We start from the raw sequence: 40,498 nt of genomic DNA, 5'->3' as shown, positions 1-40,498 counted from the left end.
TTTAGATAATCAGAACATCGATGCTAGGTGTGGTTCGCTAGACGCTTACCTAAGGCGAGCCCCGCAGAAGGACGCCCCGACACAAAGATAGTGTAGCATTTGCTATGTGACTCTCTACCGCTGTGGGCAGTACGACATTACTAGGATTTAATTAAGAGAAACCCGTTACAGCAATGTGACGTTTTTTTTGCTTTTTAAAATTAAGAAAAACATCCCCCTTTAAATTCAACAACAAAACTAGTTGCGTCTATTCGCGCGTGCTAAAATCCAATTTTTATGAATGATGATATAGAGGTCTAGTTTGCCTACAGCTGATTACCAAAAGGTGCTTGATGAAATAGCACATGAAGTACGCCCTTTATTATCACAAGGAAAAGTAGCTGATTATATACCGGCCCTTGCAGAGGTCGATCCTGAGCAATTTTCTATCGCTATTTATACAACTGATGGTAAAACTGTATGTGCGGGGGATTGCTCTCAACGTTTTACCATTCAGTCTGTTTCAAAAGTTATGACACTTACTATGGCACTGCAACGTTATGGTGATGAACTTTGGCATCGAGTTGGAAAGGAGCCTTCAGGTACTGCCTTTAATTCGCTTACACAGCTTGAGTTTGAAAAAGGGATCCCTCGTAACCCTTTCATAAATGCAGGCGCAATTGTAACGTGTGATGCGTTATACAGCCGCTTATCTGCACCAATGCATTCTATGCTCGAGACCTTTAGGTTGTTAGCTGGTAATAGAGGGATAGTGATTGATAAAAAAGTCGCTAATTCTGAGTATGAATTTAGACACCGTAATGCTGCTATGGCACATTTAATGAAGTCGTTTGGTAATTTTGAAAATGAAGTCGATGATGTTTTATGGTCTTACTTTAACTTTTGTTCTATTGAGCTCAACTGTATTGAATTAGCCAAAGCTTATAATTTTTTAGCAAATAAAGGTGTTGATAATCGATCGGGCGATCGTGTTTTAAGTAGCCGTCAAAATAAGCAGCTTAATTCGCTATTATTTACCAGTGGCTTATATGATGCTGCGGGGGATTTTGGTTACAGAGTAGGTATGCCAGGTAAATCGGGAGTGTCAGGGACTATTTTAGCTGTGTTACCAAATAAGTTTACTGTAGCTGTTTATTCTCCGGGGCTTAATTCGTTTGGTAACTCCGTTGCAGGAATAGCAGCATTAGAACTGCTATCTAAAAAGCTCGATATTTCTATTTTTTAGGAAATCGATAGGGAGCAATAATTGCTCCCACCGTTATTTATTGTTCCCAATAAACTTGTTCTAAACAATCTTCACGTTCAGGTAAACCACGAGATAAACGCGGAGAGTGCTGAACTAATACTTCATAGCTCGCTCGGTTAGCATATTTACTAATTTGCGATAGTGACGAGTAAGTAATAGCTTGTTGCTGATGTTTAGCTGAGTTTGCCACATTAAGCTTATGGTAAACATTCGCTGACAAATCATGTAGTACAGCCGCAAGTGCGCAGTCACCTGCACCATTGGTGTTTTTTATTGAATCAGGTCCACCCATAAATGGGGCCGTATGACTATATGCTCTGATAGGTTCATCACACTCATCTTTACGCATAGCTCGTGAGAATTCGTAACGGTTAAAATCAGGTATGGCGCCTGGTAGTAACGGGTATTCGGTTTCACGCTTTAAGCTTTCGTCTACGTAGCCGGCCATAAATAAGCCTTTTTCGCCAGCGGTACAAATAACTAAGTCTACCCAATCAAGTGCTTTATCAGCAGCTAGAAGAGGATCTTCAAAACCTGTAATAGCTAAACCTTCTTCTTCGTTCATAGCAAGAATATCAACATGCTTTTCAACAAAGTTTGCCCACCAAGTAGGGTCTTGTTCAATTAAGAACTTAGTACCGAGTGTAAGCACAACTGGCACACCTGCGTCATTAGCGTATTTTACCGCTTGCATAGTGGCTTCAGTCATTGTTTCGCTACCTTGAGTACGCATAAGATAGGCACTAATCACTAACGCTGATGAATTCTCAATAAGGTCTTTATCGATAGATTCAGGACGTAAGTGATTCATTAGGCCTGCACTTATTGCAAAAGTACGCTCACCGGTTTCATCAATTAATGTAAAACAACGGCCTACAGGCCCATCAACTGGTTGAAGGTAGTTTAAGTCTACACGGCTTGAGGTATTACATAAAAAACGGTAAGCGTAGCTACCTATTTTTATATTTTCGCTCATTACGCCTAATAAAACTGAGCGATCATCTGCAAGTACAGAGTAGTTGTGCATAGTGTTACCAATGGTTCCACCGGCAAACTCAAAATCAACCATATTGTTTAATTTTAAACGATCGTATAAGGCGTTTGTTGTATCGCTATCAATAACTTGCGACATCCCTCTACGTAGTTGAAATTCGTCAAGGAAAGCTTGATCAACTTTTGCCTCTATATCAACAACGATCTGATCGATACCCGTAATATAACTACGTTGTAATCGCTCTGTTGCGTTAAGTTGATTGGTAAGTGGATCTTTGGCTTCCACTGGAAAATAATGTTTATGCCTGCGGCGTCCAGGAAATTTCATTTGCTACCCGTGTTGTGAGCTAAATAAAAAAAGCGTGAGATTATAGCGTAAATCAGCACGAGTGAGCCATTACAAACGGGTAAATATTGTTTTATTTTTGGAATAAAGTAATGAATGGCGCACTTTAGAGTGCTAACTAGGTATAATTACAGCATAAAAGGTTATTTAAGTAGAAATAATGAACGAACCATTTGATGATTCCTACTGGATGGAACAAGCGCTTTTGTATGCAAAGCAAGCAGAGCTGCTTGATGAAATTCCGGTTGGAGCAATTGTAGTCAAAGATAACCAGCTAGTTTCAGTCGGGTATAACCGCTCAATAACGGATAATGACCCATCTGCCCATGCCGAAATGATTGCAGTGCGAGAAGCTGGAAAAGTCCTTAACAATTACCGCTTAATTGATTGCACCCTATACGTAACGTTAGAGCCTTGTTCTATGTGTGCGGGATTGTTAGTGCATAGCAGAATAAAGCGTTTAGTATTTGGAGCAGTCGATGCTAAAACAGGGTCTGCGGGTTCAATTATGAATTTATTACAAGAGCCTAAGTTAAATCATCAAGTTGAGGTGTGTGGTGGTGTTTTGGCACAGCAGTGCGGTGATACTATTTCGAATTTTTTTAAACGTAGAAGAGCGCAAATTAAAGCAGCTAAGAAAGCTGCTCGTGATGAACAAATAAATAAGCCTAACTAAAGCTAACTAGCGATTGGCTCTATTTCTGATTCAGCCATTTGCTGCATAGCAAACATTCGGCGACGCCAGATGATTTTTTTGTGTAGTTTTCGCAACATAACACGACGACGTGTGGCCGTTGAATAAATGACATTGCGTTTTAATCTTTGTGTGCGTCTACGTTTTAGCATGTTTTCTCCTAATGCAAGAGTGAGAAAGGCACGGGTATATCTTATAAAATAATGATATACAATTAACACACATTAGTGATCATTTGATGACAAGTAAACAGATATTTAATTTACTTAAATTTTGCTTACTGGCTTGCTCAAAAAACTGATACCTATACAAATCTTAGTTATTGTTTTCACTCGGTTGTTCGGGCTCAATTATAGGCTGTTGTTTTTCTGTTTGCGCTTCATCTTTGTTACTTTTTTCGTCACTTTCTTCATTTAGCTTTAGCTCGGTATCAGTGCTCTGCTCTGTGATTGGTTCTGGTTCAGGTTCTACAGCAATAGCATTATTCTCATCTAGCCAAACAAGTGCATCGTAATAGCGACGAATATTATCAACATATTTAACCGCTACATCGCCACGCGCATAACCATAGCGAGTTTTACGGTAATAGCGCTTTTTAATTAACAGCGGTAAGCGTTTTTTTACATCAGCCCATTTATCAGGGCTTGCGCCTTGCTGCTCGGTAATTATACGCGCGTCGTTAACGTGCCCCCAACCTACATTGTAAGCCGCTAGTGCAAGCCATGTTCTATCAGGTTGAGGAATTCTATCAGGAATACGCTTAATCAGTTTACTTAAATACTTACCACCACCGCGAATATTTTGCTCTGGCTCTAAGCGGTTGGTAACACCTACTTGTTTTGCTGTACTGCGGGTTAGCATCATAATACCGCGAACGCCTGTTGGCGATTTAGCGCGAGGATTCCACATAGATTCTTGATAGCTAAGTGCCGCTAATAAACGCCAATCAAGGCTACCAGCATATTGTTCAAACCATGGTTGGTATGTTGGTAAGGTTTCTTTGATAGCTTCGATATAAGCAAGGGTATTTACATAGTTAAATTGGCGCACGTGGCCAAAGTATTTTTCTTCAAGTACGTAGAGCTGATTACTCTGTTTTATATCGCCAAAAAATGGCACTAATAAGGAGTATAAAGAATCATCTTTTGATTTATTAAGTATCCATGCAATCGGGTCGTTATGACTAACAGAAAAACCGATACTTAAATTTGGATGATAACGTCGAAACAGCGATAGGGTATGTGTATCAGCGAGTGTGTAATCTATTTCGCCATCAATAACTGCTTGAAGTAGTTCTTCTTCATCAAACTCTTCGCTTTCTATCCAAGTAAGATCTGGATTGTTTTTTTTCATTTTTTGCAGAGTAAGCGAATGACTACTTTTAGCGATAACAGTAAAGTTGCCATCTAAGTCGGCAAACTCTCGAGGGCGAACACGTCCTTGCTTATAAACTAACTTTTGGCTGATTGTTCTGTAAGTTGGTCCATAACGGTATTGCTCTGCACGGGTTTTATTATAGGTAAGTCCTGAGGCAATTAAATCTAAATCGCCGCTTTCCAGGCGTTCAAACATATCGGATAAGTTAAAAAATGGCACTATTTCAAGCTCTACACCTAGATATTCAGCAAATGCTTGAGATAGCTCATATTCAAAGCCTTGTTCACCTTGAACGGCTTGATAATAATTACTAGCACTTGCAAGTGTACCCACACGTATTTTGTTTTGTTCTTTTATTTGGGCGAGTTGAGTTGGCTGCTCTTGCATATCACATGCACATAACAGCATAACTAAAGTAATGATTATTATTAGTTTTTCTTTGAACATTGAGTGCCCCTTAAGCTCGCCAGCCACCGTTATAGCAAAACTAAGCCATCGCGTCACTTTACCTTTTATTTTATTAACCAAAAGAGGCTATAAATAAAGCTAAAAAGTTAATTTTATGAAAAGCGTAATTTTGAGTTAAATCTGAATGCTAATTGGACTATAATGCGTGCCTAAAATATCGTTCAATCCCTAACCCCGGATGAAATTACCTATGTTGATCCTTCGTGGTGCACCAGCACTTTCAGAGTTCAGAGTTAATAAAATTTTAGCGCGTTGCCAACAATCGCAACTTCCAGTCACTAACGTATACGCCGAGTATGCTCACTTTGCCGATTTAACATCGCCGTTGAGTAGCTCTGAGCAAACCAAGCTTGAAAAACTATTAACTTACGGTCCAACTATTGCTGAGCATACCCCAGCTGGCAAACTTGTACTTGTTACACCTCGCCCAGGTACCATTTCACCTTGGGCATCTAAAGCTACCGACATCGCCCACAACTGTGGTTTAAAGCAGGTTCACCGTGTTGAACGCGGTATTGCTTATTATGTTGAAGGTGATTTAAACGCAGAACAACTTGCACAAGTAACTGCGTTATTGCACGACCGCATGACTGAAGCCACACACAATGAACTTGAAGATGCGGCTCAGCTGTTTCGCAGTGATGCCCCACGCCAAATGTCGTCTGTCGATATTTTAGATGGTGGACGCGAAGCACTAGCAACAGCCAATGTTGAGCAAGGCTTTGCGCTTGCTGATGACGAAATAGACTACTTAGTAGAAAATTTTACAAAGTTAGGACGTAACCCTAACGACATCGAATTGTTTATGTTTGCACAAGCGAACTCAGAGCATTGTCGCCATAAAATATTTAATGCTGACTGGACAATCGATGGTAAAGAGCAGCCAAAATCGCTGTTTAAAATGATTAAAAATACGTTTGAGCTAAATCCTGAAAATGTATTGTCGGCGTATAAAGATAACGCGGCAGTAATGAAAGGCTCAAAAGCGGGTCGCTTCTTCCCAAATGCGCAAGGTGAATATGCGTATCATCAAGAAGACATTGAAATACTAATGAAAGTTGAAACTCATAACCACCCAACAGCTATTGCGCCATTCTCAGGTGCTGCTACAGGTTCTGGTGGTGAGATTCGCGATGAAGGCGCAACTGGTCGTGGCTCTAAGCCAAAAGCAGGGTTAGTTGGCTTTACTGTATCAAATTTACGTATTCCAGGTTACGAGCAACCGTGGGAAAGCGATTTTGGTAAGCCGGTTCGTATTGTAAACGCACTTGATATAATGACAGAAGGTCCACTAGGTGGCGCTGCATTTAATAATGAGTTTGGTCGTCCTAACTTATTAGGCTACTTCCGTACTTACGAAGAAAAAGTAACAAGCCATAACGGTGAAGAAGTACGTGGTTACCATAAACCAATTATGCTTGCCGGTGGTTTAGGTAATATTCGCTCTGATCATGTTCAAAAAGGTGATATTCCTGTAGGCGCTAAATTAATTGCGCTAGGCGGGCCTGCAATGAACATTGGTTTAGGCGGTGGTGCTGCATCAAGTATGGCCTCAGGTCAGTCAAACGAAGATTTAGACTTTGCTTCAGTACAGCGCGAAAACCCAGAAATGGAACGTCGTTGCCAAGAAGTTATCGATAAATGTTGGCAGCTAGGCGATGAAAACCCAATCGCGTTTATCCATGATGTAGGTGCCGGCGGTTTATCTAACGCGTTTCCTGAGCTTGTTAATGATGGCGGACGTGGTGGTAAGTTCCAATTACGTAGCATCCCTAACGATGAGCCAGGCATGGCACCACACGAAATTTGGTGTAATGAATCACAAGAGCGTTATGTACTCGCTGTTGGCGTAGAGGACTTTGACCGCTTTGAAGCAATTTGTAAGCGCGAACGTGCCCAGTACGCTGTTATTGGTGAAGCAACAGCTGAACCTCACTTAACAGTGTCAGACAGCCACTTTGAAAATAATCCTGTTGATTTGCCGCTGGACGTATTATTAGGTAAAGCACCTAAAATGCACCGCGATGTAACGTCAAAGCAAGTTGTTGGCAAAGCGCTTGATATCACATCAATAAATGCAGCAGATGCAGCGCAGCGCTTAATGCGTTTACCAACCATTGCAGAAAAAACATTCTTAATAACAATCGGCGATCGCTCAGTTACGGGTTTAGTAGCGCGCGACCAAATGGTTGGTCCTTGGCAAGTACCTGTTGCTAACTGTGCTGTAACTGCGGCAACGTATGACACTTACCACGGTGAAGCTATGTCACTCGGTGAGCGTACTCCGGCTGCATTACTTAATTACGGTGCATCTGCTCGTTTAGCTGTGGCAGAGTCGTTAACTAATATTGCCTGTGCAAATATTGGTAGCCTTGAAAACATTAAGTTATCGGCAAACTGGATGGCAGCAGCGGGTCACCCAGGTGAAGATGCTGGTTTATATGAAGCTGTTAAAGCCGTAGGCGAAGAGCTTTGTCCTGCGCTTGGTTTAACGATTCCTGTAGGTAAAGATTCTATGTCGATGAAAACGACATGGAAAGATGAAGGTGACTCACAAGAGAGGTCAGTAACATCGCCGCTTTCACTGGTTATAACTGCGTTTGGTCGTGTTGACGACGTACGTAAAACAGTAACTCCACAACTGCGCACAGATAAAGGCGATACATCGCTTATATTAGTTGATTTAGGTGCGGGTAAAAACCGCATGGGCGCATCAAGCCTTGCACAAGTTTATAAGCAATTAGGTGATGTAACCCCTGATGTTGATAGCCCTGAGTTATTAAAAGGCTTCTATAACGCAATGCAAGCACTTGTGGCTGATAGTAAGTTACTTGCTTATCATGACCGCTCAGATGGTGGTTTATTTACCACAGTAGCTGAAATGGCGTTTACGGGTCATACCGGTGTAACGGTTGATTTAGCAGCTTTAACAGGTTCAGACATTGAAGCGCTTTATAACGAAGAGCTAGGTGCGGTAATTCAAGTTGCAAATGCTGATTTAGATGCAGTAAATGCGGTGTTTGAACAACATGGTATAGCAGCCATTAGTCACAATATTGGCACGCTTAACAGTGACGATGCGATTATATTTAACCGTGGCGAAAATACGGTACTTAATCATACGCGTACTGAGCTTCGTACTATTTGGGCTGAAACAACGTATCAAATGCAAGCGCGCCGTGATAACCCTGAGTGTGCTAAGCAAGAGTTTGATGCTAAATTTGATGCAAAAGATCCAGGCTTAAACGTAAAACTTAACTTTGATTTAAATGAAGATATAGCAGCGCCATACATTGCAACAGGTGCTAAACCGCAAATGGCTATTTTACGTGAGCAGGGTGTTAACTCTCATTTAGAAATGGCGGCGGCGTTTAATCGCGCAGGTTTTGCAGCCGTTGATGTACACATGAGCGACATTTTAGAAGGTCGTTTAACACTAGAGCAATTTAAAGGTTTAGTGGCCTGTGGTGGTTTCTCATACGGTGACGTACTTGGTGCGGGTGAAGGTTGGGCTAAGTCTATTTTGTTTAACGACATGGCACGCGATCAATTCCAAAACTTTTTCCACCGTGAAGATACTTTCAGCTTAGGTGTATGTAACGGTTGCCAAATGTTATCAACGTTAAAAGAGTTGATCCCTGGTACTGAACATTGGCCGCGCTTTGTAACTAATAAATCAGAGCGTTTTGAAGCACGCTTTAGTTTAGTAGAAATACAAGAGAATCCGTCTGTGTTCTTTAACGGAATGGCTGGCTCGCGTATGCCTATAGCGGTTTCTCATGGTGAAGGTCATGCTGAGTTTGCAAACGATGCAGCCACTAAAGCGGCGCTTGATAGCGGCACTGTAGCGGTTAAATTTGTAGATAACTACGGTAACCCTACAACGCAGTACCCAGCGAATCCTAATGGTTCTCCAGAAGGTATTACCGGTATTACGTCAACTGATGGTCGTGCCACTGTAATGATGCCGCATCCAGAACGTGTATTCAGAAGCGTTGCCAATTCTTGGCACCCAGATGAGTGGCTCGAGGATAGCCCGTGGATGCGTATGTTCCGTAATGCACGTAAAAACGTAGGTTAATTATATTTACGTTTATACAAGTTAGATTCATAATCTTACTGTAAAATAAAAAAGGCTGCATTGTGCAGCCTTTTTTGATTATACCAATCTGCTTATATATGGGGTCTATTTAACGTTAAAAAAATTACGCTAGAACTAGGCAAAAGTTTTTATATCTAGTTGTTCTAAATAAAAAACTTTTAACGACGTTATAGTGCAATTTAATTCGTTAAATTGATCAAAGATTTATGCAGGTTGGTATTAGTATAGCTAAAAGCACAAAGCATTTAAGGATAGTATGTTTAAGCGAGTTGGTTTAATTGTTGGCGTTTTATTACTAAGTACCTTACTGCTTGGTTATGTATTTCGCTTGCCTTTATTACAGTGGGCTATAGCGCCTGAGCTCGAAAAAGCGGGTGTCACATTAAACTGCCTTGATTTTTCAATTACGTCTGAACTAAATATTCATGCTGATAAAGTGTGTGTAAATTATCAAAATCAACAATTACAACTTACTGGTATTACTGCAAATACAAAGCGTGTAGATATTGAAAATGCAGTGCTAACAGTTAATCCACTCCCTAAAAGTGATAATGCTAATCAGCTTGCTAAAAATCTCGATTTAGCACTTCCCTTAAATCGCCCATTAATCAATATTAAACAGCTTGTAGTAAAAAGTGATGAGCTCAATAAGCCACTTAAAATAAGCATATTAGAACCCGAACTAAATAAATTTAATGTCTCAGGTGATATAAACGCAAGTGCAATTTTGACTGCTAATAAAGTAAGGGGTCAGTTTGAAATTAATGACACTTTTTTAAAGCACGTTATAAACACTAAAAATACATTAATAGCAGATTTTAACTTTAATACTCAGCAAGCATTTAGCTTTGATGGTATAGAACTTGAGTTAAATGGCGATATTAGCTCCCAGTTTGCTCACACGTATGAGCAGTGCAAAGTTAACGTATTAACCACTGGTAAATTGGCGACGCGTTTTAATTTAAATAGCCAAGCGTTAATGTTTAATACCGATTTGCTTAATAACAAAATTAATTTAACACCAAGCTGTACTGAGTTAATTCCACCAAGTGAATATGCAGGCTTTATTAGCAAACAAGTGCCTTTAAATTGGCAACTTAAACTCCCTCAATCAATTCGCTTAGAGGCTAGTGAGCTCAGTGTTCCTGCAATTAATTTGGTAAGCGTGGGCGATAAGCAATTTGATATTTTAATAACAGATACAACACTAAATATTACATCTCCATTTGAAGACTTACAGACAACTTTGTCAGCTCAAATAAATACACCTGATATAAATAATATTAGCGTTAATGCTCAGTTATCTGACGCTGCAATTAAAGGCGATTACGTCGTTATGCTTGAAAATTTACCTGAGTTTGCACCTGCAACAGCGAATGGGCTTAGCCTTAGTGGTCACTTTAATATAAGTGAGTTTATAGACTCAAAACCCATTGGGCTTATAAATGCTAAATTAACGCTTAATAGTGTAGATGCGTTTAATATAAGTGCAGTGCAATACCAAGGTGATTTAACAGCAAAAATGGATAAACAGTTAAACGCAGAGGCAGCGTTAACTCAGCAATTAAAAAGCGCAGAATATAAAGAATTTAAAGTCACAGATATAAGTAACACATTAACAGCAAATGCTAATTTAGGCGTAGGTGAGTTATTTGCTGATCTAACAGCAAAAACGAATATAAAGGCTGTTAATAGCCCCGACATAAAACTTAATAATATAAAAGTAGAGTCTACGGGCTTGCAAAGCCGTGCACTAAAAGCCACGCATCACGCATTTATAAACGATGTTGAGTTAGTGATAAATCATCATATGTCGTCGCAAGCTCATCCATTTGAAGTGGTTATTCCTGAACAAAGTGCGCTGTCGTTAAATGCGTTTATTAGTCAATTTGAGCCACTTGCACAGTTAACAGAGGGCGAATTTAATGGCTATATTAGTGGCGATATAAACTTACAAAATGCACTGTTCAATATAGGGATTAGTCATACAAGTGCATTGTATAACGATTACCTTGCGAGCGATTTAAGGAGTACATTTAGCGGGGAATATAATTCAGGTAAGCTTAATGTAAAACCAACTACCTTTAATTTAAATGAGCTTAGGGCGGGTGCCGTAGTTAAAGCGATTGAAGGGCAATGGCAAGTTAATAACAATACCGCGCTTATAAATGATGTAAAAGGAAGTGTGTTTGGTGGCGAGTTTTCGTTAGATAGCTACACAGTAGGGAAGCCAAACCAAGTTGCTAATGTTAAGTTTGATAATATTGATGCAAGCAAACTTGTTACACTCGACGATAAGTCGGGCATTGTATTAACGGGACGCTTGGCGGGGTCTTTACCGGTTCACTTTGATAGTGGAAAAATTGAGATAATTGACGGAAGCTTATTTAGCCAAGGAACAGGTAATTTAAAAATTACCAATAATGCCGCTTTTGATTCAGTAATGCAGCAACAGCAAGAGTTACAACCTGTTTTAGGTCTATTAACTAATTTAGATATTCAAAAACTTAATAGCAGTGTGGCACTAAAAAATGATGGTTGGTTAAAACTAGGGGTTAATTTGCAAGGCTATAATAAAGCAGAGCAGCAGCAGGTTAACTTTAATTATAACCACGAAGAAAACGTATTTACACTTTTACGCGCACTACGTTTAAGTGACGAAATTACACAAAAAGTTGAGCAACAATACTCACAAAAAGGAAACTAATAATGAGACAGTCGTTATTGATAAAAGTACTGCTCGCACTGAGTGCTATTAGTGCACTAAGTGCTTGCACGCATCGTGTTGAGGTGTCTGCTAAAGAGCCCATTACTATTAATTTAAATGTGAAGGTCGATCACGAAATTCGCGTAAAAGTAGATAAAGAACTCGACAATTTATTTAGTGACGACAGTGAGTTATTTTAAGGAGCTAGAACATGAATACGAAGAAAAAATTAAACATTATTACGTTAGTTAGTGCAGTATGTATGTCGTTCTCTGCGTGGGCTATTAGCCTTGATGACGCTAAAAACCAAGGTTTAGTAGGTGAAGATAGCTCTGGTTATTTAGGACTTGTTGTACAAAACGCAGAGGCAAAAGCCGTTGTTGATGACATAAATGCAAAGCGTAAAGCGCAGTACTTAAAGCTCGCTAAAAAGAATAACTTGTCGCTTTCACAAGTAGAAGCACTTGCTGCCGCTAAAACAATTGAAAAAACCCAAAGTGGTCATTACGTTGAAGTAAATGGTAACTGGGTTAAAAAATAATCTTAAGTATTACTTGTTTTGCAAAAGGTTTGCACAAACTTTTGTACAAACCAAGATAAAACCGAGCATTTAAGCGCTCGGTTTTTTACAGCCTTCAAGCAACTGCTGCCAAAAATCAATCCCCTTACGTCTTGCTAAGTTTATATTATGCTCAGGAATAGATTCAGGCTCGTTATAACTATCAAGTGCTTCGCTCATGCTTGCTTCGCGGATTAAATGCAAAGTAGGAAAGGGCGCTCTATTTGTGTAGTTTGCGGCATCGGTTTCATCACTGTCGGCAAATACATAATCTGGGTGAAAATTAGCGATTTGATACTTACCTTCAAAGCCTTGCGCGACTAAAAGTGCATTAGCTAAATCGACCAAGTCTAAAAAGTCTTCAAAGTCACTAAAGCCGTTGTCAAACATGATAAGGGTTGTTTCGCGCTTTGGTTCACGGTCAAGCTCAACACATTGCTCAAGCATATCCATTACAGCATCATCCATGCTCGTTGCAGAGCTTACTATGTAATGAATACAGTTATTTTCTACTTCTTTTCGAGCAAATGGGCAAAAGTTATATTTAACAATAACAGATGACACCCATTCACGGGTTTGGCTTATAGCTATGTTGGTCACGGTTTTGGCTCTAAATATTGATTAATAATGTTAAGTGTTTTTTGTATAGCACCTTGGTTTTTAGTTACGCATTGCGCAGCTTTAATACCTAAGGTTAGGCACGCTTTTGTATTTTGGCTAAACGTTATAAGCTGCTTTGCGAGTTCGTCGTTACTATCAACCACTACAGCACCTTTGAGCTTTGTTAGCTCGGGATAAACATGATCAAAATTGTATGTGTGTGGACCTGTTATTACACCTACCGAAAACGCCGCTGATTCCAGTGGATTATGCCCACCTCTGCGAATTAAGCTGCCACCAATAAAGCTCACATTTGCAGCGCCATATAAACACTGTAATTCACCAAGCGTATCAGCAAGGAGTATTTGCTCATTATTATAGTTATTTTGGCTACGACGGCTAAAGCTAAGTGGGCTTTGCGTTAAAAGCTCTGCCACTTTGTCAAATTGCTCTGGATGGCGCGGGGCAATTATAAGTAATGCGTTCGGTTGCTTTTTTAGTAATTCTTGATGGGCTAAAAGTACCAGCTCATGCTCAACAGGATGTGTTGAGCCTGCTACCCATACAAAGCGTTCATCGTTATTGTCTTCATTGCTGTTATAAAGCTGTTTAAGGTTGAGTACTTCAGCTAATTGCTCTTCACTTGGTGTTATATCAAATTTAATTGAACCTGTTACATAGCTTTTTGAAGCTTCAAGACCAAGTTCAATAAAGCGTTTAGCATCTGCCTTGTTATGACTCGCAAGTACCGTAATTGAGCGCATAATAATATGGGTTAATTTAGCGACCTTTTGATAGCCTTGCTGCGACTTTTCAGAGAGTCTTGCATTGATGACAAGTACTGGTATGTTTTTTTTGTGGCTTATCGCCATTAAATTTGGCCATAGCTCGGTTTCTAAAATACATAATGCTTGTGGCTTTATACGCTTTAAAAATCGAGCCGTTGCAAACGGGAAATCGATTGGTAAATAGCTACACGCTACAGTATTTTTAAACTGGCTAAGTATTTGCTCTCTGCCTGTTGGAGTATTACAGGTTATAAGTATATTTAAATTTGGATGCACTTTTTGCAAAGCTTTAATAAGTGGCGTTGCGGCAAGTACCTCGCCAACAGAAGCACAATGAAAAACTAAAGGTTTAGTTTTAACCGTAAATAAAGACTTACTGACAAACCCAAAGCGCTCTTTAAAGTGTGCACGATAGCCTTGGTTTTTTTTACCTCGTAAAATATAGAGATAAAATACAATCAGTGGGCTAATAATAATTAATGCGAATGAGTAAAAAATGCGTGCCATACTGATCTTTCTTAAAGGGAAGTGGCGTTAGTTTACCGTGAAATAGCTGTTTTCTAAACAGACTCGTTATAAAATATGGTCTGGGTTCAGTTATAACCCGATAAAATACACACAATTAAATAAAATTATGGAATAATGAATTTAATTTTTCCTGCCATTTCAGTTCCAAGAGGAATTTTTTCATGTCAATTATCGATTCAGTGGCAACTAGCTACGTTGAAACATTAAACCGTCATCAGGCATTATTTGAAACGATGGAGGCTTATCATCAAGAATCTATGCAATTGTTAGAAGCATGCCATAGTGCATTACAAGCTGGTGGCAAGATTGTTTGGTTTGGTAACGGTGGTAGTGCAGCAGATGCACAGCATTTAGCAGCAGAATTTGTAGTGCGTTATAAATTAGAACGTGGTCCGCTTGCTTCAATGGCATTGACCACTGACACCTCAATTTTAACAGCGCACAGCAACGACTATCACTTTGATACGGTGTTTGAACGCCAAGTTCAAGCGTTATGTAAGCCAGAAGATTTAGTTATTGGTTTAACCACATCAGGTACTAGTAACAATATTAATTTAGCATTAGAGGCTGCAAATAAACTAGGCGCTTTTACTGTGGCATTAACTGGGCGTGATGGCGGTAAAGTAAAAGATATAGCTAAGTTACCTATTATTATAAAAAATGACGAAACAGCACGTATTCAAGAAGCTCACATGTTTATAGGTCACTGGTTATGTGAAGCCATGGATATGGTTGTTGCGGAGCAGCAGTAATGGATTTATCGTTATTAAAAAACTTATCAGCGGCACGAATATTAGTTGTTGGCGATGTAATGCTAGACCGCTATTGGTATGGTGATACAGGTCGCATTTCGCCAGAAGCGCCAGTACCGGTTGTTAAAGTAAGTAAATTTGAAGACAAAGCGGGCGGTGCAGCTAACGTTGCAAAAAATATAGCGCGGTTAGATGCAAAAGTTGGCTTATTGGGTTTAATTGGTGAGGACGAAAGCGGGCAGATTTTAGAGACCATCCTAAAAGGTGAAAAAATAAGCTCACAATTAGTGAGTGTATGTGATTTACCGACTATTTCAAAAATGCGTGTTATTAGCCGCCACCAACAATTGGTTCGACTTGATTTAGAAGAAATGTTTACTGAGCAACATAGCCAGCTTTTATTAAACCGCTTAGAGCTTGTACTTGATGAATACGACTTTATTGTGTTCTCTGATTACAGCAAAGGATCTTTGAGTTTAATTAAAGAAATGGTAAGCCTTGCTAAGAGCGCCGGAAAAACGGTTTTAATCGACCCTAAATCGCCAGATTTACATTTATATGAAGGTGCTGATTACATTACACCTAACTTACATGAGTTTAAGTTAGCGGGTGGTCAAACCGATTCAGAAGAGGCTTTAGCCGCAAGTGCGCGTGATTTAATAAGCAAAAATGGCATTAAAGCCATGTTACTTACGCGTTCTGAGCAAGGTATGTCGCTTATTAGTGCAGATGAAAAATTTGATTTTGCAGCGCAAGAGCTTGAAGTAAGCGATGTAACCGGGGCCGGTGATACGGTTATAGCTACACTCGCGGTTATGCTTGGCGCGGGCATGGAACCTAAAGATGCTGTCGAAATTGCTAATTTAGCCGCAGGTATCGTTGTGAGTAAGTTTGGGGCTGCAACTGTCTCGCCAGAAGAGCTAAGCCGCAAGCTTGGTCAGTATTTACATACTACGGGTGAGCATTACCAAACACCATTTGATGATGTACTTCAGCATATTGAATTTGCAAAACAAAACGGCGAAACCATTGTATTCACTAATGGCTGTTTTGATATTTTACATGCTGGGCATGTACGTTATTTAGCGCAAGCTAAAGCACGAGGCGATAGACTCGTCGTTGGATTAAATAATGATGAATCAATTACGCGTTTAAAAGGGGCAGAACGTCCTATTAACCCGCTAGATGAGCGTGCGATGGTACTTAGCGCACTTTCATCTGTTGATTGGGTTATTCCGTTTGGTAGCTTAGATGAAAACGACACTCCCGCTAAATTAATTGAGCAGATAAGCCCTGATATTTTAGTCAAAGGTGGAGATTACACTGTAGATCAAATAGCGGGTGCTGAGCATGTACTTCGCCATGGCGGAAAAGTTGAAGTGCTTGAATTTTTAGATGGGTGTTCAACATCAAAAGTAATTAGTAAAATTAAAAAGTAATACCAATTTTATTAAAAACATGATCATTCTAGCGTATTAAATAACTCACTAACTACGTTAAAAATTATTTATATAGAACAACTATGTATCATAACTTTAGCCTTGTTATTGAGCTATTTTCTTATCGCTATAATAGAACACTAATTTAATGCAATTGGTATAATTACTAATTCAAGTTTGCTTAAAAAATACAAAAAGGGATGAAAACAGTGTTTTCATCCCTTTTTATTTTTAATAAAGTAACTTACTAAAAATTTAATTCGTACTTGGCAAATGCTGATGTATCGTTTTCAGCGCCGTCATTGTTAGATGCAAAAGCACCTAAAGTGACTCGCCCTCCCATCGAAAGCATTCTATAACGAAGCTCTAATTGCTTACTATTAAACCCTGTTTTAGTAATTGTATTTCCTAAGTCAGGATTATTAGGATAACGATCGCGATTATCGCTGTTGTAATCAACACTGCGTAATTTTACCTGCCAATCGTCTCCATTAGATAACTGACCTAACAGGGTTAAAACAACTGACTGTGCATCGTTATCATAAGTAGAGCCAATAGTGCGACCGTGGTAACGGTAACCCGATTTGTAATCTGAATGCTCATAGTAGCAATTTTCATTGGTAGACTCTGCTGAACATGAAACACCTGTATCTATGTACTCTACATTTATTAATAAGTTTTGATCATATACACGTTGTGTTGTCTGTACGCCATACAAATAGGCTCTATCGGCTGGCTTAAACTGTGAACTGGCATCTTCTCCAATCGTACTGGCATATACAGCATAAGGTTGGTTGAAAAGTGTATCTGACCAACGAATATCTATGCCAGCTAATTGATTACCTATTTTTGACTCTAATTGGCTATCACAACTAACATTGCCATCAATACATGCTGTTTGCCCAGTTATGACATCAATAAAATCACCTGCAGAGCCTGGTTGGCCGTCTCCTGCCCATTGTGCAGACCAGCTAACAGCAATTTCTAATTGTTGTATTGGGCGTATATTTAATCTACTGCTCCAAAGTAAAGCATCAGGAATTACACGTGTAGACTCAAGTTTAGCCATTTGTGCGGTAAAGCCCCATTGACCAATCCAGCTTAACCATGGTGTTTCAAAAGCAGTACTTTTTTCTCTGGTTACACTTAGTGCAGGTAAAGGTTTCGCATTACCAGACATAATTAAGCTGTTATCAACACCAGGTCCCCAAAATTGCTCAACAGCACCGGCTCTAAAAATCCAGTTACCTAAACGGTAAGCTAAGTAACTATCGTCAAGTGAGGTATCGTTACAATCGGTTAAAGCTTGCTCATCGGTAACTATATCGTCAGTCGTTTTTCCATCAACTAAACATTTTTTACCGTCGCTTCTGTAATTTATAGCTACTTTAGCTGCAAAGTTATCGCCTAAATAAGCGTAAGCTGCTGAAAGCTCTGTTTCTTGTGTATTTGTTGCACCAAAGCTTGTTGCTATGATCGGATCTGTGGCTGCAAAAGCAGATAATTGAAGACTATGCGAGCTGCTATTTTCTGATTTATATCGATGCTTAACGCGAAGTAAAGCATCTTGCAAGCTTGGAGATAATTGCTCAAGCGGCATGCTTTGCACATCACTTATAAAACTTTTCCACATAAGCGGATAGGTAGTTACAGGAGCTAAAATAACACCGGCATCAGCTAATTGTTGAATATCAGCTCTAAGACCGTAATCATCGGGTTTTACCCATGGTTCAGCATTAACTGACGCGCTCATAGCGCAAAAAAGAGTAGAAAGTAGAAAAATTCTGTTTCGCAAAGTTCAGATCCTTGTGATTTAGATTGCGGCTAAGTTTATCAACCTAAGCTTGTTATTGCAGTAAATAATCAAATTTATAGAGCTAATTTAATATATTAAAATGTAACCTAGCTATCGTAATAAGTATCTGATTGGTATACTGGAGTTCAAATAGGAAATTGAGAATGTAATGAGCAACAAACGACTTTTATTTATTCCCGTATCATCACCAGAAGGCATTGGTGAATATATGCGCTCGTTGTTGTTGGCTCAAAGTTTAAAGGCAGAACTTACTGATTCTCTCGATATTCACTTCATACTAAACAAGCATACAAGCTACGCAAAAAAGTGTCCTTTTGAAGCCACATTGCTTGAACACTCAGCGACTAAAGAGCTTGATTCTGTTTGCGACTTTATAGAGCAATTTAAACCTGACGTCGTTGTTTTTGATTGTGCAGGACGTGCAGGGCATATGAAAGCGGCTAAAAAAGTAGGCGCTAAAGTTGTATTTATTTCTCAGCATGCAAAAAAACGCGCTAAGGGACTGAAGCTAAACAGGATTAATTTAATTGATACACATTGGGTTGTACAGCCTGATTATTGTATTGAGCCACTTACATGGGCTGAAAGTGCGAAGTTAGACATGTTTCCCTTGGCACCCCCTCGTAATGTAGGCCCTTTTGTTGCATTTGCTTCTTGTGAGCAAAAACGTGATGTTTTAAATCGCTATAACTTAGTATCTGATGGCTATTTTATTGTTAATGCGGGTTCTGGCGGACATATATTAAATAATCTTAATTGTGCTGAGGTTTACTTTAAAGCCGCGCTTAAAATTACTAAAAATACTGGTTTAAAAGCAGTTGTAGTGTTTGGTGCGAATTATAATAAAGCAATTCCGAAAAGTGATGAGGTTACTTGTTTATCAAGCCTGCAAGGAACCGAATTTTTGGCATTAATGAGCCAAGCTAAAGTCGCATTACTTAGTGGTGGAGATACTTTATTGCAAGCAATTGCAGTTCAAACCCCTGTTGTGGCATGTGCTATCTCAAAAGATCAAAATACACGTTTGGATCATTGCGTTAATGCAGGTGTTGTAATAAAAGCGAATCTTGATATTGATGAAATTACAACGAAAATAGCTCAAGTTATTACCGAGCCTTTTTATAGTGAATTTATTGGTAAGTATAAGCAACTCAATAGCACACATAGCTTCGACGTGATCACTACCGGTATAAAAAATATGCTTGTAGGAGATCGCTTATGAATATAGTGATTGTAATTGATTCACTAGTAGGTGGTGGTGCTGAAAAAGTAATGCTTACCTTGGCTGAAAAAATGGCGAAACTACAGCACAATGTCACTATATTATCTCTTGCGAGCAACGCTGAGTATGACATTCCTGATATAGTTAAAGTTGATAGCCTTTTTCCTGATAGAGCATCTAAAGTAGATAGATTCTGGCAGCGAAAAAATAGTATTTTGCGATTAGAAGCGTGGTTTGAAAAAAAACAAAGCGAGATTGGCAATATTGATCTAGTGCTTTCTAACCTTGATAGAAGTAATAATTTACTTGCACGTAGTAATATCAAAAATGTTCACTTTGTTATTCATAACTCCGTCAATGCAGAACTTGCTCGTCAAAAAAAGTTAGGTCCATTTTCATACTTATACCTTAAAAAAAGTAAGCAAAACTTAAATGGTAAATCACTTATTTGCGTATCAAAGGGTGTTGAAAAAGAAATAATACAAGGGGATTTAATTAACCCAAGTGCAATCGCGACTATTTATAACCCGTTCGATTTTGAAAAAATAAGACAGCAAGCAAATGAGCAAAATAACAATATCCCAAATGAGCCTTACTTAATTCATGTAGGAAGACTCGCCAAACAAAAACGCCACGATATATTATTTGCAGCATTTGCAAAGCTTGATAAAAAATACAAGTTAGTACTTTTATGTAATAAACCGGCTAAAGCGCTAAAGCTTGCACAGCAATATGGCATAGAAAAACAGTTAGTAGTGCCTGGATTTCAACAAAACCCGTACAACTGGATTAAGCATGCCAAAGCTTTAGTTTTGAGTTCTGATTTTGAAGGACTGCCAACGGTATTAATTGAGGCTTTAGCAGTGGGCACTCCGGTGGTTAGTACTAATTGTACATTTGGACCAAGCGAGATATTAACAGGCGAGCTAAATAAATATTTAGTACCTGCTGGACAAAGTGAGGCATTAGCCAATGCTGTTAAGCAGGTGCTAGCAGATAAGCCAAATGTAGAAAACGCAGATATTCTAAAACAAGTACAGGCAGAGCAGGTTGCTCTGCAGTATTTAGCATTGGCTAACTAAGTTAACTTATATTAGCGAGTGTTTTGAGGTAGTTGCTGTGCAGAGTTTGCCAGTCACTCGCTTGCCAATTAAAGACATCATTTCGACCTTGCTCTTTTAAAAATGAGCGCTCAAGGCGTGCCATATTACTTTGTTGCCACTGTGGGTTAGGCGCTCTTATTTCACCTCTATCAAAGTCGATAATATACACATCACCAATATCATCAAACAATATGTTATTAATGTTTAAATCGGCGTGATACACACCTTTTGAATGAAATAGCGCGATTGTTTTAGCAATGCGCTCCAACTCATCTTCAGTCAATGGGCGTTCAATTAATATATCGAGTACACTTTTAGCGCCTTTAACAGCCTCGGTAATAATATCACCACGGTAAATTAATCCGCTGTGGGTTACTTTAGCTGCAACAGGGGTTGGTACGTTTAAACCAAGCTCTATAAGCTTACTCATTAAGCTAAACTCTTTAAATACGCGGGTTTGTTCAAGTCCTGGGTATAAATATTGATCGCTTAGCAATTTACCCACTAAGCCACCGCGCCAATAATGCCTAAGTACGGCTGTTAATTCGTCTTGCTTAAAAAACCACGCAGTTGCTCGACCTTTTTTAGCGCCCACAATTTTATTTTGTTGTTGCCAATAATTTGCATCAAACCAATCGAGGGTAATTTGGCTTGTGTATTTAGGGTGGCTTAATAGCGTGTGATTGCCTTGCACGTGTTGTTTAAACATAGCTCTGTGTAATTGCTAAATAATGAGTCTATATTAGCGCGTTTTAAAGCGCAGGATAAGTGCTTGCAATAGCGTGATTATAATTTAAGATCGGCTTTTGTATTTAATACCTAAGGGAATGTGTGACTCAAGCTCCTAATTATTCATTTATTTGTATATTAAGACTCTCAGCCATTGGTGACGTATGTCATGCTGTGAGTGCAGTACAAGCTATTCAAAAGGCACACCCGAATGCAAAAATCACCTGGGTAATTGGCAAAATAGAAGCCATGTTACTTGCTGACTTACCGGGTGTTGAGCTGGTGGTATTTGATAAAAAGCAAGGCAAAGCAGCGCTTAAAAGCTTAAAGCAACGCTTCAACAACCAAAAATTTGATGTGCTTCTTAATATGCAAGTTGCATTAAGGGCTGGGTTTGTAGCGCGTTGTATTCCTGCAAAAGTAAAAGTAGGGTTCGATTGGGCACGTTCAAAAGAATTGCACAGCTTATTTATTAATAAACGAATAGACCCACAAGCCCAGGCGCATGTGCTTGAAGGCTTTAAAGGTTTTGCAAAAGCCATTGGTGTTTCTGATTATAAACCGAGTTGGGACATGCCATACACCGAGCAAGACCAAGCGGTTGCAGATGAGTTATTAACATCAGAATACCTAACTAATAAACTATTAGTAATATCGCCCGCAGCTAGTAAAGCGCAGCGTAATTGGCTCGCTGATCGTTATGCCACATTGGCTGATTATGCAAGCGAGCAAGGCTTTAAGGTGGTATTGACGGGTGGCCCAACAGAGCTTGAAATTAACCTAGCAAATAGCGTTATTGAGCACAGCAACACGCCTATTTTAAATTTAGTAGGTAAAACAAAACTCAAAGAGTTGTTGTGCGTGTTAAAGCGTGGCAGCTTAGTGCTTGCGCCCGATACGGGTCCTGCGCATATGGCAGTAACAGTTGGTACGCCGGTTATTGGTTTATATGCACATTCAAATCCAGCACGCACAGGTCCTTATTTATATCAAGACTACGTGGTAGAGGTTTATCATCAAAATTTGCTTAAGCAAACAGGTAAAACGGCTGAGCAAGTCTCGTGGGGTACACGCGTAAAAGGCGATGATTTAATGAGCCAAATTACAGTTGATGATGTAAAAGCGATGTTTGACCATGTTGTACAAAAAGAGTCTTTGTAATGAATGCACAACAAAAAAATAAAGCGCTTTTTTTAGACCGAGATGGCGTGGTAAACGTTGATCATGGTTATGTGTATCAAAGCGATAAATTTGAATTTATTGACGGTGTTTTTAGCACTTGTAAAGCATTTTATGATGCAGGCTATAAAATCATAATCGTCACTAATCAATCTGGAATTGGTCGAGGTTATTACAGCGAAGCTGATTTTTTAGCACTGACCGAGTGGATGAAAGACCAGTTTAGTGCCCACAGCATTGAAGTTACCGATGTGTATTTTTGCCCACATCACCCTAAAAAAGCGCACCCTGAATATTTGAAAGAGTGCAGTTGCAGAAAGCCTGCGCCAGGTATGTTATTACAAGGCATACAAGAGCATAACATCGACCCTGCTTGCAGTATTATGGTGGGCGATAAACTCAGTGATATGCAGGCTGCGAAAAAAGCAGGGATCACTACACGCGTTTTAGTGCGCTCAGGTCAAAGCTTTGACGAAAGCGCTAAGCAAGAAGCTGATTTAATTATCAATTCTATAAGTAGTTTACCTGCACTTTTAAACACATAAATAAACAGCCTGTAAACTGGCAGGAATTCCTTCCAACTTAGGGCGTTTGCGACGAACTGCAAACCGTGCATTTTACCCATTAAACTTTTACAATACCCCGCATAATAAACAGCCGCGAAAGTGCGGTTGTTTACCCGTTCAAATATATGGAGAACCTAGATGAGAGCATCTGCTTTTTTTAGCCAGCTACAACAGCAAATTGAAGACGTAAAAACCGAAGGTTTGTATAAAAACGAACGTATTATCAAGTCCCAGCAGCAAGCTCAAATCGAAGTTGCATCAGGTAAAGTAATCAACTTTTGTGCTAATAACTATTTAGGTTTAGCTAATAGCCCAGAGTTAATTGAAGCGGCGCAAAACGGTTTAAATAATCATGGTTTTGGTGTTGCGTCTGTTCGTTTTATTTGTGGCACGCAAGATATCCATAAAACACTAGAGCAAAAAATCAGTGCGTTTTTAGAAACAGAAGATACTATTTTATATTCTTCATGTTTTGACGCAAATACAGGTTTGTTCGAAACTATTTTAGGCGCAGAAGACGCTATTATTTCTGATTCATTAAATCATGCATCAATTATTGACGGTGTACGTTTATGTAAAGCTAAACGTTTTCGTTATGCAAATAACGACATGGCTGATCTTGAGAAGCAACTTATTGCAGCAGACGAAGCCGGTGCTAAAACTAAACTAATTGCTACCGATGGCGTGTTTTCTATGGACGGCGTTATTTGTAATTTAGAAGCTGTGTGCGACTTAGCCGATAAATATGATGCGCTTGTAATGGTAGATGACTCTCACGCAGTTGGCTTTGTTGGCGAAAACGGTAAGGGTACACCTGAGTACTGTAATGTATTAGACCGTGTAGATATTATCACCGGTACATTAGGTAAGGCGCTGGGCGGTGCTTCAGGTGGTTATACATCAGGTAAAAAAGAAATTGTTGAATGGTTACGTCAGCGTTCACGCCCATACTTGTTCTCAAACTCATTAGCGCCTTCAATTGTTACTGCATCAATTAAAGTACTTGAAATGCTTGAAAATGGCGGCGAGCTTCGCGCTAAACTTTGGTCAAATGCTAAATATTTCCGTGAGCAAATGGAAGCTGCTGGTTTTACGTGTGCAGGTAAAGATCATGCAATTATCCCCGTAATGCTAGGAGATGCCAAAGTAGCCTCGTTAATGGCTGATAAATTACTTGCTGAAGGCATTTACGTAACCGGTTTTTCATTCCCTGTAGTACCAAAAGGGCAAGCGCGTATTCGTACACAAATTTCAGCGGCACATAGTATTGAGCAACTCGATACAGCTATCGATGCATTTACCCGTATTGGTAAAGAAATGGGCGTTATTTAATTTTATTTTAAACCGAAGCCTCGCTTCGGTTTTTTAATTGAGTGTGGATTATGAAAGCATTATCAAAATTAAAAGCAGAACCGGGCATTTGGATGACAGATGCACCAAAGCCAGAAGTAGGTCATAACGACTTACTGATTAAAATTCGCAAAACAGCTATTTGTGGTACCGACGTACATATTTACAAGTGGGACGAATGGGCAAGTAAAACCATTCCAACGCCTATGGTTGTTGGCCATGAATATGTTGGTGAAGTCGTTGATATGGGCCAAGAAGTTCGTGGCTTTCAGGTTGGCGACCGCGTATCTGGCGAAGGGCATATTACGTGTGGGCATTGTCGAAATTGTCGTGGAGGGCGTGTACATTTATGCCGTAATACAACGGGTGTAGGTGTAAACCGTGAAGGTGCGTTTGCCGAATATTTAGTTATTCCTGCATTTAACGCATTTAAAATTCCAGATAATATTTCTGACGAACTCGCTTCTATTTTCGACCCATTTGGTAACGCAGTTCATACCGCACTATCGTTTGACTTAGTTGGCGAAGATGTACTTATCACTGGTGCAGGCCCAATTGGTATTATGGCAGCAGCTGTTGCAAAACATGTTGGTGCTCGCCACGTTGTAATTACCGACGTAAACGAATACCGCCTAGATTTAGCACGTAAAATGGGGGCTTCACGCGCTGTAAACGTTGCCAATGAAAAGCTTGAAGATGTAATGAAAGAGCTAGGTATGACAGAGGGTTTTGATATTGGCCTTGAAATGTCAGGTGTGCCAAGCGCGTTTAATTCAATGCTTAATAATATGAACCACGGCGGTAAAATTGCCATGCTGGGTATTCCACCATCTGATATGGCAGTTGACTGGAACCAAGTTATTTTTAAAGGTTTAGTGATTAAAGGTATTTACGGTCGCGAAATGTTCGAAACGTGGTACAAAATGGCAAGTTTGATTCAATCTGGCCTAGATTTAAACCCAATCATTACACATCAATATTCTGTGGATGACTTCCAAGCTGGCTTTGATATGATGATTTCAGGTCAGTCAGGTAAAGTAATTTTAAACTGGGATTAGTTCCTCACTAAATTACAAGAAGGGCGGCTTTAGCCGCCTTTTTTATACTATTAATTAAAGAGATTTCAATGGCATTTAAACATATTTCTATAGCGCAAACGTTAGAGCTTTTAGATAAAGAAGACGTGGTAATTGCAGATATTCGCGATCCTAATTCGTATCAAGCCGGTCGCATTCCAGGCTCAGAAGCACTTTCTAACGGTAATATCGCACAATTTATGATGGAAAAAGAATTCGATCAGCCAATTATTATTGTCTGCTACCACGGTATGAGCTCACAAGGCGCAGCTAGCTACTTAGTTGAGCAAGGTTTTGAAGACGTTTACAGTATGGATGGCGGCTTTACAGCTTGGGAAGCTGCTTACAGCGAGAAAGTAGAGCGATGATAGAGCTTGGCAGTTTAAATAACCCGCGCGCCGCACAGGGCTTTATAGATTATTTAAAAAGCCAAGGTTTACAAGGACAATTAAGCTCCTCAGATGGTAGCAATGTCATTATTAGTGTTGCGCCTGAGCATTTTCATCAAATACAACCTTTATGGGCCGAATTTACACAAAACCCTAACCATGAACGCTATCAACAAGCTTCATGGGATGTAGGTAGCACACAATCGCCGCTTAAATACCAAGGGCAATCACTTAATCTAATGACGCGATTTAAAGCGCTTAGCTGGTTAAATCAAACCGTAAGTATTGTAAGCGTTATAATTTATTTTGCTTTTTTCCTAGGTGGTTTTGAGACCATTTACACCATGATGCAGTTTAAACCTACGCAGCCTTTAAGTTGGTTAACGCCCGCCCTCGTACATTTTAGCGCGATGCATATAGTGTTTAATTTAATTTGGTGGATGTCGCTTGGTGACAATATCGAAAAACAATGCGGAAAACTCACCCTAATAGGTTTGTTTTTAGTAACTGCACTTATAAGTAATTGGGCACAATACTTAATGGTTGGCCCCAATTTTGGCGGCTTGAGTGGTGTGGTGTATGGGCTACTTGGTTTTTGCTGGATTCATAGCTTTTTAAATCCTAACAAGCCTGCGCTTGTAAGTACGGCTATTGTTGGCTTTATGTTGATTTGGTTAGTGCTTGGGTTTGCTGATGTATTGTTTGTAGGTATGGCTAATTGGGCGCACTTAGGTGGGTTACTTAGCGGTATGGCTTTTGCCTATACCGCCAAAATATTTAACGCAAAACGTTAAATACTAATGATATAAATATTTAGTGAACAAGACTTCACGGATGATCTCTTGTCCTGTTTCTTCTTTTAGCAGGCTTTTTAGTTTTTCGGCGCACTTTGCACGTATTTCTTCACGGCCAGTAAGTGATTTTATTTTTTCTTCTGGTTCTTTAGATAAAATCTCTACTAGGGCATCACGAAGTAATGGCGTGTGGTGTTCAACCAGTGCAATATCAGAAGTATCAGTAAGCATTAAATCAATAGTTACACGCACATAGCCCATTTTTTTACTTGATGCGCCAATGTAGTTGGTGATTATATCTGGCTCAAAACCAAAATAACCAACTGTGGATTCAGCACGAGCTGTAAAGCTTATAACGCTTACAAAGAATGTAAAAAGACCTGCGTATACTATTTTTTTCATATTTAAAGCGTTTCTTAAAACTTGTTACAAATAGTTTATACTTAATAGTAGGTAATAAACAGCGCCAAGCAATTATTTATGGTTATAAAACATCACTTTTTCAAAAGCTTTGGCAATGGTATCATCTCGTTGTTTTTTATTTTGTTGAGCTATTATGATTACTTATCCTCTGTCTATATCTGCTAATTGGCAGTCCACTTCTTATATAAGTGACTTATCTCCTCTAGAGCAAGAGTGGCTTTTTGAACAGAATTCATTAACGGCTAAATTAAAAAGCAACTCAAAAACTTTTAATGTAAAGGTATTAAGTGAGCAGTTATTTACTTTAAGCCCAGAGCAAAACTTACTACTAAATAGCACAGCTAAAACAGCTATGAATCGAGAAGTTCTCTTACTGTGCGATAACAAACCAGTGGTGTACGCACAAAGCTGGCTTCCGAAAAATGATTCTATTAATCCTTTGCACAATATGGGCGAGCGTCCTTTAGGTGATGTGATTTTTCAAGACCCAGCATTAAAACGAACGGATATAGAAATTGCTTATTTTGATGACACGCACCCTATTCAGCAATTAGTTACAAAATTGAACTTACCCGAGAAAAACTTACTAGGGCGTCGAAGTGTATTCTCACTCAAAGAATATAAGTTTTTAGTGTGTGAAGTGTTTTTACCTGGAGCATATTTATACTCATGAAATTAGCCGCTTTAAAGCCAAAACATATTCCTTATTATATACAGTTAATGCGTATAGATAAGCCCATTGGTACCTTGTTATTACTTTGGCCAACATACTGGGCTTTATGGCTTGCTAATAGTGGGATGCCGAGCTTACTCAACCTTATTATATTCACGCTGGGCGTTGTTGTTATGCGTAGCGCAGGGTGTGTAATTAATGATTTTGCAGATAGAAAAATAGACGGCTCGGTAAAACGCACAGCTCAACGGCCGCTAGCTTCAGGGCAGGTGAGTAGTGGTGAAACACTTAGTCTATTTTTACTACTCATAGTTATTGCGTTCATTTTAGTATTAATGCTTAGCGTTAATACTATTTTGCTTTCTTTTGGTGCTTTGGCTTTAGCCTTTTGTTACCCCTTTATGAAGCGCTATACACAGTTACCTCAAGTTATTTTAGGGGCTGCATTTGGTTGGGCTATTCCTATGGCGTATATGGCTTCAATTAATGCACTACCACAGCAGGCATGGTTATTATTTATAGCCAATATTTGCTGGACAGTGGCTTACGATACCATGTATGCGATGGTTGATAGGGACGACGATTTAAAAATAGGGGTAAAATCAACCGCTATTTTATTTGGTAAATACGACCGCCATATTATCTTTTTACTTAATGCTGTATTTATAGCGTTGGTTGCTTTTATTGGTATAAGCAATCATTTAAGTGTCGCATTTGGCGTTGGTTTAAGTATTGCTGCGGGCCTATTGGCATACCAACAAACGCTTATTCATAAACGTGAAAGAGATGCCTGTTTTAAAGCGTTTTTAAATAATCATTACGTGGGTTTGGCTATCTTTATAGGGCTATTACTTTCATACCCAATAGCATTTTAAAAGCCTCAATAAAGGCTGTTAAAATGCTCTATTAGGAGTTATCGGGGCGGATCAATAATGCCGCTAATAGAGGTGTTTTTCCTAAACCAGCCTGCAACAGAATAGCGATCGTCAACGGCGGGAAGTACTTCGTGGGCAAAGCGTTCGCTTTCAAACATTACTAATGTGCCAGCAGTTGGTTTAATTGTTATTTCTATCTCTTTACTTTTAGGTTTATAAATAACAAGTTCGCCACCTTGCTTAGGCGTATTTAAATAAAGTACCGTTGTAAATACTCGATTAGAGCGACCTTTAAATGCATCTAAGTGCTTTTTGTAAAAATCACCCTGTGTATATTTTGCATAATGGCATTCGTAATCAAATAACCCCATAAAAAAACTGCGATTTAACGTAGTCTTTATACTTTGCATTATTGCTTGATAGGTAAGCTGTGCTTGAGAGCTGCCGTCAAACCAATAGGTTTTATCAGTACGTACGGTTTTATCTATTTGTAAGTCATTTAATCGACCAATACCAGCAAGGCTAAAGTGAGGGTTTATACGGTGGCAGTCTGCAACTAAATCGTTAACTAAATCGGCAATAAGCGCGTTATGAATTACGGTATATCCTTGGCGTTCTATATCATCTAGATAGACATCAGGACCAAAAAGTGTGTTCATTCACATCAGCTGTTTAAAAAAGGTGCGACAGTGTAGCCGAAAAGCTGTTAAAAGCTACTGTTTATTGTGCCGCACTTTTTGAAACATCAGATTAGCTAAATGCAGCACCCGCTTTTTTTATAAGCGATAGTAAATGCTCTACATGTTCAGTAATCGACGTCTGTTGGCTTGTTTGTACAACGAGTTGTTCGTGGTTTAAACCTTTATTTGTTTTAAGTTGTACTAATTCAGAATTCTCTGCGATTGCATTAGCATGTTCAATGCTTGCAATAGCAAAATGGTCTGATTTAACTACACCTGCCATTACTTGCTCAATACTGCCCACTTTAATACTTGATGATTTATTTAAAGAATCAATCGCTTCATTAAGCATAGTTTGTACTTGTTTAGACTCAGAGAAACAGCCAAACATCGGGTAGCTATCAAGGTTTTGTTTACTTATATCGTTTTTATGGGCAAGAGGGTGGTTTTTTGAAACAAATAACACAAGCTGATCTGGTAAGTGAATGTCACTACCAATACTATTAATAGCTTGAGAGTATACGCTAATGTCTATTTCACCTTGTTGGAGTTTGCGCGTTAGCTCTTGCTGATCTTGTAGCTGCATCTCAATTTTTATATGAGGGTATTGAGCTAAAAACTGTCCACAAGAAATAGGGACTATGCTGCTTGCCTTATTGGTATACCCAATAACGAGCTTTTCATTGGCATTACCGTTTACTGATTGAAAAATCCGCTTTTTCGTTAGCTCAAGTTCCGATAGGGTCGTTTTAGCATATTCTAGAAAAAGCTCGCCTTCTGGCGTTAATTTAACAGAGCGTGTTGAGCGTTTTACTAACTCATATCCCATTTCATCTTCAAGTGTTTGAATGCTGCGCGTTAGCGCTGAAGTACTAATTTGGGTTTGTTCAGCAGCTTGTCTAAAATGACGTAATATACCAAGTGCTACAAATTGCTCTAATTGTTCAAATCTCACTTTATAGTCCCTTTTTATAAGTAAGTCGCAGATACCACGGACATCAAATATATTAATTTTTATTCTAAAGTTTAGTAAAATTCTATATTGAAATACGGTTGCAAGTTCATACGTGTTTCCAGCAGGATACCCCCCTTTTAGTATTAATTAAAGAGAAAAGCGACCAAATAGTATTGCTTTTTAAATTCATAACTAGTTGTTTATTGTATTTTATCTATGTTTTTGCAATGGGCTAGCTAAGTAAACTTATTTGTAGTCAGTAAGTTAGTTAGTATATTTGGATTAAATTGTTCTAATTAATAAAAAAGTACGCCCCAAAAAGGGGCATTCATACAACATGATTGTGACAAATAATAGAGTGTTTTATTTATAATAAACTATTTTACAAAATTTCTATTTATTCGGCTACTTAGTGGTTTATTTTCAATGCTTTGTAGTTCTATCTCGATTGCATCACAGGAAATATGTATTTCAAATAAAGACGTTAATAACGATAAACTTAAGCAAGCTAAGCTAATGCCAAATAAAATAATTCCTGTGGCATTAAACTCAATAAATAATGCAAACATTGATAGTGTACACAGTAGAAAAGAGGCTACCCCGTACACTTGCATCGTTCTAATTAGCTTAATACGTTTACGTAAGTTAGTGATTTGAGCCACTACAACAGGCCGAATAGATTCACCTTCACGCGCATTTAGCTCCCTAATTAATTGCGCTAAAACTAAAAATCGGTTTGTATAGGCAAGTAATAGCAGCGATATGGCCGGAAAAAGTAAGCCCGGAGTTGTTAGTGTCATGTTGATTCCTTAAAAGTGCAGCATGTTAGTATGCTAATAATTTAGCGTAGGATATTGTTAACACAAAATAAATGAGGTGAGTATTGCAAAATATTAATAATAACAACACAACAGATAGCTCTTTTCAGTGGATCACAATTTATAAAGCCGAAAACACCCTTGAAGCTAATATTATTAAAGGTTTAATACAAACTGGTGGTATTGAATGTAAAATAAAAGGCGAGATGCTCCAAGGCGCATTAGGAGAAATTCCATTTGATCAGGCGCAAGTTAGTGTGCAGGTTTATGCGATAAAAGAGCGCCATGCGCGCCAAATATTGGTAAACTATCAACAAGTAAAACAATCCGCTCCAGATTGGGTGTGCCCTAACTGTAATGAGCATAATGGATCAACATTTGATTTTTGTTGGTCGTGTGAGACGTTAAAGAATGACTAAAGCAAATAATTTTCAGCGTATTAGAGAGCTTAACTATTTACAAAAGGCTGTTTTAGCAAGTGCTTTAATAGAGCGAATGCTGCCAAATTACGGTTTATTTAGCGAAGCAACAGGTTTTGGTGATGAAACCTTATTACGTAATTCGCTTAATGTTTGTTGGGAAAAAATATTACTGCCTAAAAGTAAAATAGATCTCGAAAAACAAGTTGAAAAAATAGAGCCAAATGTTCCTGAACTTGCTGATTTTGATATGTTTGGTACTTATCCTGCTATTGATGCTGCAACGTCTTTACTTAGCTTAATGCACGGTTTAGTGGCGCAAGATGAGCAAGAGTTCATTAGTGTGAGCAAAATATCTCAAGCAACAGTGGCTCGCTTTATTGAATATCAAATGACGGTTGAAGGTGAGATTGCTGATAACACAGCAGTGAGAGAGCACCCATTAATGCAGTACGAAATTGAAGTATTAGGTGAGCTAATTGATTTTGTAGAAAATATGGGGCGTATTACCTCTGATAGCGTAAAGGCACTCAAAAAGTTTGCCCTTGAAGATGGCCAAACAAATATTGGTCTTACGTTATAAAAGAAGCAAAGTAGAATTTAAAAGGCAGGAGAAGTACAGTGCGAATTTTAGGCATTGAATCGTCATGTGATGAAACGGGTATTGCAATATATGACGACGAAAAAGGCTTGTTAGCTCATCAATTATACAGCCAAGTAAAAGTACACGCTGATTACGGCGGTGTAGTGCCGGAACTTGCATCGCGCGATCATGTTCGTAAAACATTACCACTTATAGATGCAGCATTTGCACAAGCAGGTTGTGGCCCTGAAGATTTAGACGGTATTGCTTATACTGCAGGCCCAGGTCTAGTTGGTGCATTATTGGTAGGTACGTCTATTGGTCGCTCATTAGCATACGGCTGGGATATACCTGCGGTAGCAGTACATCACATGGAAGGGCATTTACTTGCTCCGATGCTTGAGGAAAATACCCCTGAGTTTCCGTTTATTGCATTGCTTGTATCGGGCGGTCATACCATGATGGTTAAAGTAGCGGGTATTGGACAATACGAAGTACTAGGTGAGTCAGTTGATGATGCCGCAGGCGAGGCCTTTGATAAAACGGCTAAGTTACTTGGTCTTGATTACCCCGGTGGCCCGCGCTTAGCTAAAATGGCTGAACAAGGCGTAGCAAAGCGCTTTGTATTTCCTCGCCCTATGACCGACAAGCCAGGTCTTGATTTTAGTTTTAGTGGTTTAAAAACAGCGGCATCAATCACGATTCGTGAAAATGACGACGACGATCAAACCAAAGCTGATATAGCGCATGCATTTCAAACTGCGGTTATTGATACCCTCGTTATTAAGTGTAAGCGTGCGCTTAAACAAACAGGTATTAAGCGTTTGGTTATCGCCGGTGGCGTAAGTGCGAATACACAGCTTCGACTGCAGCTCGAACGCGTAATGAAAGGTATGAAAGGCGAAGTGTTTTATCCGCGTACTGAATTTTGTACCGACAATGGTGCAATGATTGCTTATGCCGGAATGCAACGTTTAAAAGCAGGGCAATTTGCCACGCTTGATATGAAAACAAAACCTCGTTGGCCTATAGATAGCCTTGAGCCGATTTAATGACTCATATTTTAGATATTTTTGTTTTCATCAGTGGGTGCTTTTTTAGCACCCACTTTTGGTTCTTCCCCACTAAATAATCGAATAATATTAGTACGGTGACGAAATATAATTAACAGCGTGATAAAAGTAACGGGAAGAGTATAAAGTGGCTTTATTAGCCATGTATACAAGGGCGCTAAAGATACAGCTACAAGCGCCGCCAGTGATGAATAGCGTGTTATTGCCACTATAACTAACCAAGTACACACAAGTAAACCTGCCAATGATAAGCCAATAGGTAATAATGAGCCAAATGCCGTTGCTACGGCTTTACCGCCTTTGAAGCTAAAAAACAGTGGGTACATATGGCCTAAACAAGCAGCTACTGCGACTAAACCAAGCTCTAAAGGTTCAACTTCTAAAAAATAAGCCCCCCATACCGGAATAGTGCCTTTTAAAATATCAAACACTAGAACCAAGCAAGCCGGAAATGCTCCGCCTAATCTATAAACATTTGTAGCTCCTGGGTTATTAGAACCACTATTACGAGGGTCTGGGAGTTTGAACAACCGCGACACTAAAATAGCCGACGAAATCGACCCAAGTAAATAAGCTAAAACAAACATTATAGTGGCTAACACGCGCTTCCTTATTTTTTAATTGCTATACCAATTGATAGTGCTTTTAGGCTATTATTGGCAGCAAAATTTATCGTAAAAATTATTAACAGGCTATTTAATAGCTAGTTTAGTTATTTTGCTATTGTAGAAGTTATTTTTACATATTTAAACACTGGCTAAACCATATACAGTATTAATTTTATTGATGCTTAGTATAGTTGCTTAGTAGTTTGTTGTTATTTGGAGTATCAATGGATAAGGTTTTTATATCTCAATTGCATGTCGACACTATTATTGGAGTGTACGACTTTGAAAAAGAAAGTAAACAGAGCCTTTATTTTGATATTGAAATGCTAAGCGATATTAAGCCTGCAGCTGAAAATGACGATATTAATTTAGCACTCGATTACTCAAAAGTAAGTGAGCGAGTTATTGAGCACTGCACTTTAAAACCTGTAGAGTTGCTAGAAACTTTAGTTGAACAATTAGCGCATATTATTTTAAGCGAGTTTAATACTCCACAAGTTACTATAAGAGTAAGTAAACCAGCAGCAGTAGCACAAGCGCAAACTGTAGGTGTTGAAATTACACGCGTTAAGGCAACTGACTAAATGGCTCAAATTTATATCAGCCTAGGGTCAAATATAAATAAAGCGCATTATATACAATGTGCATTAATTGCACTTAAGCAGCACTTTGAACATATTGTACACTCGTCTGTTTTTGAAAGTGAAGCAGTTGGGTTTGCTGGCAATAATTTTTATAATTCAGTCGTTGGCGCTACAACTGATATGTCGCTTGTTGATGTATGCGCTTTATTAAAACAAATAGAGCGTGATAATGGACGCACAGCGAACGATAAAAAATTTAGTCCACGAACGCTCGATTTAGATTTACTATTTTATGATGATGTAATTTGCGCTTCTCCAGCACAATTACCACGAGATGAAATAACTAAAAACGCATTTGTATTACAACCTCTTAGCGAGGTTGCCCCAGATTTCTATCATCCTGTAGCTAAACAAACGATTGCGCAGTTATGGAATGAATATAATAACCCTCAACAAAAGCTATGGAAGGTGGAGTTTTCTAACCCATGAGTATCATCGAAATAATTATTTTAGCCCTCATACAGGGATTTACTGAGTTTTTACCAATATCTAGTTCTGCGCACTTAATTCTCCCATCGCAAATTTTAGGCTGGGAAGATCAAGGGCTTGCGTTTGACGTGGCAGTACATGTTGGTACTTTAATTGCCGTTGTTATTTATTTTCGCAAAGAGGTCGTCGACATACTCAGTGCGTGGTTTAAATCCTTTGGATCACAGGGTACTACTGATGATAGTAAGCTAGGTTGGTGGATAATTTTAGGCACTGTGCCTGCCGCTATTTTAGGCTTACTTTTAAAAGACTTTATAGAGTTGTACCTACGAAGCGCTTGGGTAATTGCTACTACCACAATTGTGTTTGGTTTATTGCTTTGGTACGCGGATGCAAAAGGTAAGCAAATTAAAACTATTTATCAGCTTAATTGGAAAACAGCACTTATTATTGGTTTTGCACAAGCTGTTGCAATGATCCCGGGAACTTCTCGCTCAGGTATCACGATGACTGCTGGTTTAATGCTTGGAATGAATAAGCAAAGCGCAGCGCGTTTTTCGTTCTTACTGGCAATTCCAATTATTTCTATGATGGGGCTTTATTATACTGCAGAGCTTGCTTTGAGTGACCATGTGGTTGATTGGAATACATTATTACTAGGTGTGGTGCTATCGTTCTTATCGGCTTATGCATGTATATTTATGTTTTTAAAAGTAATAGAGCGAATGGGCATGTTGCCATTTGTGATATATCGTTTATTGCTCGGTGTAGGTTTAATAGTATTTTAATGATGTAGCAAATAATGACTAATGAAAAAGCCTTCTAATTAAGAAGGCTTTTTTATTATCAAGTGGTCATTTTGGCACGAGTGAAATGCTTACTCGCAATGGTAACTAAGCACGAATTTTGGCATTATAGCGCCATTAAACTTTGCATAGCTGTAAAGTGAGCATACGATTTAAGGAAAGTATATGCATATACATATTTTGGGTATTTGTGGCACGTTTATGGGTGGTATTGCAGCCATTGCTAAATCGCTGGGTCATAAAGTAACGGGTTCCGATCAAAACGTTTACCCACCAATGAGTACGCAACTTGAAGAGCTTGGCATTGAACTAACTCAAGGCTATGACGTATCTCAATTAGAGCCAAAGCCAGATATGGTCGTTATTGGTAATGCAATGAGCCGTGGTAACCCATGTGTTGAATATGTGCTTGATAAAGGTCTGCCTTATACATCTGGCCCTGAGTGGCTTAAGCATAACTTACTGCAAGATTCTTGGGTGCTTGCGGTTGCTGGTACGCATGGTAAAACAACCACAGCAAGTATGCTTGCGTGGGTATTAGAGTACGCAGGTTTAAAACCAGGGTTTTTAATTGGCGGCATAGTGCAAAATTTTGGTGTATCGGCAAAAGTGGGTGAAACGCCATTTTTTGTTATTGAAGCCGATGAATACGACACAGCTTTTTTTGATAAGCGCAGTAAGTTTGTACACTACCTCCCGCGTACACTTATCTTAAATAATCTTGAATTCGATCACGCTGATATTTTTGAAGATTTAAACGCAATAAAAAAACAATTTCATCACTTAATGCGTACATTACCTCAAAGCGGCAAGGTAATTTGGCCAAAGCAAGACGTAGCGCTTAATGACGTAATAGCACAAGGGCTTTGGAGCGAAAGCGAAACGCTAGGCGATGATTGGAGCTATGAATTAATAAAAGCCGATGGAAGTGAGTTTAATGTATTACTTAATGGCGAAAAGCAGGGCACTGTCTGTTGGCAAGCAATAGGCGAGCATAACGTTCAAAATGCGATTATGACTATCGCAGCAGCGCGCCATGTGGGTATAGCCATTGATCATAGTATTGATGCTTTAGGAGAGTTTATTAGCCCTAAAAGGCGTATGGAGCTAAAGGCGGATATAAATAATATTAAAGTGTATGACGACTTTGCGCATCACCCAACAGCAATTAAAACTACGCTTGCAGGATTGCGCGCAAAAGTAGGCGATGAAAAAATTATCGCTATTTTAGAGCCGCGCTCAAACACCATGAAAATGGGCGTACACCAACATACATTATTAGATTCATTACGTGATGCTGACAACGTACTCCTTTTTGAACCAGAGAATCTAAATTGGTCGCTAAAAGAGCAAGCAGATAAAGCAGGCATGCAGTGCTTTAACAGCACACAAACAATTATTGATACAGTGCTTGAAAATATTGAGCCTAATCAACATATTTTAATTATGAGCAATGGCGGTTTTAATGGCCTTCATCAACACCTTGTTGATGGCTTAGCTGATAAATACAGCGGAGAATAGTGTGCAATTTAAAGATAGAATTACGCTCGCATTTAGTGGTGCATCGGGTGCGCCTTATGGGCTTAGGTTACTTGAAGTATTACTAGAGCAGCAATTTCAGGTCTACGTTCTCATTTCAAGTGCAGCACGCGTGGTGCTTGATACAGAATCAAATATTAAGCTCTCTGGTAATGAAGATAAAGCCACAGAGCAGTTAAGTACGCTGTTTAATGCCAAACCTGAACAGCTAAAAGTATACGGTAAAGATAACTGGTTTAGCCCTGTGGCTTCGGGCTCTGCTGCTCCTAAAAAAATGGTAGTATGCCCATGTAGTGCCGGGTCGGTTTCTGCAATTGCAGTGGGGGCGTCTGATAATTTATTAGAGCGCGCCGCTGATGTGGTAATTAAAGAACGCGGACAGCTCATTTTAGTGCCTCGCGAAACACCATTTAACGAAATTCATTTAGAAAACATGCTTAAGTTATCTCGTCTAGGGGTAACAATTATGCCAGCCGCACCTGGTTTTTATCATAAGCCACAAAGTATCGAAGACTTAGTTGATTTTATGGTGGCGAGAATTTTAGATCATTTAAACATTGAGCATAACCTAACAAAACGTTGGGGTTATGGTGAGGGTAAGTAATGAATAAGCAAAATATTGCTTTAAATATAGAAGGCCTTACCAAGGTTTATAAAAATGGTGTTGAGGCAATTAAAGGCGTTGATTTACAAGTTGAAGAGGGCGATTTTTTCGCTTTGCTTGGTCCAAATGGAGCCGGTAAATCAACCACTATTGGTGTTATTTCGTCACTTGTTAATAAAACAAAAGGCAAAGTAGAAGTATTTGGCTGTGATATTGATACTGATTTAGAAGCTGCAAAAGCGCATTTAGGCTTAGTGCCGCAAGAATTTAACTTTAGCCAGTTTGAAACGCTTAGCCAAATACTGGTTAACCAAGCCGGTTATTATGGTGTGCCACGTGGCGAAGCCCATAAACGTGCTGATAAATACCTAGCACAGCTGGGTTTATTAGAGAAAAAAGACAAGCAAGCTCGTACGCTTTCAGGCGGAATGAAACGTCGATTAATGATTGCACGCGCCCTTATGCACGAGCCAAAATTACTTATACTTGATGAGCCAACAGCGGGTGTAGACATAGAACTTCGTCGTTCAATGTGGGATTTTTTACGCCAAATAAATGAGCAAGGCGTTACTATTATTTTAACCACACACTACCTTGAGGAAGCTGAGTTACTGTGTAAAAACATAGCGATTATTGATTCTGGTCGAATTGTTGAAAACACCACCATTAAAGCACTGCTTGCAAAACTTGATAAAGAAACCTTTATTTTAGATTTAAAAATGCCAGCAAACCCTGTCACGCTTGAAGGTTATAAGTTTACGATGACGGACGATCATACTGTTGAAATAGAAGTCGCTAAATCACAGGGCTTAAATGCGGTATTTAGCGCATTAACAACCCAAGGTAATACAGTATTGAGTATGCGAAATAAAGCAAACAGACTAGAAGAGTTATTTGTAGGATTACTAGAGCAAGGGCGGGGCGAATAAATGTTTAAATATGGCGTAGCCTTAAAGAGTTTATGGATTAAAGAGTGTATTCGTTTTTTACGTATCTGGGTACAAACCTTAGTGCCGCCAGCAATTACGATGAGCTTATATTTTGTTATTTTTGGTAACTTAATTGGTTCACGTATTGGTGATATGGGCGGCTTTAGTTATATGGAGTTTATTGTACCTGGCCTTATAATGATGTCGGTTATTACTAATTCCTATTCCAACGTAGCCTCTAGTTTTTACTCAACAAAATTTCAAAAAAGTATTGAAGAGCTTTTAGTTGCACCTGTGCCTAATTACATCATTGTACTGGGTTATATGGGCGGCGGTATGACGCGTGGTATTATGGTGGGCTTTATAGTTACCTGTGTATCGTTATTATTTGTTGATATTCAAATTCATAATATTTTTGTAATTATGGCGACCGTTATTTTAACCTCAGCTGTGTTTGCTTTAGGTGGTTTAATTAATGCAATTTACGCAAATAGCTTTGACGATATAAGCATTATTCCCACCTTTATACTAACGCCATTAACTTACTTAGGCGGTGTATTTTATTCAATAACGTTATTGCCAGAATTTTGGCAAAACGTATCGCAAATAAACCCTATTATTTATATGGTAAATGCATTTCGCTATGGCTTTTTAGGTGTGTCGGATGTTGATTTAAGTGTAGCGCTAGGTGTTATTTTGGTGTTTATTACGGTGTTATTTACTTTAGCGCTAACTTTAATTAAAAAAGGTGTGGGGCTAAGACACTAATGAGTGATGCAAATTCACGTAGTATTGTATCTAATCAAGCGGGTATTCACGAAAAGCTTGATGAAATAGTAAATAAGCACTTAGAGGCTGAGTTTAAAAAACCGATTGCAGCGCATACTCAGGCCGCATTTGATGAAGTAAACGCTAAAGTACAAGCCTTTAGTGGTCCGCTTATTTTGGACTCGTGTTGTGGCGTGGGTGAAAGCTCAGCTAACTTAGCTAAGCGCCACCCTGACGCACTTATAATTGGTATTGATAAATCTTCGCACCGATTAGATAAGCACGATGTTGAATATAAGCAAACCGCCAGTGGTCAGTACATCTTAGTGCAAGCAGATTTAAATGACTTTTGGCGTTTAGCGGTAGCCGCCAATTGGCAACCTACGCACCATTATTTGTTGTATCCAAACCCGTGGCCTAAATCTAAGCATATTCGTAGGCGCTGGCATGGCGCAGCTATTTTTCCATTTATCGTTAAGTTAGGTGGAAAATTAGAAGTGCGCAGCAATTGGGATATTTACGTTAAGGAGTTTGCTCGGGCGCTTGAATTAACAGGCAACCCTTGCGATGTAACACTTTATGAGTCAGACGATGCAATTACGCCTTTTGAGCGTAAATACTGGGCCAGTGGCCAGCAAAGCCACCGACTCATTATAAACTTACCTAGGGCGTGTTGACCTTTCGTGATTGATTTTGCAGCAGCATGTTTGGTTTTTAGGCAAGGCGGAGCCTATGTAGTGTGGTTATTCCCCATAAATAGGCGATAACGCAGCATAAAGACCAAACATGTGCTGCCCTTTGGGCTGACGAATCCCCAAAACGTGACAGGCACAGCAATTTATGATCTTA

At 39.1% G+C, this 40,498-nt stretch carries 41 protein-coding genes; 29 read left to right on the top strand and 12 right to left on the bottom strand.

Annotation, left to right across the window (positions count from 1 at the left end; translation table 11 throughout):
* The first annotated feature begins 301 nt into the window (after window positions 1-301).
* Complete coding sequence (glsB, locus tag GQR53_RS14100) at window positions 302-1,225, top strand: glutaminase B (RefSeq protein WP_002961081.1); 924 nt, start codon at window positions 302-304, stop codon at window positions 1,223-1,225.
* A gap of 37 nt (window positions 1,226-1,262) precedes the next feature.
* On the opposite strand, the gene GQR53_RS14095 is transcribed toward glsB, so the two are convergent.
* Complete coding sequence (locus tag GQR53_RS14095; protein ID WP_010554383.1) at window positions 1,263-2,567, bottom strand: inosine/guanosine kinase; 1,305 nt, start codon at window positions 2,565-2,567, stop codon at window positions 1,263-1,265.
* A gap of 178 nt (window positions 2,568-2,745) precedes the next feature.
* Between GQR53_RS14095 and tadA the strand changes: the two genes are divergently transcribed.
* Window positions 2,746-3,261, top strand: coding sequence for a tRNA adenosine(34) deaminase TadA (gene tadA, locus GQR53_RS14090; RefSeq protein ID WP_033026952.1), 516 nt, complete (start codon window positions 2,746-2,748; stop codon window positions 3,259-3,261).
* A gap of 2 nt (window positions 3,262-3,263) precedes the next feature.
* Here the strand turns inward: tadA and GQR53_RS14085 are convergent, their stop codons facing one another.
* Both GQR53_RS14085 and mltF read right to left on the bottom strand, forming a co-directional pair.
* Window positions 3,264-3,431 (bottom strand): hypothetical protein, encoded by a 168-nt coding sequence (locus GQR53_RS14085; protein ID WP_007584688.1) that lies wholly within the window; start codon window positions 3,429-3,431, stop codon window positions 3,264-3,266.
* 163 nt (window positions 3,432-3,594) lie between these two features.
* On the bottom strand, window positions 3,595-5,103 hold the full coding sequence (mltF, locus tag GQR53_RS14080; RefSeq protein WP_165744243.1) for a membrane-bound lytic murein transglycosylase MltF: 1,509 nt from the start codon (window positions 5,101-5,103) through the stop codon (window positions 3,595-3,597).
* A gap of 211 nt (window positions 5,104-5,314) precedes the next feature.
* On the opposite strand from mltF, the gene purL reads away from it, so the two are divergent.
* From purL to GQR53_RS14060, 4 genes are all read left to right on the top strand, one after another.
* Window positions 5,315-9,205, top strand: coding sequence for a phosphoribosylformylglycinamidine synthase (gene purL / locus GQR53_RS14075; protein WP_165744242.1), 3,891 nt, complete (start codon window positions 5,315-5,317; stop codon window positions 9,203-9,205).
* A gap of 277 nt (window positions 9,206-9,482) precedes the next feature.
* Window positions 9,483-11,933: a YdbH domain-containing protein gene (locus GQR53_RS14070; RefSeq protein ID WP_165744241.1), complete on the top strand. Its 2,451-nt coding sequence runs from the start codon at window positions 9,483-9,485 to the stop codon at window positions 11,931-11,933.
* 2 nt (window positions 11,934-11,935) lie between these two features.
* Window positions 11,936-12,133 (top strand): YnbE family lipoprotein, encoded by a 198-nt coding sequence (locus GQR53_RS14065; RefSeq protein ID WP_007378800.1) that lies wholly within the window; start codon window positions 11,936-11,938, stop codon window positions 12,131-12,133.
* Window positions 12,134-12,144: 11 nt separating this feature from the next.
* Window positions 12,145-12,474 (top strand): YdbL family protein, encoded by a 330-nt coding sequence (locus tag GQR53_RS14060; RefSeq protein ID WP_002961068.1) that lies wholly within the window; start codon window positions 12,145-12,147, stop codon window positions 12,472-12,474.
* A gap of 69 nt (window positions 12,475-12,543) precedes the next feature.
* Here GQR53_RS14060 and GQR53_RS14055 read toward each other — a convergent pair whose 3' ends face one another.
* Together GQR53_RS14055 and waaA are read right to left on the bottom strand one after the other, a co-directional pair.
* Window positions 12,544-13,092, bottom strand: coding sequence for a DUF1415 domain-containing protein (locus tag GQR53_RS14055; protein ID WP_165744240.1), 549 nt, complete (start codon window positions 13,090-13,092; stop codon window positions 12,544-12,546).
* The gene (waaA, locus tag GQR53_RS14050; protein WP_165744239.1) at window positions 13,089-14,387 is read right to left on the bottom strand and encodes a lipid IV(A) 3-deoxy-D-manno-octulosonic acid transferase; all 1,299 of its coding nucleotides are present in this window, start codon (window positions 14,385-14,387) and stop codon (window positions 13,089-13,091) included. Before waaA ends, GQR53_RS14055 begins: the two co-directional genes overlap by 4 nt.
* 182 nt (window positions 14,388-14,569) lie before the next feature.
* On the opposite strand from waaA, the gene GQR53_RS14045 reads away from it, so the two are divergent.
* Window positions 14,570-15,160 carry an SIS domain-containing protein gene (locus tag GQR53_RS14045; RefSeq protein ID WP_002961065.1) on the top strand — a complete coding sequence of 197 codons (591 nt, stop codon included), beginning with the start codon at window positions 14,570-14,572 and terminating at the stop codon, window positions 15,158-15,160.
* Window positions 15,160-16,599 carry a bifunctional D-glycero-beta-D-manno-heptose-7-phosphate kinase/D-glycero-beta-D-manno-heptose 1-phosphate adenylyltransferase HldE gene (gene hldE / locus GQR53_RS14040; RefSeq protein ID WP_165744238.1) on the top strand — a complete coding sequence of 480 codons (1,440 nt, stop codon included), beginning with the start codon at window positions 15,160-15,162 and terminating at the stop codon, window positions 16,597-16,599. Before GQR53_RS14045 ends, hldE begins: the two co-directional genes overlap by 1 nt.
* Window positions 16,600-16,846: 247 nt before the next feature.
* Here the strand turns inward: hldE and GQR53_RS14035 are convergent, their stop codons facing one another.
* Complete coding sequence (locus GQR53_RS14035) at window positions 16,847-18,352, bottom strand: capsule assembly Wzi family protein (protein ID WP_165744237.1); 1,506 nt, start codon at window positions 18,350-18,352, stop codon at window positions 16,847-16,849.
* A gap of 211 nt (window positions 18,353-18,563) precedes the next feature.
* Between GQR53_RS14035 and GQR53_RS14030 the strand changes: the two genes are divergently transcribed.
* Window positions 18,564-19,637, top strand: a complete 1,074-nt coding sequence (locus tag GQR53_RS14030; protein ID WP_165744236.1) for a glycosyltransferase family 1 protein — start codon at window positions 18,564-18,566, stop codon at window positions 19,635-19,637.
* Window positions 19,634-20,719 carry a glycosyltransferase gene (locus tag GQR53_RS14025; protein ID WP_165744235.1) on the top strand — a complete coding sequence of 362 codons (1,086 nt, stop codon included), beginning with the start codon at window positions 19,634-19,636 and terminating at the stop codon, window positions 20,717-20,719. The genes GQR53_RS14030 and GQR53_RS14025 overlap by 4 nt, the downstream gene beginning before the upstream one ends.
* A gap of 1 nt (window position 20,720) precedes the next feature.
* Here the strand turns inward: GQR53_RS14025 and GQR53_RS14020 are convergent, their stop codons facing one another.
* Window positions 20,721-21,449: a 3-deoxy-D-manno-octulosonic acid kinase gene (locus tag GQR53_RS14020; RefSeq protein ID WP_165744234.1), complete on the bottom strand. Its 729-nt coding sequence runs from the start codon at window positions 21,447-21,449 to the stop codon at window positions 20,721-20,723.
* A 122-nt stretch (window positions 21,450-21,571) separates the two neighbouring features.
* On the opposite strand from GQR53_RS14020, the gene GQR53_RS14015 reads away from it, so the two are divergent.
* The 6 genes from GQR53_RS14015 (at window position 21,572) to glpG (ending at window position 26,823) form a co-directional block, all read left to right on the top strand.
* Entirely contained in the window at window positions 21,572-22,630 is a 1,059-nt protein-coding gene (locus GQR53_RS14015; RefSeq protein ID WP_165744233.1) for a glycosyltransferase family 9 protein, read from the top strand.
* A complete protein-coding gene (gene gmhB, locus GQR53_RS14010) occupies window positions 22,630-23,193 on the top strand; it encodes a D-glycero-beta-D-manno-heptose 1,7-bisphosphate 7-phosphatase (RefSeq protein WP_165744232.1) in 564 nt (187 codons plus the stop codon). Before GQR53_RS14015 ends, gmhB begins: the two co-directional genes overlap by 1 nt.
* A gap of 159 nt (window positions 23,194-23,352) precedes the next feature.
* A complete protein-coding gene (locus GQR53_RS14005; protein ID WP_002961055.1) occupies window positions 23,353-24,546 on the top strand; it encodes a glycine C-acetyltransferase in 1,194 nt (397 codons plus the stop codon).
* A 50-nt stretch (window positions 24,547-24,596) separates the two neighbouring features.
* Window positions 24,597-25,622 (top strand): L-threonine 3-dehydrogenase, encoded by a 1,026-nt coding sequence (gene tdh / locus GQR53_RS14000; RefSeq protein WP_165744231.1) that lies wholly within the window; start codon window positions 24,597-24,599, stop codon window positions 25,620-25,622.
* A 68-nt stretch (window positions 25,623-25,690) separates the two neighbouring features.
* On the top strand, window positions 25,691-26,008 hold the full coding sequence (gene glpE / locus GQR53_RS13995) for a thiosulfate sulfurtransferase GlpE (RefSeq protein ID WP_010554397.1): 318 nt from the start codon (window positions 25,691-25,693) through the stop codon (window positions 26,006-26,008).
* Window positions 26,005-26,823 carry a rhomboid family intramembrane serine protease GlpG gene (gene glpG / locus GQR53_RS13990; protein ID WP_165744230.1) on the top strand — a complete coding sequence of 273 codons (819 nt, stop codon included), beginning with the start codon at window positions 26,005-26,007 and terminating at the stop codon, window positions 26,821-26,823. Before glpE ends, glpG begins: the two co-directional genes overlap by 4 nt.
* 3 nt (window positions 26,824-26,826) lie before the next feature.
* Here glpG and GQR53_RS13985 read toward each other — a convergent pair whose 3' ends face one another.
* Window positions 26,827-27,225 (bottom strand): flagellar basal body-associated protein FliL, encoded by a 399-nt coding sequence (locus GQR53_RS13985; protein ID WP_165744229.1) that lies wholly within the window; start codon window positions 27,223-27,225, stop codon window positions 26,827-26,829.
* A 154-nt stretch (window positions 27,226-27,379) separates the two neighbouring features.
* Here GQR53_RS13985 and GQR53_RS13980 point away from each other — a divergent pair, with 154 nt between their 5' ends.
* Together GQR53_RS13980 and ubiA are read left to right on the top strand one after the other, a co-directional pair.
* Window positions 27,380-27,919 carry a chorismate lyase gene (locus GQR53_RS13980; RefSeq protein ID WP_165744228.1) on the top strand — a complete coding sequence of 180 codons (540 nt, stop codon included), beginning with the start codon at window positions 27,380-27,382 and terminating at the stop codon, window positions 27,917-27,919.
* Window positions 27,916-28,794, top strand: a complete 879-nt coding sequence (ubiA, locus tag GQR53_RS13975) for a 4-hydroxybenzoate octaprenyltransferase (RefSeq protein ID WP_165744227.1) — start codon at window positions 27,916-27,918, stop codon at window positions 28,792-28,794. Before GQR53_RS13980 ends, ubiA begins: the two co-directional genes overlap by 4 nt.
* Before the next feature lie 38 nt (window positions 28,795-28,832).
* Here ubiA and GQR53_RS13970 read toward each other — a convergent pair whose 3' ends face one another.
* The 3 genes from GQR53_RS13970 to GQR53_RS13960 all read right to left on the bottom strand — a co-directional run bounded on the left by GQR53_RS13970 (window position 28,833) and on the right by GQR53_RS13960 (window position 31,229).
* Window positions 28,833-29,453, bottom strand: coding sequence for a 2OG-Fe(II) oxygenase (locus GQR53_RS13970; protein ID WP_165744226.1), 621 nt, complete (start codon window positions 29,451-29,453; stop codon window positions 28,833-28,835).
* A 91-nt stretch (window positions 29,454-29,544) separates the two neighbouring features.
* Window positions 29,545-30,429 (bottom strand): LysR family transcriptional regulator, encoded by an 885-nt coding sequence (locus tag GQR53_RS13965; RefSeq protein WP_002961044.1) that lies wholly within the window; start codon window positions 30,427-30,429, stop codon window positions 29,545-29,547.
* Between the two features lie 377 nt (window positions 30,430-30,806).
* Complete coding sequence (locus GQR53_RS13960) at window positions 30,807-31,229, bottom strand: DUF2721 domain-containing protein (protein ID WP_002961042.1); 423 nt, start codon at window positions 31,227-31,229, stop codon at window positions 30,807-30,809.
* A gap of 83 nt (window positions 31,230-31,312) precedes the next feature.
* On the opposite strand from GQR53_RS13960, the gene GQR53_RS13955 reads away from it, so the two are divergent.
* Genes GQR53_RS13955 through tsaD form a run of 3 tightly spaced genes read left to right on the top strand, consistent with a single transcriptional unit; the run spans window position 31,313 to window position 33,301 of the window.
* Window positions 31,313-31,666: a DUF2007 domain-containing protein gene (locus GQR53_RS13955; RefSeq protein WP_165744225.1), complete on the top strand. Its 354-nt coding sequence runs from the start codon at window positions 31,313-31,315 to the stop codon at window positions 31,664-31,666.
* The gene (locus GQR53_RS13950; RefSeq protein ID WP_002961040.1) at window positions 31,659-32,249 is read left to right on the top strand and encodes a YjaG family protein; all 591 of its coding nucleotides are present in this window, start codon (window positions 31,659-31,661) and stop codon (window positions 32,247-32,249) included. Before GQR53_RS13955 ends, GQR53_RS13950 begins: the two co-directional genes overlap by 8 nt.
* Window positions 32,250-32,287: 38 nt before the next feature.
* Window positions 32,288-33,301 carry a tRNA (adenosine(37)-N6)-threonylcarbamoyltransferase complex transferase subunit TsaD gene (gene tsaD / locus GQR53_RS13945; RefSeq protein ID WP_165744224.1) on the top strand — a complete coding sequence of 338 codons (1,014 nt, stop codon included), beginning with the start codon at window positions 32,288-32,290 and terminating at the stop codon, window positions 33,299-33,301.
* Between the two features lie 11 nt (window positions 33,302-33,312).
* On the opposite strand, the gene plsY is transcribed toward tsaD, so the two are convergent.
* Complete coding sequence (plsY, locus tag GQR53_RS13940) at window positions 33,313-33,924, bottom strand: glycerol-3-phosphate 1-O-acyltransferase PlsY (protein WP_002961038.1); 612 nt, start codon at window positions 33,922-33,924, stop codon at window positions 33,313-33,315.
* 230 nt (window positions 33,925-34,154) lie between these two features.
* Here plsY and folB point away from each other — a divergent pair, with 230 nt between their 5' ends.
* The 8 genes from folB (at window position 34,155) to GQR53_RS13900 (ending at window position 40,326) form a co-directional block, all read left to right on the top strand.
* Window positions 34,155-34,514, top strand: a complete 360-nt coding sequence (gene folB / locus GQR53_RS13935; protein WP_024604056.1) for a dihydroneopterin aldolase — start codon at window positions 34,155-34,157, stop codon at window positions 34,512-34,514.
* A complete protein-coding gene (folK, locus tag GQR53_RS13930; RefSeq protein WP_024604057.1) occupies window positions 34,515-35,003 on the top strand; it encodes a 2-amino-4-hydroxy-6-hydroxymethyldihydropteridine diphosphokinase in 489 nt (162 codons plus the stop codon).
* On the top strand, window positions 35,000-35,791 hold the full coding sequence (locus GQR53_RS13925) for an undecaprenyl-diphosphate phosphatase (protein WP_165744223.1): 792 nt from the start codon (window positions 35,000-35,002) through the stop codon (window positions 35,789-35,791). Before folK ends, GQR53_RS13925 begins: the two co-directional genes overlap by 4 nt.
* 183 nt (window positions 35,792-35,974) lie before the next feature.
* Window positions 35,975-37,330 (top strand): UDP-N-acetylmuramate:L-alanyl-gamma-D-glutamyl-meso-diaminopimelate ligase, encoded by a 1,356-nt coding sequence (gene mpl, locus GQR53_RS13920; RefSeq protein WP_024604059.1) that lies wholly within the window; start codon window positions 35,975-35,977, stop codon window positions 37,328-37,330.
* Between the two features lies 1 nt (window position 37,331).
* Entirely contained in the window at window positions 37,332-37,952 is a 621-nt protein-coding gene (locus GQR53_RS13915; RefSeq protein WP_002961027.1) for a flavin prenyltransferase UbiX, read from the top strand.
* Complete coding sequence (locus GQR53_RS13910) at window positions 37,952-38,881, top strand: ABC transporter ATP-binding protein (RefSeq protein ID WP_165744222.1); 930 nt, start codon at window positions 37,952-37,954, stop codon at window positions 38,879-38,881. Before GQR53_RS13915 ends, GQR53_RS13910 begins: the two co-directional genes overlap by 1 nt.
* The gene (locus GQR53_RS13905) at window positions 38,882-39,649 is read left to right on the top strand and encodes an ABC transporter permease (RefSeq protein ID WP_002961025.1); all 768 of its coding nucleotides are present in this window, start codon (window positions 38,882-38,884) and stop codon (window positions 39,647-39,649) included.
* Window positions 39,649-40,326 carry an SAM-dependent methyltransferase gene (locus tag GQR53_RS13900; protein ID WP_165744221.1) on the top strand — a complete coding sequence of 226 codons (678 nt, stop codon included), beginning with the start codon at window positions 39,649-39,651 and terminating at the stop codon, window positions 40,324-40,326. The genes GQR53_RS13905 and GQR53_RS13900 overlap by 1 nt, the downstream gene beginning before the upstream one ends.
* Window positions 40,327-40,498: the final 172 nt, after the last annotated feature.

Origin of the sequence: Pseudoalteromonas sp. Z9A6 (genome assembly GCF_011378805.1) — a bacterium.
Taxonomy (GTDB): Bacteria; Pseudomonadota; Gammaproteobacteria; order Enterobacterales; family Alteromonadaceae; genus Pseudoalteromonas; species Pseudoalteromonas distincta.
Note: the sequence above shows the minus strand (reverse complement) of the source record. Positions and strands in the feature narration are given on the sequence as shown.

What these genes read in the sequence shown, in the direction of transcription:
- GQR53_RS14095 (WP_010554383.1), bottom strand. Translation starts at nt 2,567, where the DNA reads ATGAAATTTCCTGGACGCCGCAGGCATAAACATTATTTTCCAGTGGAA.
- tadA (WP_033026952.1), top strand. Translation starts at nt 2,746, where the DNA reads ATGAACGAACCATTTGATGATTCCTACTGGATGGAACAAGCGCTTTTG.
- GQR53_RS14085 (WP_007584688.1), bottom strand. Translation starts at nt 3,431, where the DNA reads ATGCTAAAACGTAGACGCACACAAAGATTAAAACGCAATGTCATTTAT.
- mltF (WP_165744243.1), bottom strand. Translation starts at nt 5,103, where the DNA reads ATGTTCAAAGAAAAACTAATAATAATCATTACTTTAGTTATGCTGTTA.
- purL (WP_165744242.1), top strand. Translation starts at nt 5,315, where the DNA reads ATGTTGATCCTTCGTGGTGCACCAGCACTTTCAGAGTTCAGAGTTAAT.
- GQR53_RS14070 (WP_165744241.1), top strand. Translation starts at nt 9,483, where the DNA reads ATGTTTAAGCGAGTTGGTTTAATTGTTGGCGTTTTATTACTAAGTACC.
- GQR53_RS14065 (WP_007378800.1), top strand. Translation starts at nt 11,936, where the DNA reads ATGAGACAGTCGTTATTGATAAAAGTACTGCTCGCACTGAGTGCTATT.
- GQR53_RS14060 (WP_002961068.1), top strand. Translation starts at nt 12,145, where the DNA reads ATGAATACGAAGAAAAAATTAAACATTATTACGTTAGTTAGTGCAGTA.
- waaA (WP_165744239.1), bottom strand. Translation starts at nt 14,387, where the DNA reads ATGGCACGCATTTTTTACTCATTCGCATTAATTATTATTAGCCCACTG.
- GQR53_RS14045 (WP_002961065.1), top strand. Translation starts at nt 14,570, where the DNA reads ATGTCAATTATCGATTCAGTGGCAACTAGCTACGTTGAAACATTAAAC.
- hldE (WP_165744238.1), top strand. Translation starts at nt 15,160, where the DNA reads ATGGATTTATCGTTATTAAAAAACTTATCAGCGGCACGAATATTAGTT.
- GQR53_RS14035 (WP_165744237.1), bottom strand. Translation starts at nt 18,352, where the DNA reads ATGAGCGCGTCAGTTAATGCTGAACCATGGGTAAAACCCGATGATTAC.
- GQR53_RS14030 (WP_165744236.1), top strand. Translation starts at nt 18,564, where the DNA reads ATGAGCAACAAACGACTTTTATTTATTCCCGTATCATCACCAGAAGGC.
- GQR53_RS14025 (WP_165744235.1), top strand. Translation starts at nt 19,634, where the DNA reads ATGAATATAGTGATTGTAATTGATTCACTAGTAGGTGGTGGTGCTGAA.
- GQR53_RS14020 (WP_165744234.1), bottom strand. Translation starts at nt 21,449, where the DNA reads ATGTTTAAACAACACGTGCAAGGCAATCACACGCTATTAAGCCACCCT.
- gmhB (WP_165744232.1), top strand. Translation starts at nt 22,630, where the DNA reads ATGAATGCACAACAAAAAAATAAAGCGCTTTTTTTAGACCGAGATGGC.
- GQR53_RS14005 (WP_002961055.1), top strand. Translation starts at nt 23,353, where the DNA reads ATGAGAGCATCTGCTTTTTTTAGCCAGCTACAACAGCAAATTGAAGAC.
- tdh (WP_165744231.1), top strand. Translation starts at nt 24,597, where the DNA reads ATGAAAGCATTATCAAAATTAAAAGCAGAACCGGGCATTTGGATGACA.
- glpE (WP_010554397.1), top strand. Translation starts at nt 25,691, where the DNA reads ATGGCATTTAAACATATTTCTATAGCGCAAACGTTAGAGCTTTTAGAT.
- glpG (WP_165744230.1), top strand. Translation starts at nt 26,005, where the DNA reads ATGATAGAGCTTGGCAGTTTAAATAACCCGCGCGCCGCACAGGGCTTT.
- GQR53_RS13985 (WP_165744229.1), bottom strand. Translation starts at nt 27,225, where the DNA reads ATGAAAAAAATAGTATACGCAGGTCTTTTTACATTCTTTGTAAGCGTT.
- GQR53_RS13980 (WP_165744228.1), top strand. Translation starts at nt 27,380, where the DNA reads ATGATTACTTATCCTCTGTCTATATCTGCTAATTGGCAGTCCACTTCT.
- ubiA (WP_165744227.1), top strand. Translation starts at nt 27,916, where the DNA reads ATGAAATTAGCCGCTTTAAAGCCAAAACATATTCCTTATTATATACAG.
- GQR53_RS13970 (WP_165744226.1), bottom strand. Translation starts at nt 29,453, where the DNA reads ATGAACACACTTTTTGGTCCTGATGTCTATCTAGATGATATAGAACGC.
- GQR53_RS13960 (WP_002961042.1), bottom strand. Translation starts at nt 31,229, where the DNA reads ATGACACTAACAACTCCGGGCTTACTTTTTCCGGCCATATCGCTGCTA.
- GQR53_RS13950 (WP_002961040.1), top strand. Translation starts at nt 31,659, where the DNA reads ATGACTAAAGCAAATAATTTTCAGCGTATTAGAGAGCTTAACTATTTA.
- folB (WP_024604056.1), top strand. Translation starts at nt 34,155, where the DNA reads ATGGATAAGGTTTTTATATCTCAATTGCATGTCGACACTATTATTGGA.
- folK (WP_024604057.1), top strand. Translation starts at nt 34,515, where the DNA reads ATGGCTCAAATTTATATCAGCCTAGGGTCAAATATAAATAAAGCGCAT.
- GQR53_RS13925 (WP_165744223.1), top strand. Translation starts at nt 35,000, where the DNA reads ATGAGTATCATCGAAATAATTATTTTAGCCCTCATACAGGGATTTACT.
- mpl (WP_024604059.1), top strand. Translation starts at nt 35,975, where the DNA reads ATGCATATACATATTTTGGGTATTTGTGGCACGTTTATGGGTGGTATT.
- GQR53_RS13910 (WP_165744222.1), top strand. Translation starts at nt 37,952, where the DNA reads ATGAATAAGCAAAATATTGCTTTAAATATAGAAGGCCTTACCAAGGTT.
- GQR53_RS13905 (WP_002961025.1), top strand. Translation starts at nt 38,882, where the DNA reads ATGTTTAAATATGGCGTAGCCTTAAAGAGTTTATGGATTAAAGAGTGT.
- GQR53_RS13900 (WP_165744221.1), top strand. Translation starts at nt 39,649, where the DNA reads ATGAGTGATGCAAATTCACGTAGTATTGTATCTAATCAAGCGGGTATT.